The organism is Nocardia sp. NPDC055053, assembly GCF_053608285.1.
In genome coordinates this window covers 1-55,195 of record NZ_JBSGVD010000040.1, presented here as the reverse complement: position 1 = coordinate 55,195, position 55,195 = coordinate 1, and the positions used below count along the sequence as shown (strand labels likewise).

Annotated in this window: 51 protein-coding genes and 1 pseudogene; 27 read left to right on the top strand and 25 right to left on the bottom strand. The window is 69.0% G+C overall.

Features of this window, described 5'->3' with window-relative positions:
- Positions 1-98 precede the first annotated feature (98 nt).
- The 5 genes from ACWF82_RS29485 to ACWF82_RS29465 all read left to right on the top strand — a co-directional run bounded on the left by ACWF82_RS29485 (position 99) and on the right by ACWF82_RS29465 (position 5,293).
- A complete protein-coding gene (locus ACWF82_RS29485) occupies positions 99-2,216 on the top strand; it encodes an ATP-binding cassette domain-containing protein (protein WP_452506428.1) in 2,118 nt (705 codons plus the stop codon).
- Between the two features lie 67 nt (positions 2,217-2,283).
- Positions 2,284-3,024, top strand: coding sequence for an energy-coupling factor transporter transmembrane component T family protein (locus tag ACWF82_RS29480; protein ID WP_452506426.1), 741 nt, complete (start codon positions 2,284-2,286; stop codon positions 3,022-3,024).
- A 148-nt stretch (positions 3,025-3,172) separates the two neighbouring features.
- On the top strand, positions 3,173-3,754 hold the full coding sequence (locus ACWF82_RS29475) for a hypothetical protein (RefSeq protein WP_452506436.1): 582 nt from the start codon (positions 3,173-3,175) through the stop codon (positions 3,752-3,754).
- A 214-nt stretch (positions 3,755-3,968) separates the two neighbouring features.
- A complete protein-coding gene (locus tag ACWF82_RS29470; protein ID WP_452506424.1) occupies positions 3,969-4,601 on the top strand; it encodes an ammonium transporter in 633 nt (210 codons plus the stop codon).
- 50 nt (positions 4,602-4,651) lie between these two features.
- Complete coding sequence (locus ACWF82_RS29465; RefSeq protein ID WP_452506422.1) at positions 4,652-5,293, top strand: cysteine hydrolase family protein; 642 nt, start codon at positions 4,652-4,654, stop codon at positions 5,291-5,293.
- Between the two features lie 64 nt (positions 5,294-5,357).
- Here ACWF82_RS29465 and ACWF82_RS29460 read toward each other — a convergent pair whose 3' ends face one another.
- The 5 genes from ACWF82_RS29460 to ACWF82_RS29440 form a co-directional block, all read right to left on the bottom strand.
- On the bottom strand, positions 5,358-5,537 hold the full coding sequence (locus ACWF82_RS29460; protein WP_452506420.1) for an antitoxin: 180 nt from the start codon (positions 5,535-5,537) through the stop codon (positions 5,358-5,360).
- Between the two features lie 97 nt (positions 5,538-5,634).
- Positions 5,635-7,902: an ATP-dependent DNA ligase gene (locus ACWF82_RS29455; protein ID WP_452506418.1), complete on the bottom strand. Its 2,268-nt coding sequence runs from the start codon at positions 7,900-7,902 to the stop codon at positions 5,635-5,637.
- A gap of 51 nt (positions 7,903-7,953) precedes the next feature.
- A complete protein-coding gene (locus ACWF82_RS29450; protein ID WP_452506416.1) occupies positions 7,954-8,286 on the bottom strand; it encodes an antitoxin in 333 nt (110 codons plus the stop codon).
- 61 nt (positions 8,287-8,347) lie between these two features.
- Entirely contained in the window at positions 8,348-9,481 is a 1,134-nt protein-coding gene (locus ACWF82_RS29445; RefSeq protein WP_452506414.1) for an MBL fold metallo-hydrolase, read from the bottom strand.
- Positions 9,481-10,209 carry an enoyl-CoA hydratase gene (locus tag ACWF82_RS29440; protein WP_379309778.1) on the bottom strand — a complete coding sequence of 243 codons (729 nt, stop codon included), beginning with the start codon at positions 10,207-10,209 and terminating at the stop codon, positions 9,481-9,483. The genes ACWF82_RS29445 and ACWF82_RS29440 overlap by 1 nt, the downstream gene beginning before the upstream one ends.
- A 91-nt stretch (positions 10,210-10,300) precedes the next feature.
- Between ACWF82_RS29440 and ACWF82_RS29435 the strand changes: the two genes are divergently transcribed.
- Entirely contained in the window at positions 10,301-11,419 is a 1,119-nt protein-coding gene (locus tag ACWF82_RS29435) for an NAD(P)-binding domain-containing protein (RefSeq protein ID WP_452506412.1), read from the top strand.
- Here the strand turns inward: ACWF82_RS29435 and ACWF82_RS29430 are convergent.
- Both ACWF82_RS29430 and ACWF82_RS29425 read right to left on the bottom strand, forming a co-directional pair.
- Positions 11,400-12,254, bottom strand: coding sequence for an aldo/keto reductase (locus tag ACWF82_RS29430; protein ID WP_452506410.1), 855 nt, complete (start codon positions 12,252-12,254; stop codon positions 11,400-11,402). The genes ACWF82_RS29435 and ACWF82_RS29430 overlap by 20 nt on opposite strands.
- Before the next feature lie 93 nt (positions 12,255-12,347).
- A complete protein-coding gene (locus ACWF82_RS29425; protein ID WP_452506434.1) occupies positions 12,348-13,850 on the bottom strand; it encodes a carboxyl transferase domain-containing protein in 1,503 nt (500 codons plus the stop codon).
- A gap of 109 nt (positions 13,851-13,959) precedes the next feature.
- Between ACWF82_RS29425 and ACWF82_RS29420 the strand changes: the two genes are divergently transcribed.
- Complete coding sequence (locus tag ACWF82_RS29420; protein WP_365041947.1) at positions 13,960-14,235, top strand: helix-turn-helix transcriptional regulator; 276 nt, start codon at positions 13,960-13,962, stop codon at positions 14,233-14,235.
- Positions 14,232-14,768, top strand: a complete 537-nt coding sequence (locus ACWF82_RS29415; protein ID WP_452506408.1) for a hypothetical protein — start codon at positions 14,232-14,234, stop codon at positions 14,766-14,768. Before ACWF82_RS29420 ends, ACWF82_RS29415 begins: the two co-directional genes overlap by 4 nt.
- A gap of 52 nt (positions 14,769-14,820) precedes the next feature.
- Here ACWF82_RS29415 and ACWF82_RS29410 read toward each other — a convergent pair whose 3' ends face one another.
- From ACWF82_RS29410 to ACWF82_RS29395, 4 genes are read right to left on the bottom strand one after another with little or no spacing between them, the layout of a single operon-like run.
- Positions 14,821-15,423: a GTP-binding protein gene (locus ACWF82_RS29410; protein ID WP_019044951.1), complete on the bottom strand. Its 603-nt coding sequence runs from the start codon at positions 15,421-15,423 to the stop codon at positions 14,821-14,823.
- A complete protein-coding gene (locus ACWF82_RS29405; RefSeq protein WP_019044950.1) occupies positions 15,404-15,778 on the bottom strand; it encodes a DUF742 domain-containing protein in 375 nt (124 codons plus the stop codon). Before ACWF82_RS29405 ends, ACWF82_RS29410 begins: the two co-directional genes overlap by 20 nt.
- A 7-nt stretch (positions 15,779-15,785) precedes the next feature.
- A complete protein-coding gene (locus tag ACWF82_RS29400; RefSeq protein ID WP_011207200.1) occupies positions 15,786-16,199 on the bottom strand; it encodes a roadblock/LC7 domain-containing protein in 414 nt (137 codons plus the stop codon).
- Positions 16,196-19,939, bottom strand: a complete 3,744-nt coding sequence (locus tag ACWF82_RS29395; RefSeq protein WP_452506406.1) for an ATP-binding protein — start codon at positions 19,937-19,939, stop codon at positions 16,196-16,198. Before ACWF82_RS29395 ends, ACWF82_RS29400 begins: the two co-directional genes overlap by 4 nt.
- 319 nt (positions 19,940-20,258) lie before the next feature.
- Here ACWF82_RS29395 and ACWF82_RS29390 point away from each other — a divergent pair, with 319 nt between their 5' ends.
- Genes ACWF82_RS29390 through ACWF82_RS29380 form a run of 3 tightly spaced genes read left to right on the top strand, consistent with a single transcriptional unit; the run spans position 20,259 to position 24,426 of the window.
- Complete coding sequence (locus tag ACWF82_RS29390; RefSeq protein WP_452506405.1) at positions 20,259-22,316, top strand: AMP-binding protein; 2,058 nt, start codon at positions 20,259-20,261, stop codon at positions 22,314-22,316.
- Positions 22,317-22,357: 41 nt separating this feature from the next.
- Complete coding sequence (locus tag ACWF82_RS29385) at positions 22,358-23,062, top strand: response regulator transcription factor (protein WP_189030254.1); 705 nt, start codon at positions 22,358-22,360, stop codon at positions 23,060-23,062.
- On the top strand, positions 23,059-24,426 hold the full coding sequence (locus ACWF82_RS29380; protein ID WP_452506403.1) for a sensor histidine kinase: 1,368 nt from the start codon (positions 23,059-23,061) through the stop codon (positions 24,424-24,426). Before ACWF82_RS29385 ends, ACWF82_RS29380 begins: the two co-directional genes overlap by 4 nt.
- A gap of 100 nt (positions 24,427-24,526) precedes the next feature.
- Here ACWF82_RS29380 and ACWF82_RS29375 read toward each other — a convergent pair whose 3' ends face one another.
- Entirely contained in the window at positions 24,527-25,183 is a 657-nt protein-coding gene (locus ACWF82_RS29375) for a hypothetical protein (protein ID WP_452506401.1), read from the bottom strand.
- A 276-nt stretch (positions 25,184-25,459) separates the two neighbouring features.
- Here ACWF82_RS29375 and ACWF82_RS29370 point away from each other — a divergent pair, with 276 nt between their 5' ends.
- Positions 25,460-26,620 (top strand): hypothetical protein, encoded by a 1,161-nt coding sequence (locus ACWF82_RS29370; protein ID WP_452506399.1) that lies wholly within the window; start codon positions 25,460-25,462, stop codon positions 26,618-26,620.
- Between the two features lie 43 nt (positions 26,621-26,663).
- On the top strand, positions 26,664-27,362 hold the full coding sequence (locus tag ACWF82_RS29365) for a hypothetical protein (RefSeq protein ID WP_452506398.1): 699 nt from the start codon (positions 26,664-26,666) through the stop codon (positions 27,360-27,362).
- A gap of 67 nt (positions 27,363-27,429) precedes the next feature.
- Here ACWF82_RS29365 and ACWF82_RS29360 read toward each other — a convergent pair whose 3' ends face one another.
- From ACWF82_RS29360 to pdxH, 4 genes are all read right to left on the bottom strand, one after another.
- Entirely contained in the window at positions 27,430-27,789 is a 360-nt protein-coding gene (locus ACWF82_RS29360) for an FKBP-type peptidyl-prolyl cis-trans isomerase (RefSeq protein WP_379089111.1), read from the bottom strand.
- A 32-nt stretch (positions 27,790-27,821) separates the two neighbouring features.
- The gene (locus ACWF82_RS29355) at positions 27,822-29,135 is read right to left on the bottom strand and encodes a citrate synthase (protein WP_189030242.1); all 1,314 of its coding nucleotides are present in this window, start codon (positions 29,133-29,135) and stop codon (positions 27,822-27,824) included.
- A gap of 271 nt (positions 29,136-29,406) precedes the next feature.
- Entirely contained in the window at positions 29,407-30,708 is a 1,302-nt protein-coding gene (locus tag ACWF82_RS29350; RefSeq protein WP_452506432.1) for an MFS transporter, read from the bottom strand.
- 50 nt (positions 30,709-30,758) lie between these two features.
- A complete protein-coding gene (pdxH, locus tag ACWF82_RS29345; RefSeq protein ID WP_452506396.1) occupies positions 30,759-31,454 on the bottom strand; it encodes a pyridoxamine 5'-phosphate oxidase in 696 nt (231 codons plus the stop codon).
- 96 nt (positions 31,455-31,550) lie between these two features.
- Here pdxH and ACWF82_RS29340 point away from each other — a divergent pair, with 96 nt between their 5' ends.
- Complete coding sequence (locus ACWF82_RS29340) at positions 31,551-32,675, top strand: citrate synthase 2 (protein WP_452506394.1); 1,125 nt, start codon at positions 31,551-31,553, stop codon at positions 32,673-32,675.
- 84 nt (positions 32,676-32,759) lie between these two features.
- Here ACWF82_RS29340 and ACWF82_RS29335 read toward each other — a convergent pair whose 3' ends face one another.
- Positions 32,760-33,863 (bottom strand): GAD-like domain-containing protein, encoded by a 1,104-nt coding sequence (locus ACWF82_RS29335; protein WP_452506392.1) that lies wholly within the window; start codon positions 33,861-33,863, stop codon positions 32,760-32,762.
- 61 nt (positions 33,864-33,924) lie between these two features.
- Positions 33,925-35,883 (bottom strand): hypothetical protein, encoded by a 1,959-nt coding sequence (locus tag ACWF82_RS29330; protein WP_452506390.1) that lies wholly within the window; start codon positions 35,881-35,883, stop codon positions 33,925-33,927.
- Between the two features lie 330 nt (positions 35,884-36,213).
- Between ACWF82_RS29330 and ACWF82_RS29325 the strand changes: the two genes are divergently transcribed.
- The 4 genes from ACWF82_RS29325 to ACWF82_RS29310 all read left to right on the top strand — a co-directional run bounded on the left by ACWF82_RS29325 (position 36,214) and on the right by ACWF82_RS29310 (position 38,319).
- Positions 36,214-36,399, top strand: a complete 186-nt coding sequence (locus ACWF82_RS29325) for a hypothetical protein (RefSeq protein ID WP_452506388.1) — start codon at positions 36,214-36,216, stop codon at positions 36,397-36,399.
- Between the two features lie 353 nt (positions 36,400-36,752).
- Entirely contained in the window at positions 36,753-37,523 is a 771-nt protein-coding gene (locus ACWF82_RS29320) for a polysaccharide deacetylase family protein (protein ID WP_452506386.1), read from the top strand.
- A 68-nt stretch (positions 37,524-37,591) separates the two neighbouring features.
- Positions 37,592-37,900 (top strand): type II toxin-antitoxin system Phd/YefM family antitoxin, encoded by a 309-nt coding sequence (locus tag ACWF82_RS29315; protein WP_452506385.1) that lies wholly within the window; start codon positions 37,592-37,594, stop codon positions 37,898-37,900.
- Positions 37,900-38,319, top strand: a complete 420-nt coding sequence (locus tag ACWF82_RS29310) for a PIN domain-containing protein (protein WP_452506383.1) — start codon at positions 37,900-37,902, stop codon at positions 38,317-38,319. Before ACWF82_RS29315 ends, ACWF82_RS29310 begins: the two co-directional genes overlap by 1 nt.
- 16 nt (positions 38,320-38,335) lie before the next feature.
- Here ACWF82_RS29310 and ACWF82_RS29305 read toward each other — a convergent pair whose 3' ends face one another.
- Positions 38,336-38,971 (bottom strand): hypothetical protein, encoded by a 636-nt coding sequence (locus ACWF82_RS29305; protein WP_452506381.1) that lies wholly within the window; start codon positions 38,969-38,971, stop codon positions 38,336-38,338.
- A gap of 236 nt (positions 38,972-39,207) precedes the next feature.
- Here ACWF82_RS29305 and serC point away from each other — a divergent pair, with 236 nt between their 5' ends.
- The 3 genes from serC to ACWF82_RS29290 all read left to right on the top strand — a co-directional run bounded on the left by serC (position 39,208) and on the right by ACWF82_RS29290 (position 42,535).
- A complete protein-coding gene (serC, locus tag ACWF82_RS29300) occupies positions 39,208-40,329 on the top strand; it encodes a phosphoserine transaminase (RefSeq protein WP_379038565.1) in 1,122 nt (373 codons plus the stop codon).
- Positions 40,330-40,641: 312 nt separating this feature from the next.
- Positions 40,642-41,649 (top strand): septation protein SepH, encoded by a 1,008-nt coding sequence (gene sepH / locus ACWF82_RS29295; RefSeq protein WP_452506379.1) that lies wholly within the window; start codon positions 40,642-40,644, stop codon positions 41,647-41,649.
- A 148-nt stretch (positions 41,650-41,797) separates the two neighbouring features.
- Positions 41,798-42,535 carry a DUF6928 family protein gene (locus ACWF82_RS29290; protein WP_452506378.1) on the top strand — a complete coding sequence of 246 codons (738 nt, stop codon included), beginning with the start codon at positions 41,798-41,800 and terminating at the stop codon, positions 42,533-42,535.
- A gap of 6 nt (positions 42,536-42,541) precedes the next feature.
- Here the strand turns inward: ACWF82_RS29290 and ACWF82_RS29285 are convergent, their stop codons facing one another.
- Both ACWF82_RS29285 and ACWF82_RS29280 read right to left on the bottom strand, forming a co-directional pair.
- Positions 42,542-42,844 carry a DUF2537 domain-containing protein gene (locus ACWF82_RS29285; RefSeq protein ID WP_378850661.1) on the bottom strand — a complete coding sequence of 101 codons (303 nt, stop codon included), beginning with the start codon at positions 42,842-42,844 and terminating at the stop codon, positions 42,542-42,544.
- The gene (locus ACWF82_RS29280) at positions 42,841-43,644 is read right to left on the bottom strand and encodes a TrmH family RNA methyltransferase (protein WP_452506376.1); all 804 of its coding nucleotides are present in this window, start codon (positions 43,642-43,644) and stop codon (positions 42,841-42,843) included. Before ACWF82_RS29280 ends, ACWF82_RS29285 begins: the two co-directional genes overlap by 4 nt.
- A gap of 25 nt (positions 43,645-43,669) precedes the next feature.
- On the opposite strand from ACWF82_RS29280, the gene ACWF82_RS29275 reads away from it, so the two are divergent.
- The gene (locus ACWF82_RS29275) at positions 43,670-44,071 is read left to right on the top strand and encodes a YccF domain-containing protein (RefSeq protein ID WP_452506375.1); all 402 of its coding nucleotides are present in this window, start codon (positions 43,670-43,672) and stop codon (positions 44,069-44,071) included.
- Here ACWF82_RS29275 and ACWF82_RS29270 read toward each other — a convergent pair whose 3' ends face one another.
- Entirely contained in the window at positions 44,072-44,503 is a 432-nt protein-coding gene (locus ACWF82_RS29270) for a MarR family winged helix-turn-helix transcriptional regulator (protein WP_452506430.1), read from the bottom strand.
- 67 nt (positions 44,504-44,570) lie between these two features.
- On the opposite strand from ACWF82_RS29270, the gene ACWF82_RS29265 reads away from it, so the two are divergent.
- The gene (locus tag ACWF82_RS29265) at positions 44,571-44,831 is read left to right on the top strand and encodes a DUF2530 domain-containing protein (protein ID WP_452506373.1); all 261 of its coding nucleotides are present in this window, start codon (positions 44,571-44,573) and stop codon (positions 44,829-44,831) included.
- On the opposite strand, the gene ACWF82_RS29260 is transcribed toward ACWF82_RS29265, so the two are convergent.
- Positions 44,828-46,867 carry a neutral/alkaline ceramidase gene (locus ACWF82_RS29260; protein ID WP_452506372.1) on the bottom strand — a complete coding sequence of 680 codons (2,040 nt, stop codon included), beginning with the start codon at positions 46,865-46,867 and terminating at the stop codon, positions 44,828-44,830. The two genes, ACWF82_RS29265 and ACWF82_RS29260, sit on opposite strands and share 4 nt — an antisense overlap.
- 119 nt (positions 46,868-46,986) lie before the next feature.
- Here ACWF82_RS29260 and ACWF82_RS29255 point away from each other — a divergent pair, with 119 nt between their 5' ends.
- On the top strand, positions 46,987-47,613 hold the full coding sequence (locus ACWF82_RS29255) for a TetR/AcrR family transcriptional regulator (RefSeq protein WP_452506370.1): 627 nt from the start codon (positions 46,987-46,989) through the stop codon (positions 47,611-47,613).
- Here ACWF82_RS29255 and ACWF82_RS29250 read toward each other — a convergent pair.
- Positions 47,610-50,471, bottom strand: a complete 2,862-nt coding sequence (locus ACWF82_RS29250; protein ID WP_452506368.1) for a sacsin N-terminal ATP-binding-like domain-containing protein — start codon at positions 50,469-50,471, stop codon at positions 47,610-47,612. The genes ACWF82_RS29255 and ACWF82_RS29250 overlap by 4 nt on opposite strands.
- A 623-nt stretch (positions 50,472-51,094) precedes the next feature.
- A pseudogene (locus ACWF82_RS29245) lies at positions 51,095-51,841 on the bottom strand (DUF3027 domain-containing protein); the annotation flags it as partial.
- 8 nt (positions 51,842-51,849) lie between these two features.
- On the opposite strand from ACWF82_RS29245, the gene ACWF82_RS29240 reads away from it, so the two are divergent.
- The 3 genes from ACWF82_RS29240 to ACWF82_RS29230 all read left to right on the top strand — a co-directional run bounded on the left by ACWF82_RS29240 (position 51,850) and on the right by ACWF82_RS29230 (position 55,065).
- Positions 51,850-52,626: a glutaminyl-peptide cyclotransferase gene (locus ACWF82_RS29240; protein WP_452506366.1), complete on the top strand. Its 777-nt coding sequence runs from the start codon at positions 51,850-51,852 to the stop codon at positions 52,624-52,626.
- Between the two features lie 67 nt (positions 52,627-52,693).
- Positions 52,694-54,553 (top strand): MFS transporter, encoded by a 1,860-nt coding sequence (locus ACWF82_RS29235; RefSeq protein WP_452506364.1) that lies wholly within the window; start codon positions 52,694-52,696, stop codon positions 54,551-54,553.
- The gene (locus ACWF82_RS29230) at positions 54,550-55,065 is read left to right on the top strand and encodes a DUF2771 domain-containing protein (RefSeq protein ID WP_452506363.1); all 516 of its coding nucleotides are present in this window, start codon (positions 54,550-54,552) and stop codon (positions 55,063-55,065) included. The genes ACWF82_RS29235 and ACWF82_RS29230 overlap by 4 nt, the downstream gene beginning before the upstream one ends.
- Positions 55,066-55,195: the final 130 nt, after the last annotated feature.

Genomic DNA, 55,195 nt, shown 5'->3' with positions numbered 1-55,195 from the left:
GCGACGACGCAGCTCGCACCGGCGCCTGACCGGCGGGACAGGAGGGGCCGCGACCTCGAGCGCGCCAGCGCTCCAATAAACGCTGGCAGACTGGACGGGTGAGAGACAAGCCCGCGGACCTGCCCCGCGGACCCCTGCGCCCCATCGAGCTGGCCACCGGCGCCGTCATGGCCGGCCTGACCGTCGGTCTCATCACCGTCGGCTCCCTGGTGCCGATGGCCGCGGCCCTGCAATTGGTCGCGGCGGTGCCGCTGGGTCTGCTGGCCCACCGTTATCGGTTGCGCGCCCTGGTGACCGCAACCATCGCCGCCGGACTGGTCACCTTCGTCGCGGCGGGTCTGATGCCCGCGCTCGGTGTCTTCGGCGCCGCCACCGTCGCTGGCATCATCGGCGTCGTGAAGCGCCGCGGTGGCGGCCTGCCCGCCGTGCTGGCTCTCGCCGTGGTGGCGGCCGTGTGCTGGGGGCTGTTCTCGGTGGGCTTCCTGCTGGTCTTCGCACGCACCAGGCAGCTGTTCTTCGACGCGATCAGCAATACCGCCGAAGGCATCCAGAACCTGGCGGCCAGGCAGGCCGCACTCGAACCCCTGGGCCGGGCCGCCGCCGAGGCCACCGCCGCGGTGCTGCGCTGGTGGTGGCTCTATCTCGGCGCCTCTGTCGCCCTCGGCGTGCTGGTGAGCACGATCGTGTCCTGGTATGTGCTCGGTTCGGTGCTGGACCGCCTTGCCTGGCTGCCCGGCAGCGACCGCCTCGACGCACCCGACGACGACCGCCCGGTCGGCCCGCTCCCGGTCACCCTGCACGGCGCGGGCTATCGCTACGCGGGCGCCACCGCCGACGCGCTCTCCGATATCGATCTGACGATCCACCCTGGCGAGTTCGTCGCCGTGGTCGGCCACAACGGCTCGGGCAAGTCGACCTTGACCCGGGTACTCGCGGGCAGGCCGCCGACATCGGGGGCGGTCAGCAGGTCCGGTTCGGCCGGACTCGGCGAACTGGGCGGCACCGCGCTGGTGCTGCAACGGCCGGAGAGCCAGACGCTGGGCGTCTCGGTGGCCGACGATGTCGTGTGGGGACTGGCGGCGGAGCTGGCCGCCGAGGTCGATGTCGACGCGCTGCTGGCCGAGGTCGGCCTCGACGGCATGGGCAGGCACGAGACCGCCACCCTGTCCGGCGGCCAGCAGCAGCGCCTCGCCGTCGCCGCCGCGCTGGCCCGTCGACCCGCCCTGCTCATCGCCGACGAGGCGACCTCGATGATCGATCCCGACGGCCGCCGCGACCTCGTCGCCCTGCTGGCCGAACTGCCGCGCAGGCACGGCACCGCGGTCGTCCTGGTGACCCATCACGAAGCCGACGCCGTCGCCGCCGACCGGGTGATCCACCTGGCGAACGGCCGCATGGTCGACCATCTCGCCAGCTGGCCGCGGCCCGCGCGCGACCAGCGCCGCGGCCCGATGGGCGCGCCCATCCTCGAACTTGCCGACGTGCGCCACACCTACAACCGCGGCACACCGTGGGAGGCGCCGGCCCTGCACGGCGTCGATCTGTCGGTGCGCCAGGGCGAGGCACTGCTGATCGTCGGCGGCAACGGCTCTGGCAAGTCGACGCTGGCATGGATCATCGCCGGTCTCATCGCGCCGAGCTCGGGACGCTGCGAGCTGCGCGGCGATCCGGTCGACAAGCAGATCGGCCGGGTTGCCCTGGCCTTCCAGCACTCCCGGCTGCAGTTGCAGAAGCAGACCGTCGGCGCCGAGATCGCCGACTGGGGCGGGCGCGCGACCGGCTCCGGCGCGGTCGGGCGGGCGCTGGACGCGGTCGGCCTGGATCGCCGTCTCGCCGCCCGTTCGGTCGAGGAACTCAGCGGCGGGCAGGCCAAGCGGGTGGTGCTCGCGGCGATGGTGGCGAGTCATCCGCAGGTGGTCGTGCTCGACGAGCCGCTGGCTGGCCTCGATCCGCAGGGCCGCGCCGAGATCGTGGAACTGCTCGCCCGGCTGCGGGATTCGGGGCAGACCCTGATCGTCATCTCCCACGATGTCTCCGATGTGGCCGCGGTGTGCGACCGGACGGTGCATCTGGACGCGGGCGTCGTCGTCGAGACCGCTGGCGCGCGGCGGCCGGTCGGCGCGCATCCGGCGCCGATCCTGCCGGGCCGCACGGAAACCGTGTGGCGCCTGGATAATCCGCCGCACAACGAACCGGGAAGCGGGGTCGCGCGATGAGCGAGCGGCAAACCAACACAGCCACCTCGGTGGTCATGCCGGAGCCGAGCGGCAGCGAGGTGCAGGCATGAGCACCGTTTTGCTGCGTGAGGTCCCCGTCGACAGTGTCGTGCACCGGCTGTGGGCAGGCACCAAGATGATCGCCGCCTTCCTGATCAGCCTGGTGCTGATGTTCCGGCCGATGTGGCCGGTGCTCGGGGTGATGATCGCGTTCCTGGTGGTGATCTGGGTGCTTGCCCGGCTGCCGCTCGGCACGCTGCCCCGATTGCCGTGGTGGTTCTGGGGATTGGTGCTGCTCGGCGGTCTGATCAACGCGCCGACCGGCATGAAGGCCGTGCTCGTGTATACGCAGGTGGTGGTGTTCGGCCTGGTGCTGGTGGCCGCCTCGCTGCTGATCGCGTACACGACGCCGATGGGCGAGGTGGCGCCCGCGCTGGCGAAACTCGGTGCGCCGCTGCGCAAGCTGCGCCTGCCGGTGGACGAGTGGGCGGTGGTCGTCGCGCTGACATTGCGCGGGTTGCCGCTGCTGCTCGACGAGATCCGGGTGCTGCGCGCGGCCCGCAAACTGCGGCCCAAGGACAACCTGCTGCACCGCGCCGCCGACAACAACCCGCTCATCGACATCCTCACCGCGTGCATGGCCGTATCGACCAGGCGCGCCGGCGAACTCGGCGAGGCGATCACCGCGCGCGGCGGCACCGGCATGCTCACCGCGCATCCCAGCTCGCCGACCCGCCGCGACGCGATCGCGCTCGGTGTCGTTGTCGCGGTGTGCGCGGGCGCGGTCGCGCTGAACGCCGTGCTCTGAACTCCGGCGCGCGGCCTCCCTCGAGCCGGGCGGTGAGCGGGCGATACTGGCTGGCGTGACCGACAGCGAACGCGCGGTACCCGCCTGGCAACGGCCTTCCGAGGGCGAATCCCGGTTGTCCGCCACCGCCGCGATCCTGGCGATCGTGATGGTGCAGGTGCTGCTGCCCAGCGAGTTACTGCCCTCGCCGGCGTGGCTGCTGCCGATCCTCGAACTGGGTGTGCTGCTGGTACTGATCATCGCCAACCCGAGCCGGATGGATCGCGAGGAACCGTGGATCCGCGGCCTCAGCCTGTTGCTGGCGGGGTTGATCAGCCTCGCCACGGCGGTGTCGGCGCTGCTGCTGTTGCAGGCCATTTTCGCCGGCGTCGATCAGGCCGCCGGGACGCTGCTCGGTAGCGGGGCGCTGATCTGGGCGACCAATGTCATCGCGTTCTCGCTCTGGTACTGGGAGTTCGATCGCGGCGGTCCGGCCGCGCGCGCCACCGGCCGGAAACCTCTACCGGACTTCATCTTTCCGCAGATGCAGGATTCCACGCTCGGCGGCAAGGACTGGCGTCCGGAATATCTCGACTACCTCTACCTGGCCTTTACCAACGCGGCCTCGTTCGCTCCCGCCGACGTCCTGCCGCTGTCGCGCTGGTGCAAGATGATGATGACGGTGCAGTCCATCACTTCCATGGTCATCGGCGGCATGATCATCGCGCGCGCGATCAACATCATCCGGTAGTCGCCGCCCACGGTTCGCCATAGCGATCACGGATGAAAAATCTCAGGTTTAAAATTGAAATTCGCTGTTCCGCAACCGCTGAGCAGGCTATCGTTCAAATCGAAATCGAGCTGGACAACCGCTTCACGCGCCGTCGCTAGCTTCTTGGGGGAGCCACCTCTCGGCGCCTTTCGTTTGGGTACGTCACCTGATGGACCAGATGGGAATCGTTCACATGATCATCCGCAAAATCGCCGCCGCGGCCATTCCGGTCCTGGCGGTAGCGCTGGTGGGCACGGGCGTGGCAAGCGCCGATCCGGTTACGCCGGACGTCGAGTACCGCACCGAACTCATCGGCAACACAGTCGTCACCACCCTCACCCACGGCACCTTCGTCATCAACGGCGGCACGGTCGACATTCGCGACGAGGCGGGTGCGACCCTGGTCTCACTGCCGCTCTCGGTGCGTGACGGCAGCCTGGAATACCCGCTGCCGCACACGGTTCGCGAAGACAACCGGGTGCTCGAGCTGACCGCGGTCAAGGACGTCGCCGCGGCCAGGCCCAACCTGACGCCCGTGGCCTCGCCCGCGGAGAACTCTGCGGCACAGGCCAACTTCGCGTCGACCTTCGGTCTCGCCACCGCCATCGGCAGTTTCGTCGGCATGGCGATCGGCGCGGTCATCGGCCTCGTCGTCGGCGCGGCGGCAGGCGGCGTCGGCGCACTCCCCGGCCTGATCACCGGTGCCTCCGTCGGCGGCATCATCGGCACCATCGTCGTGGGTGGGCCCACCCTCGTCATCGCGGGCATGGATCTGATCAACACACTGATGGCGCCGCCCGGCACCACCCAGTGGGCGCAGAAATAGTCTGCGCGACAACCTGATTGCTTGTCGCACCGACGCCTACACTGGCGTCGGTGCGACAAGGCAACGGACTCGACATTCCCGACGACCTCGGCGATCTGTGCGCGCCCGACCGGATGGCGCTGATCGTCTACGACATGCAGGTCGGCGTGCTCGGCCAGCTGCCCGACGGCCAAGAGGTCGTGGAGCGGGTAGTGCGCGTGGTCGAAGCGGCCCGCGGCGCGGGCTATCCGGTGATCTTCCTGCGGCACTTCTTCCCGCCGCGCCGCCTCTCCGGCGTGTACGCGATGCGCCTGCTGATGGGCTGGCAGCACGCGGAATCCATCGACGACGTGCAGTTCATCCTCCAGCGTGATACCCCGGCCTTCGAGCTGGTGCCGGAACTGGTGCCGCGCGAAGACGAGCTGGTGCTGGACAAGATGACGATGTCGGCCTTCGAGGGCACCCCGCTGGCCGCGCTGCTGCGCGATCTGAAGATCGGCGCCTACGCCATCGCGGGTGTCGCACTGGAGATCGGCATCGTTCCGACCGTGGCGCATTCCACCGACCTGGGTTTCGTGCCCGTGGTGATCGGCGACGCCTGCGGCGGTCGCGACAAAGAGGCGATGGCACGGGCCTACGACGAATTCGCGTTCCAGGGCAACGCACTGGTCACCGATGTCGCGACGATCACCGGCCTGATGGCCGGGAACTGACCGCGCGGCAAACTTTCAGCTCCCGCTCCGGCGGGCCGGTGGCAACCGGCCCGCCGGGACAGACTCACGCCTGATCGCGGATGGCCTTCTTGGCTGCTTCCTGGGCGGAGTCGACCTGGCCGGAGAACTTGCCGCCGGTCTTCGCGTCGACCACGTCACCGGCCTTCTCGATCACGCCGTCGACCTTGTCCGCGTGCTGGGCGGCCAGGTCCATCGCCTTACCCGCCAGGTTCTTGAAATCCACCGTGCACTCCTCGCTGATTTCGAACTCCAGTCTCGAGCGCACCAGCGCTCCACAACGCGATCACCCTAGCAACACCACAGCTTTCGCGTCGACGGCATCAGCCGCGCGACCGCGTCACACCGTCCCACACGGGATGCCACAGCCGCCCGGTATCGGTCCAGGCCTGGAAGCGCACAGTGCCGGTGAGTTTCGGTGTCACCCACTGGGCATCGCGGCACTCGTCGGCGGTCATCTCGTTGACGAACGGCGAACTCGCGCGGTGCAGCCGGTGCAGCTCGGCCGCGATGCGCCGCGCCTGCTCGGTGTCGAACCCGGTGCCGACACGGCCGACGTAGACGAGCCCGTTCTCGTGCGGTATCCCGAGCAGCAGGGATTTGAACTCCCGCTTGTCGCTGCGCCGCCACCCGCCGACCACGACCTCCCGCGACCGCCAGTTGCGCTGCTTGAGCCAGGTCTGGCCGCGCTTGCCCGGCTGGTACACCGAGTCGATCCGCTTGGCGACGACCCCCTCCTGCCCCTGCTCGCCGCTGGCCCGCATGGCCTCGGCACCCGAACCGTCCAGCAGTTCCGAGACATTCATCGACGGCGCCAGCCTGCCGAGCGCCTCGAGTACCGACCGCCGGTCGCTGTACTTCTTGCGCAACAGGGAGGTGCCGTCGAGGTAGAGCACGTCGAAGGCAACGAACACCGCGCGCGCCGAATCCGCTTGCAGTGCAGAGATATCCGAGAGGCCGTTCGCGTCGAGTACCACCGCCTCGCCGTCGAGCACCACCCGGTGCCCGGCCAGTTCGGTGCCGAGCGCGGCCAGCCGTGGATATCGGGTGGTCACGGTGTTGCCCGCCCGGCTGCGGACGGTGACGGTGCCGTCGTCGATCTCGACGATCACCCGGAAGCCGTCCCACTTGGTTTCGAAGGCCCACTCCCCCGCGGCCAGTGACTCCACCGCACCGGCGGTGGCGAGCATCGGCGAGAGAGCACGCGGGAAATCGTGGGAGCCGCTGTCCACCAAGGGTTCTCGCCGGACCTGTTCGCGCATGTAGTGCATCAGCCACTGGTCGCCGTTGGTCTGGATGAACGCGTAGCGGCCGTGCAGGCGCTCGCCGTCGAGTTCCACGATCACCTCGTCGTCGCGCCATTTCTCGGTGACGTAGGTGCCCGAGTCCCAGATCGTCATCTCGCCAGCGCCGTACTCGCCCTTCGGGATGGTGCCGTGGAAGTGCAGGTATTCGAGCGGATGATCCTCGGTGCGCACGGCGAGGCGATTGTTCTTCGGCTCGGTGGGCGGGCCCTTGGGCACCGCCCACGAGGCGAGGACGCCGTCGCGTTCCAGTCGCACATCCCAGTGCAATCGGCGGGCGTGGTGTTCCTGGACGACGAAGCGGTCACCAGGGCCGGGTGCGGGCGCGGTGGCGGGCACCGGTTCGGGGGTGCGCTCGGGATCGCGCATGCTGCGGTACTTGGTCAGTGCGTCGGGGCCGCTCGGCAGCGGCGGATCCAGTTCGGCCAGCAGGTCGCCGTCGGCTTGCCAGCGGGCAAGTACCTCGTCGAAGCGCAACTGGCGCAACGCTTTCGCGTCCTCGATCTCGGACCAGCCGCGCGGAGCCGCGGCATTGGGCTCGGTGCGACCTCGCAGCGAGTACGGGGCGATGGTGGTCTTGGCCGCGTTGTTCTGGCTCCAGTCCAGGAACACCTTGCCCGTGCGAGCCGACTTGGCCATCGTCGCTGTCACCAGATCCGGGTGCAGCTGTTCGAGATTGGCGGCCACCTGCTTGGCGACGGTGGACGCGCCGCGCGAGCTCACCGTCCGGTCCAGCGGCACGTAGACATGAATTCCCTTGCTGCCGCTGGTCACCGGGAAGGCATGCATGCCGATGCCCGCGACCATGTCGCGCACGGCCAGCGCGACCCGCGCGCATTCGGCCAGTCCCGCACCGGGGCCCGGGTCGAGATCGAAGACGATCCTGGTCGCCGGGCCGCGCTGATCGCCGTCGAATCGCCATTGCGGCACATGGACTTCCAGCGCCGCCTGCTGGCCGAGCCAGGCCATGCCCGCCTCGGAATCGATCAGCGGGTAGACCACCTTGCGGCTGGAATGCTCGATCGCGCGGCGCTGGATCCAGGCCGGCGCGTGCTCGGGCAGGTTCTTCTCGAAGAAGTCGGGATGATCGACCCCGTTGGGCCACCGTTTCCTGGTGACCGGCCGCCCCGCGATGTGGGGCAACATGGCCTCGGCGATCGCCGAATAGTAGGCGATCACTTCGCCTTTGGTCGTCCCGGTCGCCGGGTACAGCACCTTGTCGAGGTTGCTGAGCTCAACCTCGATGCCGGGCTCCCCCGGCGGACCCCGGAACTCCCGGCGGACCATCGACGCGGTTCGGCGGCGGGGACCGAAGTGACCCGGCCCCCGCGCACCGAATCAGGCCTGCGGCCCCGGATCGGTCGGCGCGGGGCCGCCAGGGGTGGCGCCGGGCGTGGTGCCGGGGCCCGGCTTCGGCGGGGTGGCGCCGGGGGCGGTATTCGGCGGGGTGGTGGTGCCGGACGCGGGGCCCTGACCGGTGCCTGGCTGCGGCGGAACGACCTTCTTGGCCGCGTCCTTGCCCTTCTCGATCTTGTCGCTGTACTTGCCGCCGGTCTTCTCATCGATGAACGTGCCGGCCTTGTCGACCGCTTCGTTGATCTTGTCGGCGTTCTGCTCGACCGCCTCCTTGCCCTTCCCGAGCAAGCCCTTCAAGGTATCCACGAGACTCATCTGCCGATGTTCCTTTCCCGTTTTGGCGCGATTGCCCGTCGCTACGCGAAGCCGAAAGGGTTCACTCCACATCCTCCCACCACGAAACCCGTGGTGGGAGGTCATTCGGAACCACCCGCTCGCCCGGCTTGGGCACTACAGTGCGGGTACCCGCTTCGGCCGCGGCGGACACCAACCGGTGCACCGGCTCCGACCATCCGTGGAAGGCGAGATTGAACGTGGCCCAGTGGATCGGCACCAGCAGGCCGTAGCCCGCGTCGCCAAGGCACAGGTCGGCGTGCGCGCGCACCGCCTCCTCCGGGTTCATGTGCACGTCGGTCCAGCGCTCGTCGTAGGCGCCGATCGGCAGCAGCGTCAGATCGAAGGGGCCGAGGACAGCGCCCGCCTGCGAGAACGCCTTCGTGTAGCCGGTGTCGCCGCCGAAATAGACCCGCTTGGTCGGCCCGGCCAGCGCCCAGGACGCCCACAGCGTGGTGTTGCGGACCAGGCCGCGGCCGGAGAAATGCCTGGCCTCGGCGCAGGTGATGGTGAGACCGCGGTCGTCGGCGTCGTGGCCGAGGGAGACCGAGCCGCCCCAGTCGAGCTCGATGATCCGGTCCTCGGGCACACCCCAGTGCCGCAGGTGCGCGCCGATGCCGGTCGGCACGACGAACGGCGCGAGCTGCGCGCGGACCAGTTCGTCGACGGTGGCCTTGTCGAGGTGGTCGTAGTGATCGTGGGAGATGATCACCGCGTCGACCCTGGGCAGCGACGACAGTTCGCCGGGCACCGGATGCAGCCGAGCCGGACCGACCAGCGGGGACGGCGAGACGCGCTCGCTCCACACCGGGTCGGCCAGCACGCGGTAGCCGTCGAGTTCGACGAGCGCGCTGGCGTGCCCGTACCAGGTCACCGCCAGCGGCGCTGCCTCCGCAGGCACCGCGGGGGTGACCAGTGGGACCGGACGCGACGGCCTGCCGACCCGGCCTTTGGTGAGCCCCGACCACAGCAGCGAGGGCGCGGCGCCGGGAGCGAGCATGCTGCTCGGCTCGGTGTTGTGGAAGCGGCCGTCGCGAAACGACGACTTGCCGAGCGCGGTCGGCTCGATGGCCGCCGGTCCTGCGCCGATGGCCGTTGACAGCCCCCACACCGCACGCGCCATCCAGGCGAGCCCGAGCGTGCTCGCCACCGACCCCGCAACACGTGCGAGCCGCATCAGCGGCCCACGAACTTCGCTGGGCGCTTCTCCTGCCGAGCCATGCGGCCCTCCTTCGCGTCGTCGCTGGTCCACGCCGCTTCCAGCGCGGCCCGCTGCTGGGCACTCGCCGGTTCGCGGGTGCCGTCGTCGTTGAGCATCAGCTTCATCGCCCGCAGCGAGAGCGGGGCGAGCGCGGCGATCGACTTCGCCCAGTCCTGCGCGTCGGCGAGGGTGCCGAGCTTGTTGGCGAAGCCGAAGGCGTAGGCATCGGTGGCCGTGACCGGGTCGGCCGCGAGCAGGATCGTGCGGGCCGGGCCGCCGCCGATCAGCGAGACCAGCCGTGAGACCGTCCAGCGGTCGACCGAGATGCCGAGTTTGGCGGCCGGGACCGCGATGTAGGCGTCGGGTTCGAGCACCCGCAGGTCCGAGGCGATCGCCAGCTGCACGCCCGCGCCGAGCGCGCCGCCGTTGATCGCCGAGATCACCGGGACCGGCAGGGCTTCGATCGTGTGCAGCATGTCGAGCAGGCCGGACAGGAACGTCTCGGAGTACACGCCGGACAGGTCGGCGCCCGCGCTGAAGATCGGGCCGCGGCCGGTGAGCACGATGACCCGCGCGCCCTGTTCCACCGCGTCGAGCATCGCGGCACGCAGCAGGCCGACCAACTCCTCACTCAGCGCGTTGCGCCGTTCCTCGCGCTGCAATTCGATGGTGATCACGTCACCATCGCGGGTCACGCCGAGCATGCATCCTCCCCAGAAGTACCGGACACCTTTGGTGCCATAACTCTGCCACAGGCCACCGTCGACGCCCGGTAAGGCGATAGCATCGGCGTCTGTGGCGACCGACTTCGACATCCTGGTGATCGGTGCGGGCCAGGCGGGACTCTCGGCCGGTTACCACCTGCGCCGCCGCGGATTGGTCCCCGAACGCGATTTCCTCATCGTCGACCACGCGCCCGGCCCCGGCGGCGCCTGGCAGTTCCGCTGGCCGTCGCTGACGCTGACCACCGTGAACCGGGTGCACGATCTGCCGGGAATGTCCTTCGCCGAGACGCTGCCGCCCGGCTCGGAATCCGCACCGGCGGCCACCGCGGTGCCGCACTACTACGAACTTTACGAAAAGCGCTTCGACCTGCGGGTACGGCGGCAGGTGACGGTGCAGGTCGTCTGTGATCGGACCGCCGACGGGCAGACCTGCGCCGGACGCGGCGAGGTGCTGCAGGTCGAGACCGAGGGCGCTGGGACCCTGCGCACACGCGGGTTGATCAACGGCACCGGAACCTGGGAGCGCCCGTTCATTCCGGTGTATCCGGGCGCGGGCACCTTCACCGGCCGTCAGCTGCACACTCGCGATTACCGCACGGCCGCGGAGTTCGCCGGCAAACATGTGGTCATCGTCGGCGGCGGGATCTCGGCGGTGCAATTGCTCGACGAGATCTCGCTGGTGACGTCCACCACATGGGTCACCAGGAGCGAGCCGGTGTTCCGGTCGCTGCCCTTCCGAGAGGAGGACGGGCGCGCGGCCGTCGCCGTCGTCGAGGACCGGGTGCGCCGCGGCCTGCCGCCCGGATCGGTGGTCTCGGTGACCGGCCTCCCGCTGGACGATCGGCTGCGCGCCGCGCGTGACCGGGGCGCGCTGGCTCGGCAGCCGATGTTCGAGCGGATCGAGCCGACGGGCGTGCGCTGGGCGGACGGGCGATTCCAGGAAGCGGATGTCATCCTCTGGGCGACCGGTTTCCGCAGCTCGCTGGACCATCTCGCGCCGCTGCGGCTGCGCGGGCCCGGCGGCGGGATCACCATGACCGGTCGCCTCGCCACCCAGGTCGCGGTCGATCCACGAATCCATCTCATCGGCTACGGGCCGTCGGCCAGCACCATCGGCGCGAACCGGGCGGGCCGGGCCGCGGCCGCCGAATTGACCGGCTACCTGGGGATCAGTCCAGACCGAGGCTGAAGGTGGCCGGGTCGCCGCCGACCCTGGTGCCCGTGTCGAGGCGTTCGATCGCCGCCATCGCCTGCGCGTCCAGTTCGAAGGAGAACACGTCGAAGTTCTCCGCGATCCGCGACGGCGTCACCGACTTGGGGATGACGATATTGCCCAGCTGCAGATGCCACCGGATGATGACCTGCGCCGGCGTGCGGTCGAGTTCCTTGGCGATGGTGACGATGGTCGGGTTGTCCAGCAGCGTGCCCTGACCGAGCGGGCTCCACGCCTCGGTGGCGATCGCGTTGTTGTCGTCGTACTGGCGCAGCTCGGGCTGGGCCAGGTTGGGATGCAGTTCGATCTGGTTGACCGCCGGGGTCTCGCCCGCCTCGGTGATCAGGGTCACCAGGTCGGTCACCCGGAAGTTGGAAACCCCGATCGAGCGGATCCGGCCCTGCGCCTTGAGCGCCTGGAAGGCACGGAAGGTATCGACATAGCGGCCCGCCGACGGCACCGGCCAGTGGATCAGGTACAGGTCCAGGTAGTCCAGGCCGAGTCGCTGCATGCTGGCGTCGAAGGCGCGCAGCGTGCTGTCGTAGCCCTGGTCGGCGTTCCACAGCTTGGTGGTCACGTAGATCTCGTCGCGCGGGATCCCCGAGGCACGGATCGCGCGGCCTACGCCTTCCTCGTTTCCGTAGACCGCGGCCGTGTCGATGCTGCGGTAGCCGACCTTCAATGCCTCGGCCACCACGGGCGTGACGTCGTCCTCCGGCACCTGGAAGACACCGAAGCCGAGCTGTGGGATGACGTTCCCGTCATTGAGCACGATGGTCGGAACGCGGCTGCTAGCGCTACGGAAGGTCACCTGTTCGACCGTAGAAGTGGTTCGCCGTACCGTCAACGACGCTCACCTGCGTGTTTCCCCAGCCGCGGATTCAGGTGGAAACCGGGGCGACGGTCAGGAGATGACCCCGATCCGCCGATACCGCGCCTGACGCAGTGCCCGCAGGTCCGCCGTCGGCTGCGCGCGCAGGGCCGAGAGCTCCTCGGTGACCGCGAGGACCATCCGCCGGGCGAAGGCGACCGGTTCGTCCGCGGCGTCGGGGTGCTCGTCGACGATCCGGTCGACCACGCCGTCGGCCTGGAGATCGACCGCGCGGATACCTTGTGCCGCAGCCAGTTCCGGTGCGTGGGTGGTGTCGCGGAAGACGATCGCGCTCGCCCCCTCCGGCGGCAGCGGAGCCAGCCAGCCGTGTTCGGCGGCGAGTACGCGGTCGGCGGGCAGCAGCGCGAGCGCGCCGCCGCCGGTGCCCTGACCGAGCAGGATCGACACGGTGGGGGTATCCAAGGTGACCAGGTCGGCGAGGCACCGGGCGATCTCCGGGGCCAGCCCGCGCTCCTCGGCTTCCTTGGACAGAGCGGCGCCGACGGTGTCGATCACCAGGACCAGCGGCAGGCGCAGTTCGCGGGCCAGCGCCATCGCGCGCCGGGCTTCCCGTAGCGCGGCCGGGCCCATGGTGTGCTCGCCCTCCTGGCCCGATCGGTCGTGGCCGAAGACCACGCAGGGCTGGCCGCCGAAACGGGCGAGGGCGAGCACCACCGTGCGGTCGGATTCGCCCTGGCCGGTGCCGCTGAGCGGAACCCGTTGTGTCACATGGCGCAGCAGGTCGCGGATGCCCGGCCTGCCGGGGCGACGGGTGCTCAGGACCGAATCCCAGGCAGTCACCGAAGGATTCGTGGCCGCTGCCGGCTTGCGGACGGGCGCAGCCCAACCCGGCTCCGCCGAAACCGGAAGAGCGACACCACTCGCGACGCTCAATGCCCGGTGCGCGATCCGGCGGAACACCTCGACCGTCACCACGCCGTCGATCACGCCGTTGTGGTACAGGTTCTCCGCCGTCTGCACGCCGGGCGGAAAGGGCTTGCCGTACAGCGCCTCATAGACCCGCGGACCGAGGAACCCGATCAGCGCGCCGGGCTCGGCGAAAGTGATGTGGCCCAATGAGCCCCACGACGCGAACACCCCGCCCATCGTGGGATTACGCAGATACACCAGATAGGGGTGCCCCGCCGCCTTGTGCACCGCGACCGCCCCCGCGATCTTCACCATCTGCACGAAAGCGACTGTGCCCTCCTGCATTCTGGTGCCACCCGAGGTCGGTGACGCGATCAGCGGAAGCCCGAGCTCGGTGGCCCGCTCCACCGCGGACACGATCCGCTCCGCCGCCGCGACCCCGATCGACCCGGCCAGAAACCCGAATTCACACGCGATCACGGCGACCCGGCGCCCGCGCAGCAACCCCTCCCCCGTCAGCACCGACTCATCCGTGCCTGCGCGCCGCGCCGCGGCTATGAGTTCCTGGCGATACCGCGGGGCGACCGCGGGCTCGATCGGCGGGCGGTCCCAGCTCTGGAACGAATCGGGATCGAGCAGCTGCGCGATCAGGTCATCCGCGGACATGTGCACGCGCAGAGCCTAGCGGGCCGCCGACCGCGCCGAGGGTCACGACATCGCGACGGAACATTCGAAAACCTTGACAATGTGTTGTGTTTTTACAACACTTCTTTGTGTGAGCCCAGTCAGACGAGGGGAAACCCTCCCGATCTTCAATCGCATCGCGGTGCTCCGCGCGGAACACCGGATGAGCAGGGCCGCGCTCGCCGATGCCGTCAACGTCAATGTGCAGACGATCGGCGCGCTCGAACGCGGCGACCACTACCCGAGCCTCGATCTGGCACTGCGCATCTGCGATGTGTTCGAGCTCCCGGTCGAGGCGGTCTTCTCCCGCACCGAATTCGGCCCGCTCTCGGCCGAGCTGTATCCACGAACGAAAGGCACGTCATGACCAGCGCGACCGGACTGATCGACCGCTACCAGAACTATCGCGTCCGCCGCTGGCTGGTCCAGGAACAGCGCACCGCCGGCATGCTGACAGGCTGGCGGCCGCAACGCCGCAGGCGGCTGTTGGTCGTTGTCGTCGCAGCCTCATTGCTGGCGCTGGCGATATCCGGCGTGTTGTGCGCCTTCGGCCTGCGCTGGGCACCGGCGCTCACCGGCTTCACCGTGATCGGCTTCATTCCCAGCTGGACCATGCTGCGCATCGCCTCGGGCGGCCAGGACTACGCCCCCGAAACCATGCTCGACGAGTGGGAGATCGCCGAACGCAACAAAGCCCGCTCGGTCGCACTCGCCCTGACCCAGCAGCTGACCATGCTGCCGCTGTTCTTCTTGCTCTTCTGCAGCGCATGGGAACCGGCGGACAGCTTCCGCACCGCCTACGCGGGCGGCGTCATGATGCTCGCCGCGATCCTCGCCGGCGGCTGCGCCCCGGCCATGATCCTCGGCTGGACCCGCCCCGACCCCGAACCAGAATCCTGAGCGGAAATGAATACGGGGCTGCTGCCTTCATCGCGGCAGCCCCGTCTCCGGGTCAGTAGCCCTGCATGACCTTGCGCAGGGCGTACTCGGTCAAGGAGACCAGGGCCTGCTTGGCGGGTTCACGGCGACGGGCGTCGATCGACATGATCGGCACGTCGGCGGGGACCGCGAGGGCCTGGCGGATGTCCTCGAGGGGGTACTTCGGTGCGTCGTCGAACTCGTTGAGCGCCACCAGGAACGGCAGACCGCGAGCTTCGAAGTAGTCGACCGCGGCGAAGCTGTCTTCCAGCCTGCGGGTGTCGACCAGCACCACGGCGCCGATGGCGCCGCGGATGAGGTCGTCCCACATGAACCAGAACCGGTACTGGCCGGGCGTGCCGAACAGGTACAGGACCAGGTCGTCGGCGAGGCTGATCCGGCCGAAGTCCATCGCCACCGTGGTGGTCGACTTCATCGGAATGCCGGTCAGGTTGTCGATTCCGGTGCTGGCGTTGGTCACCAACGCCTCGGTGCGCAGCGGAACGATCTCCGACACTGCACCGACCAACGTGGTCTTACCGACACCGAAGCCACCGGCGACAACGATCTTCGCCGAAGTCGGCTTGCTCGTGCGGGTGTCGACCTGCGCCGTCGAATCAAATACGCCGGAGTCCACTGAGAACCCTTTCGATCAGCTCGCGACGTTCATCGTCGCTGGAATCGTCTTTCAAAGTCGCCGAGACCCGGACATGACCGGCCTCTATGAGATCGGCCACGAGTACCCGCGCTACACCGATCGGGATACCCAATTGGGCAGCTATCTCGGCAACGGACGGCGATTGCCTGCACAACTCCACGATGGACGTTTCGAGGTTGTTCAGTTCGAACTGCCGCTCCATGGCGACCGGATGCGATGCTACGAGTGCCTCCAACGCCAACTCGACCGCCGGCCTGGTGCGGCCGGCAGTCAAGGAGTACGGGCGGACGAGGCTGGGCTCGGCGCTCCCCATGCGGTGATCGTCTATGTCCATCCCACCATCAGGAACCCATCGTGACGCGTGGCGTGGCCTGGACGGTCTGGCCCACACGCTCGACCAACAGAGCCATTTCGTAGCCCACCTGACCGATGTCACACGAGGTGTTGGTCAGGACCGCGAGATACGAGCCGTCGCCGACTGCCATGAGCAGTAGGTAACCGTGCTCCATCTCGACGACGGACTGCAGTACCGTACCGCCTTCGAACAGATTCGACACGCCGACGGAAAGGCTTGCCAGTCCGGCGGTCACGGCGGACAACTGCTCTGCGCGGTCGACCGGAAGCTGGGCGCTCGCGGCCATCAGCAGGCCGTCAGCCGAGACCAGGACGGCATGGGCTACGCCAGGAACCTCGTTGGCGAAGTTCGAAACCAGCCAATCCAGCTGACGGTTCGTACCACCTAGATCGGGGTTCATCGGTCTCCTTTATCTCCGGTTAGGTTCATTGCCTTCATTGCGCGGCCATCCCGGACGCCCTGCTGGTGACGACTCAAGCTGGACCTGATCGTTTCGGGATCACGTTGCGGGGTGCTGTCGGCCTTGCCGGTCACACCGCCAGGCACGAGCCTGCCGCCCGGATTGCGTTGAGGCAAGCCCGCAGCGGTACGAACCTCGGGCTGAGCCTCGCTGGCCCGGCGCGCGGCCTGCCAACCTTCGTCGCCCGGTGATTCGAAGGCAGCGGCCATCTGGGACCGGTCGGAATTCTCGTCCGTGAGCCACGCCGACATCATCTCCGCGAAGATCGGCGTTCCGCCCATGACGGAATCGCCCTCCGGTGCCGGCTGCAACCTGGTCTGGAAGAACGACGCAGCCTTGGCCGGATTCGACCGGTAGCTGTGCCGACCCGGATCGCGCCCTGCCGACGCAGCGTTCTCCGGTCCCGCAGGATCCGGATCCCGTTGCGGCAGCGCCACTCCTGGACCGGCGTTCGCCTGCGGTACCACAGTAGCGCCGGGATCGCGCTGGGGCAGCGCATTCGGCGCAGCCGCACGCTGGGGCAGACCGTTCGGCGCTTCCCGCTGCGGCAGACCGGACGCGGGCGCACGCTGCGGCAGACCGTTCTCGCCGGAATCCCGCTGCGGCGCAGGGGCACCGCGCTGCGGCAGACCGCCGGCCGGGCGCTGCTGCTGACCGGCCGCCGGATCACGCTGGGGCAGACCGTTCGGCTGGCCGCCGCGCTGCGGCAGACCGTTGGCCGGATCGCGTTGCGGCAGACCACCGGTCTGCTCACGCTGCGGCAAGCCGTTGGCCGGATCACGCTGCGGGAGGCCACCGGTCTGCTCACGCTGGGGCAGTCCGTTGGACGGATCACGCTGCGGCAGACCACCGGTCTGGTCCCGGTGCGGCAGGCGCGGCGCCGGATCACGCTGCGGCAGACCGTTGGACGGGGAGCGCTGCGGCAGACCGGACGACGGATCACGCGTCACCGGACCGGAATCACGCTGCGGCGCACCGTTGCCCGCCGGGTCGCGCTGGGGCAACCCGGTCGACGGATCACGCTGCGGCAGACCACCGGTCTGTTCACGCTGCGGCAGGCCGTTGGACGGATCACGCTGGGGTAGGCCGTTGGACGGATCCCGCTGGGGTAGGCCACCGGTCTGCTCACGCTGCGGGAGGCCACCGGTCTGGTCCCGCTGGGGCAGGCCGTTGGCCGGACGCTGCGGCAGGCCACCGGCCGACGGGTCGCGCGGCGGCGCGCCGTTGGCGCCCGGCGACCGCTGCGGCAGACCACCGGCGGTGGTGTCGCGCTTCGGCGGCGCGGTGTCACGCGGCGGCTGAGCCTGATCGCGCGACGGAGCGCCGTTGGCACCCGGCGACCGCTGCGGCAGACCACCGGCCAGCGACTGCGGGGCACCGGCGGGCTTGGGATCGCCCGGCTGGCCCGGCGCGGGCGGTGCGCCCTGCGGACGCTGTGGCCCACCTGGTCCGCCCGGCGTGACACTGCGCTTGGGCAGGCTGGCCGCGGCGAGCTTGCCACGCTGCGGCGCGTTGCCCTGACCGGGCGCGGCCGGACGCAGGGTCGGTGACGACTGCTCGGCGGCGTCCTGCTGCGCGCCCTGGGCCATCGAGGTGCCCGGCTGACGCTGCGGCAACCCACCGGGACCGGCCGAGATCGGACCGCTGCCCGGGTCGACGGTGACCATCACGTTGCCACCCGGGGTGCGGGTGATCGCGCGGGTCTGCATCGTGCTCGGCTGGTTCTGCGGGTTCGGGCGCTGCGGCTGCTGCGGCTGCGGCGTCTGCTTCTGCAGCTGCTGCGGCGCGACCACCGGGCCACCGGCGCCGGTGACGATCAGGCCGACCGGCACGTGCACGGTGACGGTGACGCCCGGATCGCGCGCGGTGTCGAAGGTCGGACGCAGCCGCACGGTCAGCCCGTGCCGCTCGGCGAGCCGGCCGACCACGAACAGACCCATGTGGCGGGCGGTGTCGGGGCCGGGCTCCGCGGTCTGCTCGAGCCTGCGGTTGATCTCCGACATCTCCTGGGGCGGCATACCGATACCGCGGTCGGCGACCTCGATCAGCAGACCCTGATCGTGGGCCTGGGCGAAGGTGAACTTGACGTCGGTCTCCGGCGGGGAGGCCCGCAGCGCGTTGTCGAGCAACTCGGCGAACAGGTGCGCCATATCGGAGGCGGCCGGTTCGACCAGCGAGCCACGCGGGGTCGCGCCGAGCTTGACCCGCTCGTAGTCCTCGACCTCGGAGATCGCGGCGCGCAGCACGTCGGCGATCTCGACCGGGGCCGACTTGGTCCTGCGCTGCTTGGTGCCCGCGAGGATCAGCAGGTTGTCACCGTTACGGCGCATGCGCGCCGCGAGGTGGTCGAGGCGGAAGAGATTCTCGAGCAGGCGCGGGTCCTTCTCGTCGTACTCCATCGCCTCGATGAGGGTGAGCTGATGGTCGACGAGCGACTTGGACCGGCGAGCCAGGGTCTCGAACATGTCGTTGACCTGCGAACGCATCTGCGCCTGGTCGCTGGCAAGGCGCAGCGCCTGTCCGTGGATGTCGTCGACGGCGCGGGCGAGCTGACCGATCTCCTCGTCGGAGCGCACCGGCATCGGCTCGAGCGGCACGTCCTCGGGCGCGGCGCCGTTACGGAGCTGGGCGACCTCGTGCGGCAGATCGGACTCGGCGACGCGCAGCGCGGCAAGGCGAAGGCGGTGCAGCGGCACGATCATCGAGCGGGCGACGAACACCGCGAGCAACAGCGCGGCCAGGATCGTCGCGATGACGACGGCGGTGTAGGACCAGGCGCCGGTCGCCGCGGTGGCGGCCAGCTCGTCCATCGCGGACTCGATGGCCTTGGTGGCCTGGTCGACGACGCCTTCGTAGCCGACGAGGCTGGTGACGAGCGAGGTACGCAGGTCGCCGATGGGCAGCTTGCCCGCCGCCACCTCGGGACTGCTGACCAGGTTCTGCCGGACGTCGGCCTGGGCCTTGAGATCGGCGATCACCCGATCGCCGTCGGGGAAGCGGTTGGCGAGCACCTCGAGCAGGTGCCGCTCGGTGGCGATGCCGGTCAGGAAGTCCTGCGAACCCTGCGGCAGACCGCGCAGCATCCCGGAGAGGCCGGCGAGCTGGTCGACGAGGATCGAACGGGTGTTGAGCGAGTCGACCAGGCGCAGCTTGGCCTGGTCCATGACCGGGTCGCTCACCTGCGCGATGGTGGTCTCGACGATGTCGACGCTGTCTTTACGCATCTGCTCGACCGAGGCCAGCGCTGCCTCGGCCGACGAGGTGAGCGCCTTGCCCTGGCCACGCACGTTCTTGGCCTGCGAGATCATCCGCTGCAGCGCCTCGTGCGCCCGCGGGATATCCGTCAGCCTGCCGAGCGAGGACTCGGCGGTGGCGATCGCGGCGTCGAGGTCGGCGAGGTCCTTGTCGGTGACCAGGGTGACCCCCGGCCCCGCTGGGACCAGCTGACTACCCGACACCCGCGCCGAAGTAGCACTCAGCGAGGTGACCGACGGAATCGAGTCGACCTGCTCATTGATGTTCGACAGCCGGTTGGCTTCCGAGAACTCCGAGGTAATTCTCGACACGCCGAGCCCGACCGCGACCGCGAGCGGCACGGCAAGCACGGCCGTAACCTTCCAACGCAGGTCCCAGTTGCCGAGCGCCCAGCGCTTGCTGCCGGACCTAGCGGCGTCACGCATCTCCCACTCACTTTCCAAACTGGCCTCGTACCTTGAGCCATCAGCGAACCTCCACAGGCGCATTGGTGGCTCGCCAGGCGGAGCTGGCCGAGAACTGCGGCTGGCCGAGAAATTGCGTCTACGACTGCCCGAATAAGTGACAACAGATTCTAACGGATCAATAACTTCTTGGCTGACTCCCGGTAGAGGTCCGCGCGATGACCTGCCCGTTCCAGGCAAAACCAAAGGTCGCGGCACCGCATCGGGTGTCGCGTGAAGTCTGCCACAATCATCAGGATCTATCGAGCGGGCATCGAAGCGAGGCTAGGGAGTCACGGGGTTGGACACCGAACACGAGTACCGGCCGGTCTATCAGACCAGTCTGGTCGACCCAGCCGACTTCTGGTCCGCCGCAGCTCAGGCCATCGAGTGGGATATCCCACCGCAGCAGATCGTCGACGCCGCCGACAAGCGCGCGTCCCGCTGGTTTCCCGACGCCCGGCTCAACACCTGCGTCAACGCGCTGGACCGGCACGTGCGGGCAGGCACCGTCGCCGAGGGCGGGCACGCCGATCAGGCCGCTCTCATATATGTCTCCGCTATGACGGACACCACCACCGTCTTCACCTACGCCGAACTGCTCGACGAGGTCGCCCGATTCGCGGGCGCCATGCGCAATCTCGGTGTCGTCGCCGGTGACCGGGTCGTGATCTACCTGCCGATGATCCCCGAGGCCGTGATCGCGATGCTGGCCTGCGCTCGCATCGGCGCGGTGCACTCGGTGGTGTTCGGCGGGTTCGCCGCGCCCGAGCTGGCCGCCCGCATCGACGACGCGGAACCGGTCCTTGTGGTCACCGCCTCGGGCGGGATGGAACCCAACCGCCGCATCGAGTACCCGCCGATCGTGCTGCAGGCGCTGGACCTGGCGCAGACGGCCTCGGTGCGCACGGTGATCGTCAAGCAGCGCCCGCAGTTCCCGACCATCGAGTTCCCGGCCGCGCAGCCCGCCACCGATGTGCTGCCGTCCTCGGAGCAGACCGTGGCCGCCCGCTGGGTCGACTGGGACGCCACCGTCGCCGACGTGACACCGGCCGAGCCGGTCTCGGTCGCCGCGACCGATCCGCTCTACATCCTCTACACCTCGGGGACCACCGGGAAGCCCAAGGGCGTGGTGCGTGACAACGGCGGGCACGCGGTCGCGCTGTCCTGGTCGATGCGCAATATCTACGACGTCGGCCCTGGTCAGGTGTTCTGGGCGGCCTCCGATGTCGGCTGGGTCGTCGGCCACTCCTACATCGTCTACGCGCCGCTGCTCGTCGGCGCGACGACCGTGCTCTACGAGGGCAAACCGGTCGGCACCCCCGACGCGGGCGTGTTCTGGAAGATCATCGACGAGCACGACGTGCGGGTGCTGTTCACCGCGCCGACGGCGTTGCGCGCGATCCGCCGCGCCGATCCGGAGGCGACCGCGGCCCACCGCCACGACCTGTCCCGGCTGCGCGCGCTGTTCTGCGCGGGCGAGCGCCTGGATCCGGCCACCTTCGAGTGGGCGACCGACACGCTGCTTGCCGGGCACCCCGACACCCCCGTCGTCGACCACTGGTGGCAGACCGAGACCGGCTGGCCGATCTGCGCCGACCCGCTGGGCCTGCAAGAACTGCCGGTCAAGCCAGGGTCGTCCTGCGTGCCGGTGCCGGGTTACCGGCTGCGCGTCCTCGACGCGAACGGCAACCCGGTGGCGACCGGCGTCGAGGGCAATATCGTCATCGGACTGCCGCTGCCGCCCGGCGCGCTGACCGGCCTGTGGCGCGACCGCGACCGGTTCATCCGCTCGTACCTGTCGGCCTTCCCCGGCCACTATCTGACCGGCGACTCCGGCTACTTCGACGAGGACGGCTACCTCTACGTCCTCGGCCGCAGCGACGACGTGATCAACATGGCCGGACATCGCCTGTCGGCGGGCAGTATCGAGGCCGCGATCGCGGGCCACGACGCCATCGCCGAATGCGCCGTGATCGGCGTCCCCGACGAGCTCAAGGGCGCCCTGCCGCTGGCGTATGTGGTGCTCAAGCAGGGTGTCGAGGTCGATCCCGAGCAGCTGCGCACCGAGCTGGCCGCGCGGGTGCGCGAGCAGATCGGCGCCATCGCCACCCTGCACAGCGCGATCATCGTCTCCGGCCTGCCCAAGACCCGCTCGGGCAAGATCCTGCGCAAGACGATCCGCCAGCTCACCGCGGGCGAACACGTCGAGGCACCGGCCACCATCGAGGACCCGGCGGTGCTCACCGCACTGGCCGACCGCATCCTCGCCAACCCCCCGCTCGGCCTGCCGCAGCCCGCGGCCCAGGACTCGCCGACGCCCGATCTCGACGGCGACCCGGTGGCGCCGACGACCTGACCACGGCGGTCGGCGGCGGTCGGCGCCCATAGGATTGCACCGTGACCGATCGTGCTGCCTCCACTGTCCTGGTCGTCGACGACGACGAGGATGTCCTCGCCTCGGTCGAACGTGGCCTGCGGCTGTCCGGGTTCCAGGTGCTGGTTGCCCGCGACGGCGCCGCGGCCCTGCGCGCGGTGTCCGAGCGCGCGCCCGACGCCGTCGTCCTCGACATGAACATGCCGGTGCTCGACGGAGCGGGCGTGGTGACGGCGTTGCGCGCGATGGGCAACGACGTACCGATCTGCGTGCTCAGCGCCCGTGCCTCGGTCGACGACAGGATCGCCGGCCTCGAGTCCGGCGCCGACGACTACCTGGTCAAGCCGTTCGAGCTGGCCGAACTGGTGGCCAGGATCCGCGCCCTGCTGCGCAGGCGCACCGACGTGCCGGAGCCCGCGGCGCCAGGCGCGATCACCGTCGGCCCGTTGCAGATCGACGTGGCAGGCTACCGGGCACTGTTGCACGGCAAAGAAATCGAGCTCACCAAACGCGAATTCGAATTGTTGTCGACGCTGGCCAGGAATGCGGGTGTGGTGTTGACGCGGGAACGGCTGCTGGAATTGGTGTGGGGTTACGATTTCATAGCCGATACGAATGTCGTCGACGTGTTCGTCGGATACCTTCGACGCAAACTCGAAATAGATGACACGCCAAGGATTTTGCACACCATTCGCGGCGTCGGGTTCGTGCTCCGGGAACCGAAATGACCGAGGCGCCCTCGAAACGCCGTCGGAGACAATCGTTTTCGCTGCGAACGAGAGTCGCGGGCGCGGCCGCGGCTGGTGCCGTCATCATCGTCACGATCGCCGCGTTCGTGGGTTTCCAGGCGATCGAACGCAACAATGTGACCCAGACCGATCAGCAGCTGGAAATCGCCTCGCGCATCGTGCTGATCGAGCCGGTATTGGCGACCGGCTTCGTCAACCTGACCGGCTTGCAGACCACGATGGCGCTCACCGTGCGCGACAACGGCCAGGTGACCGCGTCCAGCTCGACCCAGCTGCCGGATCTACCGCCGGGCTCGCAGACCGTCGAGGTGAACGACCAGCCGTACCGGGTACTCACCACCACCGAGAACCAGCCTGCTGGACGCACCGTCTCCCTCGCCATCCCGACCACCGAGTCGGCCAAGGCGACAGCCGACCAGCAGCGCTGGGTGCTCGCGGGCGCCGCGATCGCGGTGGCGGCGGCAGCGGCGCTCGGCTGGCTGCTCGCCGGGCGCGCCGTCGGCCCGATCGTGAAGCTCACCAAGCAGGTCTCGGCCCGCAGCGCCTTCGGTGCCCCGGACAACCCGGCCCAGCCGGTCGACGGCTCCGGTGTCGACGAGGCGGTGAAGCTGGCCGACGCGGTCAACACGATGCTGGCACGGGTCGACGAGGCGCAGGCCGAGACCGCCGCCGCGCTGGAGACCGCCCGTGACTTCGCCGCCGTCTCCGCGCACGAGCTGCGCACCCCGCTGACCGCGATCCGCACCGACCTCGAGGTCCTGCGCACCCTCGACCTCACCGACGAGCAGCGCCGCGAGATCCTCGCCGACCTCGCCCGCAACGAGACCAGGGTCGAGACCACCCTCACCGCGCTGGAACGCCTTGCCCGCGGCGATCTCACCGCCGAAGCCGACCACGTCCCCACCGATGTGGCCGATCTGTGCGATCAGGCCGCCCACGACGCCATGCGCCACAATCCGGGCCTGTCGGTGCGGATCGACACCGACGCCGAGCTGGTCACCCGCGGGCTGCCCGCCGGCCTGCGCCTTGCCGTCGACAACGCGCTGACCAACTCCGTGAAACACGGCGGCGCCACCCACGCTGTCGTCTCGGCGCATCGCACCCCGGACGACCACATCGTCATCGCCGTCGACGACAACGGCACAGGCGTGCCCGTCGCCGAGCGTGACACGGTCTTCGCCCGCTTCGCCCGCGGCACCAATGCCAGCAAGGGCGGCTCCGGGCTCGGCCTCGCGCTGGTGGCTCAGCAGGCCCAACTCCACGGTGGGCGAGCCTATTTCGAGGACAGCCCGCTCGGCGGCGCGCGCCTCGTGCTCGACCTACCGGTCCGCCGGACACCATAGACAGCGAAAAGCCCCGCACCGTGTGACACGATGCGGGGCCGAATTCACTTGCCTGGCAAACGTTCAGCCATCGAGCGGCGGAACGCGGAGTCCCGAGGGATCAGGGCAGGACCTGCGGGATCGCCTCCGGGATGACCAGACCGATGACCGCGCCGATAACGGCACCGGTGATCGCCATGGAGATTCCCGAGGAGAGCAGGCAGAAGAAGTAACCGATGATGATCGCCGCCAGCGCGGGAATGCAGAGGATCGCCGCGGACAGCGCGCCGACCGTGGCACCGGCGGCCGCACCGTTCTGGGCCGGGTCGTGGTTGGCCGCCGACGGGTCGGTGGCGATGTTCTTCAGCTCGGTGCTGGTGTCGGCCGACAGCTGCGGGGCCATCGACAGGGTCTTGCCGTCCTCGGAGACCACCGAGGCGATCGCGATGGCGTTGCCGCCGACGGTGTTGAGCTTCAGCGGGACCTCGCCGACGGTGACGCCCGCGGCGGACACCACGGTGACGGCGTCGGGGGTGACGACGAACCGTGCGTTGTCGACGGTCGCGGAGATGGTGCGCAGGTCCGGCGAGACGACGGTGCGGAAGTCGACGCCGTCGGCGGCACCGGCGCTGGACAGGCCGGTGGCGATCTGCGCCTGGCGCTCGGTGTCGACGTCAGCGACGGCGGTGCCCGTGGTGACCAGCGAGGTGGCAACGGCCAGCGGCAGCGCGGCGACGAGCGCGCGGCGGCCGACGCGAGTGATGTTGCGGTGGAACATGTTCGATGTCTCCCTCCCGATGCCCCCGGCGAATCCCCGAACCCCCCGGACGAATCGAAAAAATTCTCGATGTCGATTGACTCGAGATTTGTACCGGACAGATCGGGCCGACGGAAGGTACTGTGACGCAAGCCATATCGGCACGAGGTTTCGTTGTCCCGGTGACCGGGAACCGCTACTTCCGGCATACCGGCAGCTACCCCGCGCGGCCTTCCTCACCGAACTCTCAGACATCTCCCACGACCCGGCCTGAACTCTGCCGATACCGTCGGCGCCGTGATCGGAAAACGTACTCGTGTCGCCTGTCTCGTCGCTGCTGTCGCGCTGACGGGCGGTGGTATCGCCGCGTGCGCCGGCGCCGGCGACACCCCTACCGGATTCGCGTTGGTCAATGCCGATACCGGGCCGACCGGGGACCGTGTCGCGGCGGCCGTGCGAGAGGCGGGCGGCTACGAGTGGACGGTCGCGAAGCCGGGTGAGATCGACCCGGCCGACTACGCCGCGGTGATCACCCTGCCCGCGGACCTCACCTCCTCGATGGCAACGCTGGCCTCGCCGGAACCCAAGCGCGCCAAGGTCACCGTCACCGCGCACGATGGCGCGGACGAGGGCACGGTCAACGGCGCTGTCGCCGCGGTGACCCACCGGATCGGCGCCTCCGGTGTCGACGCCGCGCTCGCCGCGGTCTCGCAGGCGCGCAATCAGATGACCTCCGTGCAGTTCACCGCGCAACTGCTGAGCGCCGGGGTGAACGCGGCCGCGGGCAGCGCCGACCAGTTCAGTGGCGGCGCGCAGGAGATGCTCGGCTTCCTCGACTTCGCGAAACAGGGTGCGGGAGAACTCACCTCGGCCATCGAGCTGCTGAACCAGACCGTGGACGGCGCGGCCGCGCAGGCGAACCAGCTCGCCGACGCGCTCGGCGCGACCGGTGTCACCATCGCGGGCGTCGAGCGCAGCGCCACCGCCCTCGGCACCGGCCTCGATCAGATCCTGCCGCTGCTGCGCGCGCTGCCGTTCGCGAACGATCCCCAGCTGGCCGACATCATCACCAAACTCGAAGCGCTGCGCGGCATCTCGAGCCAGGCGGGCACCCAGCTGACCGGCCTCGCCGAATTGACCGGCGCCGCCGTCGATCCGAACACCGACCTTGGCACCCTGCTGCGCACCGTCGTCGCCCGGCTCAACAGCGCCCGCGACCAGCTCACCCAGGGCGCCGAACTCGCCAAGGGCCTGCCCGCCCTCGCCGAACAGGGCGGCGCCCAGATCACCTCCGCGATCGAACAGATGACCACCGGCGTCGGCGCCCTCCAGAACATCGTCGGCAACCTGAACACCCAGACCGGCAAGGCCCTGGAAGCCCTCCCCGCCCGCGGCACCGCCCAGAACTCCGCCCTCGCCCTCGCCCTCACCGACCCGGTCGAGGTCGTCCGGGAGTGAAAGTGCTTCTCGGCTAGGGTGATCGGCGAAAGGGGGGAGCATCATGACAGGCCCTGACACCCCACATCCCAGCCCCGGACAGCCCGTTCCACCACCGCAGACGGGGTTCCCCGCACCGATGCCGTCCGCCTACGGCAACGTACCGCCGTCCTATCCCGGACAGGCTGGTTGGCCGCACCCCGGCGCGCCGCACCAGACCCCGCCGCCCGCACGGACGCGGAAGGTCTGGCCCGTCGCGATCGCCGCGTGCCTCGGCGGGATGTTGCTGGCCGGTGGCGCCGTCGCGGCCGGCGCGGCCGCGCTGTGGCCCGATCCACCCGAGCCGGACCATGCCGCGATCGCCCTGGCCGCGACGACGGCGGCCAGGGAAGCCGCCAGGGTAGCCAGCTGTGATTACGCGCGCGTCATGACGACATATAGCGCCCCTGACCTGGACAGTTACTTCGCGCGGTCGTCGGAAGGCGCGACGAATCCGTACAAGCAGGAATTCGACGACGCGGCGGGGACGCTGCGCCAAGCGATGGTCTCCGCACAGGTGAGTTCGCGCGTGGAGGACCTCGACTGCTACTACAAGTCCGGCGACGGCGACGAGATCATCATCACCGACGTCATGGCCCAGTTCCGCCGCAACGTCACCCAGCCGAACGAAGACAAACAGACCTTCGTCGTCGAGATGACCATGAAGAAGGTCGGCGACCGCTGGCTGTGCAGCAAGCTCACCTCACCGATGCTGAAGAAGTAGGCTCGTCCGGCAAACACGACTGTGGCCGGGTTCCGATCGGAACCCGGCCACGGTGTTGTTCAGCAGGTCAGTTCGCGGCGAGCAGGTCGATGACGAAGACCAGGGTCTTGCCGGACAGGTTGTGGCCTGCGCCGGCGGGGCCGTAGGCGAGCTCCGGCGGGATGGTCAGCTGGCGGCGGCCGCCGACCTTCATGCCGGGGATGCCGTCCTGCCAGCCCTGGATCAGGCCGCGCAGCGGGAAGACGATGGATTCGCCACGGTCCCACGAAGAGTCGAACTGCTCGCCGGTCTCGAACTCGACGCCGACGTAGTGCACCTCGACGGTGCCACCGGGCACCGCTTCGGCGCCCTCGCCCTCGACGAGGTCCTTGATCACGAGCTCGGTGGGCGCGGGGCCCTCCTGGAATTCGATCTCCGGCTTGGTCATTCGGCTATCCCCTTCGATAGTTTCAGTACGGACTAACGACCAGCGATGTCACGGTAGTCACGCTCACCGTAACCGGTGTAGATCTGGCGCGGGCGGCCGATCTTGAGCGGCTCGGAGTGCATCTCACGCCAGTGGGCGATCCAGCCGGGCAGGCGGCCCATGGCGAAGAGCACGGTGAACATGCGGGTCGGGAAGCCCATGGCCCGGTAGATGACGCCGGTGTAGAAGTCGACGTTCGGGTACAGGCGACGCGAGACGAAGTAGTCGTCGGTGAGGGCGGCCTCTTCGAGCTGCTTGGCGATGTCGAGCAGCTGGTCGTCGCCACCGATCTTCGACAGGATCTTGTCGGCGGCCTGCTTGACCAGGGTGGCGCGCGGGTCGTAGTTGCGGTAGACGCGGTGCCCGAAGCCCATGAGCTTCACGCCGTCTTCCTTGTTCTTGACCTTGCGGATGAATTCCTTGACGTCGCCGCCGTTGGCCTTGATCTCGTCGAGCATCTCGAGCACGGCCTGGTTGGCGCCACCGTGCAGCGGGCCCCACAGCGCGTTGATGCCACCGGACACCGAGGTGAACAGGTTGGCGTCGGAGGAGCCGACGAGGCGCACGGTCGAGGTGGAGCAGTTCTGCTCGTGGTCGGCGTGCAGGATCAGCAGCATGTCGAGCGCGGCGGCGATCTCGGGGTCGACCTCGTAGGGCTCGGCCGGGAAACCGAAGGTCATCCGCAGGAAGTTCTCGACCAGCGACAGCGAGTTGTCGGGGTAGAGGAACGGCTGGCCGACCGACTTCTTGTACGAGTAGGCCGCGATGGTGGGCAGCTTGGCCAGCAGGCGGATGGTGGACAGCTCGACCTGCTCGGGGTCGCGCGGGTCCAGCGAGTCCTGGTAGTACGCCGACAGCGCGTTCACCGCGGACGACAGCACCGGCATCGGGTGCGCGTTGCGCGGGAAGCCGTCGAAGAACCGCTTCAGGTCCTCGTGCAGCAGGGTGTGGCGGCGGATGCGATCGGTGAAGTCGTCGAGCTGGGCCTGGGTCGGCAGCTCGCCGTAGATGAGCAGGTAGCTGACCTCGATGAAGGTCGAGCGGCCGGCCAGCTGGTCGATCGGGTAGCCGCGGTAACGCAGGATGCCGGCTTCACCGTCGATGTAGGTGATGGCCGACTTGGTCGACGCGGTGTTCATGAAACCGGGGTCATAGGTGACGTAACCGGTGCTGGCCAGCAGCTTGCCCAAGTCGAGTCCGTCGTTGCCCTCCGCGGCCGTGGTGACCGAGATCGGGAACTCGCCACCGGGGTACTGCAGTACCGCCTTGGCGTCTTCGGCGACGTTGGTGATGTTCTCAGCGGGCACGGAAGGATCCCTCTCAGGCTAGAACCGTAGGCACCGATGCGGTCGGCACGCGGTGCACTTGCGCTAACGCTAGCTGTTGTTCGGAGCAGACAAGCAATCAGGGTTGTCCTGCGCTGTTCTCACACCGGAGCCGATCGGCGGTGAGGTCGGCGGGCATGCGGCGACCTGCGCCGATCCCCTGTTGGACGCCGTCGCGAGCCGGTGTCGGCGGCCACGGGAAGACACGTCGGGCGCGGACCAGCAATCAACACGTATTCCCTTCTCGCACAGTTCATTTGACCAACGAATCGGAGTGTGCGCGGGTCACCCGGTAACGCACGAAGGCGGGGAAGGCCAGCGCGGCCAGCGCCACCCCGATCACCACCAGGACACCGCCACCCGCGGCAGCTACAGCGGTACCCAGGCTCGCCGCGGCGAAACCGTGGGCAACATCACCGATCCGCGGCCCACCTGCGACAACCACGATGAACACGCCCTGCAGCCTGCCGCGCATCTCGTCGGTGGAGACGTTGAGCAACATCGCCGTGCGCAGCGCCGCCGAGATCATGTCGACCGCACCGCCCAGCGCGAGGAACGCCACCGCGATCCACAACCACACCCCGAGCCCGAACAGGTGCCCGGCCAGGCCGACCGCGACGCCGAACCCCACCATCGCCACGCCCCACACCGCGATGCACACGATCACAGCAAGGCCCTGCCTGCGGATGCGCGGCACCCAGCCGGAGAACACACCGCCGAGCACCGCGCCCGCCGAGATCGCCGCGAACAGCAGGCCCAGCGCCACACCGCCCTCGGCTGGATCATGGAAGGTCTCGTGCGCGATCTGCGGGAACAGCGCGCGCGGCATGCCGAACACCATCGCGATGATGTCGACGACGAACGAGGCGAGCAGGATCCGCTGCCCGGTGAGATAGCGGAAACCGTCGACGACGGCGCGCAGCCCGGCCCGGCGCTGATCACCGGTCGGCGGGAACGCCGGCAGTTTCCACACCGCCCACACCGTCGCCAGCAGCGCGATCGCATCGATCAGATACAGCGTCGGCAGGCCGAGCACCGGGATGAGCAGGCCCGCCAGCACCGGACCGGCGATCATGCCGACGTTCTGCACGGTCATGCTCAGCGAACTGGCCGCGGCGATCTGCTCGGGCGGCAGCAATCGGGCGATGGCGGCGCTGCGGGTGGGCTGGTTGACCGCGAAGAACGCCTGCTGGGTGGCGAACAGGCCGAGCACCAGCCACACATTGGTCATCCCGAGCGCGGCCTGCACCCAGAACGCCACCGCGGTCGCGCCGGTGCCCGCCGTGGTGATGATCAGCAGCGTGCGCCGGTCCATGACATCGGCCAGCGCGCCGCCCCACAGCCCGAACACGACCAGCGGGACCAGGCCGAACAGCCCGGCCAGGCCGACATAGCCGGAGCTGCCGGTGATCTGGAAGATCTGCTGCGGAACCGCGACGACCGAGAGCTGCGCACCGATGACGGTGACGATGTTGGTGGTCCAGAGCCTGCGATAGTCGGGATTACGCAGGGGTTCGGTGTCGGCGAGCAACTTCACTCGCCGCAGATTAACCATCACCGCGCGATCGGAGAACGGTTGCGCGCGGTGATGTACCCCACCGCTCGTTAGGGCTGCAAACGTTCCACGGTTGTGCCTGTGTCCTCGATCCGCACGACGATCCGGTTGTGCAGCCTGCCCCGCCTGCCCTGCCAGAACTCCACCTCGTCGGGCCGCAGCAGGTACCCGCCCCAGAACGGCGGCACCGGGATGTCGTCGACGTCGGCGAAGCGGGCCGTGGTCTCGGCCAGCGCCCGGTCCAGCTCGGCGCGCGAAGTCACGGGCCGTGACTGCTCCGATGCCCACGCCCCGAGCCGCGCGTCGCGCGGCCGCGCCTGCCAGTAGGCCGCGGTCACCTCGGCGGACACCCGCTCGGTCACCCCGCGCACGTGGACCTGCCTGGCGAGCGCGGGCCAGACGAAGGACGCCGCGGCGTACGGGTCGGCGGCGAGCTGGTTGCCCTTGGCCGAGTCGTAGTTCGTATAGAAGGTGACGCCGTCGGGCGAGAGGCCCTTGCACAGGACGGTGCGCGCGACCGGGCGCGGAGCCGGGCCCGTCAGCGAGACCGTGGCCAGCACCATCGCATTGGGTTCGGCGACGCCGAGACCACGCGCCTGCTCGATCCAGCGGCGCAGCAACGGCTCCCAGCCACCGGCCACCCAGGACTCGTCGAGATCGGCTTCCTCCGGCACCGGCAGGTGGACGCCGTAGTCGACGCGCATGGCGGCGAGGTCGGCCGCGGTCGCGGGTTCCTGGTCACGCATGAGCACAGACGGTACGCCGCAGGGGCGACGCTACTACCCGGTATCCCCAGGGCTATGGTTCAGAAAGATCGGCATGCCCATGCAAGGAGAGTCACCATGACTACCAGCTCGGTACCACAGGATTTCGTCAGCGGATTGGAAGGCGTGGTGGCCTTCACCACCGACATCGCCGAGCCGGACAAGGACGGTGGCGCCCTCCGATATCGCGGCGTCGACATCGAGGATCTGGTCGCCAACCGGGTCACCTTCGGTGACGTGTGGGCCCTGCTCGTCGACGGCCAGTTCGGCCACGGCCTGCCGCCCGCCGAGCCCTTCCCGCTGCCGGTGCACACCGGTGACGTGCGCGTCGACGTGCAGGCGGGCCTGGCCATGCTCGCTCCGATCTGGGGCTACGAGCCGCTGCTCGACATCGACGACGAGACCGCCCGCGAGAACCTGGCCCGCGCCTCGGTGATGGCGCTGTCCTACGTCGCGCAGTCCGCGCGCGGCATCTATCAGCCCGCCGTTCCGCAGCGCAAGATCGACGAGTGCACCACCGTCACCGAGCGGTTCATGACCCGCTGGAAGGGTGACCCGGACCCGCGCCACACCGAGGCGATCGACGCCTACTGGGTCTCGGCCGCCGAGCACGGCATGAACGCCTCCACCTTCACCGCCCGCGTCATCGCCTCCACCGGCGCCGACGTGGCGGCCTCGCTGTCCGGCGCGATCGGCGCCATGTCCGGCCCGCTGCACGGTGGTGCCCCCGCCCGCGTGCTGCCGATGATCGAAGCGGTCGAGCAGAGTGGTGACGCCCGCGCGCTGGTCAAGGGCATCCTGGACCGCAAGGAGAAGCTGATGGGCTTCGGGCACCGGGTCTACCGGGCCGAAGACCCGCGCGCCCGCGTGCTGCGCGCCACCGCCAAGCGCCTCGACGCCCCGCGCTTCGAGGTGGCCGCCGCGCTCGAACAGGCCGCGCTGGCCGAGCTGCGTGAGCGTCGTCCGGACCGGGCGATCGAGACCAATGTCGAGTTCTGGGCCGCGGTCATCCTCGACTTCGCCGAGGTGCCCGCGCACATGATGCCCGCGATGTTCACCTGCGGCCGGACCGCGGGCTGGTGCGCGCACATCCTGGAGCAGAAGCAGCTGGGCAAGCTGGTGCGCCCGGCCGCCATCTACACCGGCCCCGGGCCGCGTACACCGGAGGAAGTTGCCGGCTGGTCCACCATCGCCCGCGACTGATCCACCCCGCATCGCCCGACCGGGCGTCGACGGCTACCCGGCCTCCGACGCCCGGTCGTTTGCTGTTCGGTGACTGCTCCTTGCTCAGAACTTCCAATTCATCACTTGACGCGGCGTCACCGTACTCAGGAACCGGACATGATCAATCGCGTTCACAATCTCCATTCCACGGGGCGTGAACGAACCACCCAAGCCGACCGCAGGAACACATCCATACATTGTCGCAGCATCCAGCCCGCCCAACTTTTTACGCAGACGGCGGAACAGTGGTTTATCGTCGTCGCCATCCTCGTCCAACATGTCTACATCCGATCGGAGAGCGACCAGGATCTGCAAATTGATGTCCAGCTCTTCGATCATATCTTTCGATCGATCGACGGGAATTACGAAGCCGCTCTGCGGGACGATTGTCAGACTTTTTCCAGTCTCCCTCCCCCACATAGTCATCGTTCCAAACGCGGTTCGCGTAAATGGAACCCATTCATCATGGAACGGCATTCTCAGACCCGCGACCCATTCGTCGACGGCGGGCTGCCACTCCTCCGGATTGCACAGCCACAAGAGCCCGTCCGCATACCCAGAAAAGCCAACCGCCCTCCACACGTCAAGCAGTAGATCGGGAACCATCGCCGCGTAGCGATCGACGACTCGGTCCTCGGCGGGAACTATCGCGTACGGCTCCCCCAGCCGAGATACAACCCGCTCCAGCCCCAGCTCGCTCACGGGTTCAACCTCCATTCGACATTCATCAACTCGTGCCCTCCCCCAAGCGACCAGATCTTCCGCATACTTTCGTACGGCCGTGTGGTTACGGCCCTTCCACTGACTTCCGATCGAAGAGTTCACACCTAGATCACCGAGCTTCGGCAGCCCATTTGAATCGATCCTGATCACATCGGCACCACCACCAATGATATCTGGCTCATGCAGCGCAGCCATCCCCTTCATGCGACCATCAACGATCTTTCTCGCATATTCGGCAGGACTCAGACCGTTCAGCGCCGCAGGATTAAGCAGCTCCAGCCTTTCAGCGTTTTCCGTCTCCATCCTTGTAGCCAACCGCTGGTACTCTTTCCGCGCATTCTTCTGTGCTTTACCGCTGCGCTGCACTGTGTTGAGATTGTGCACTACTTCTGCGGCCGTCAGGTTGTTCAATCCGTCGATCTGCCCCGTCAGCTGGCCGACCATCTCCAGCGGTTTGGCCCTGACACTTGGACTGACACCGTAGTGGAAGTCTAGTAGCAGAGGCTCAGTTGCTCGAGGTCGGACGGGCCCAACATTGTTGTCCCGGTGGCGAACTGGGCCACTGCTGCGGTGGGTCAATCCTAGACGTCGTGGCGGGGTGGACAGGAGCGATGCCGCCGATGTCGTGCGGCCTCCGGCGCCAGCCACCGCCGGGTACAGCCCGGCCGTCCATTCCAACTCGCCGAGCTGCTGCGCGAATGATCGAATGCGGTCGGGCAGCCGGACGAGGGCCGCTTTGAGATCGTCGAACCGCCCTGGATTGAGATATGGAGAGTGAGACGAGTAGGACGGGACTGGCGCCGCAGGGTGTGACGCACCCACAGGTGTCGTTTCGCCTACGATCCGGCAGCCGGGTTGACCGTGCTTCGACCGGCAACGGCGCGGTCGGTAGTTCAGTCGGCGCTCCGCTCGTTCGCTGCGCGTCCACCCCCGGGTCTGGGCCATCCAGTCGAGATGCCGGAGCAGGCCCTGGCGCTCTGGGTGGCTCACCCTGGTGGACGGCTCGCTGCCAGTAGTTGTCGACAGCGTCGGTGAGCTGGCGTTGTTGCGTGGCTTTGCCGATTCGTGCCGCGTCGACTGCGTTGTCGGCCGCGGCGAGTGCTTCCCAGGTTTTGGGGGCGATTCTGCGGAGGCCGGCTTTTGCCGCTGCCCCGGTCAGCGTGCCCAACCCGGGAACTATCGATGCGGTATTGATTCCGAGTTCAGCGGCTGCCCATGCGATTTCCGCGCCGCTGTAGTCGCCGCGGTCGTGCGCGGCGTCCCACAGGATGATCGCCGGTCCCACGGTCGCACCGACCAGGAAGTCGTTGACTCCCTGTTTCAGGTCGTTGGCCGTGAGTTCGGTGCGGTTTGCCTCGAGCACTTGCCTGCGGAGCTCGGCAGCGCTGTACATCGACGGACGGGTGTTGTCGACTGTGCTGTAGGGATCCTCGGCGACAGCAATCTTTTGCTGGTCGGTGACCCAGGTGGCGACAGTGGGATCGAGCCACGGGATTCCGGCTCGATTGAGCCGCTGTATCGCGGCGAACCGTTCTTCGATCTCCGCCTGGTTGCGGGGGACATGATTGGCCCAGACCAGATCGTTGAACTGCTCGCCCGGTGTGTACATGGCCGCGGTCAGCCGTGCTCGGGCTACGTCGTAGGCGGTCGGACCGTTCGGCCCTACCCATACGAGGTGCCCCGCTTCGAAAGCCTTCAGGTCGGCCTCGAGTTGCTGGCGGGAGTAGCTCGAGCCTGTCTGGAAGATTGTTTGCGGGTTGGTGATCGACGGTGGAAGGACCCCGGGCTGCGCGAGCGGAACCGGCACCGTGCACTCCACGGTGGCCGCGACCACTGGTTCTTCGGTGATCTTGGTCGTCGTGACCGGCGCCAGCCCGGGCGTCGTTACGGTTGTTTCGGTGACGCGGACGCCATTTGCGGCGGTGGATGTCTGTTGAATCGAGCTGCCTTCCGGCAGTGCTGTTGCCACCACGACGGGAAGCTCTGAATCCGGGGCGACGGCCGGGTAGTTCGGCACCGTCACCGGGTCTGTCCCGCCCGGGAGAACGCCGAGCTGCTGCAGGACCATCGGTGCACCGGTCGTGGGTTCGCTGGTTGCCGGGGGCGGAGCCTCGGGGGTGGTGGCCGGCGTCGATGGCACTGTCGCCGGAGGTGGTGGTGTGTCGGCGCCTTTGGGAACAGCGACCTTCGGCGTTGCGGCCTTGTTCGCGCCCTTCTCCCCGCCGGTGGGGGCATCGAGCGGTGCGTCGATGGGATCGGCTTGCACGGGTGATTGCCGCGCATCGTCGAAGAGCCTGCGGCTGTTGTAGATCCGGTTCATTTGCCTGGCGGCGTCAGCTGGGGATGACACCGAGATGTTGAATACGCGTGGCTGGCGGTCGCTTTCGGCGGGATGGGCTGGTGTTGCCGGTGTCAGCGAGTTTCGCCACTCGATGGCCCGGGTTGCCCAGTCCGGTGTCGTCATCGCTCGGCCTGTGCGGGGACGCGGCATCGACCGAACTGCGCAGCGATGGCGCGGTGGTCGTGATGGGGGGTGAGGTGGTCCGTTTCGGACACGGGTTCCTCCTGGATGCGGACACGAAAAAGCCCCAGCCGATTGGCCGGGGCTTTAGTGCTGTGAACGTTGCGATTGCCAGGGGCACGGGATCGAGGCAGACGCTGCGAGTTCGCGGTCGGCGATGGATCCCGTTCCCTGGGGTCGGTGCAGGACTACGCCCGTCGACGGCACCGGGTCGATAGCCGCTCGAGTGGAGGTCTCTGCAAGGGCCGAACCGCGCACGCCATGAGCTGCACAATGGTCGAGCATGTTTGTCCTGCTCAGCCCATGCGTAGCGACCGGATCAGCGACCTGGAAGCGCCGAATAAAGCGGCGGCGCAAGGTCTCTGCATCAATCCGATCGGATCCTTCCCGACCCCGCAGGCTGGTGCGCGGATGAAGCAGAAGCCGCTAGGCAAGCCGGTGCACCCGGCAGCCATCTAGACCGGCCCTGGCCCGCGCGTATACCCGAAGAGGTGGCCGGCTGGTCCACTGTCGAGCGGGACTGATCTCCCCGAAGTCTGACCTGGCGCCGGTCGGCAGACACTGTGCCGACCGGCGCCCGGCTCATTTTCGGCTAACGCTCGTGTCATATACTTGCTGAGCAATCGACCTGCGAGAACACGTTCAGTACGCGCCACCCTCGGTTCGGCGATACGATCCGGGCGAACGTGATCGGCAAGGGGTGGATTGTGCGGGACAACGGGCTGTCGCGGCGTCGCCTTTTCGGCGCATGCACTGCACTCGCAGCTAGCGCAATCACCGGATGCGCTGCCGCACAAGGTGATTCAGCTCCTGTGCGACCGAGTCGAGCACCGCTCACCGCCCAGCCGATCTCCACCGCGATCACCCCGCCCGCGATCGCGCCGCCCACGGTCACCCCCGCTGTGGTCGCTGCCCGGTACGCGGGCGCGCAGCCACACGCGTGGGGTGTCGCGCTACCTGGCATCACCAGCAGTTTCCCCACAGCGGGCAAGCAGTTCGCGCTCACCTTCGACGCGTGCGGCGGAGCAGGCAACAGCCAGCTCGACCAGGCACTGATCGACCTGCTGATCGCCGAACAGGTCCCGGCGACCCTGTTCCTCAACAAGCGCTGGATCGATGCCGACCCCACCCGCGTCCAATGGCTCGCCGCGAACCCGCTGTTCGAGATCGCCTCCCACGGCGTCGCCCACAAACCGCTCTCGGTCACCGGCCGCGCCGCCTACAACATCCCAGGCACCGTCTCAGCCGAAGAGGCCGTGCACGAGGTGTGGGCCAACCGCGAACGGATCACCGAGCTCACCGGCAAACCACCACGCTTCTTCCGCGCGGGCACCGCCCACTACGACGACGTCGCGGTCGCCATCGTCAACGAACTGGGCGAGACACCACTCGGCTTCACCGTCAACGCCGACTTCGGCGCGACGGCGTCAGCGGCCCAGGTCCAGCGCGCGATGAGCGCGGCCACCCCGGGCGGAATCGCCCTCGCGCACATGCACCGCCCGAAATCCGGCACGGCGGCGGGCATGGCCGCCGCGATCCCCGCACTGCGCGCGGCGGGGTTCAGCTTCGTGCACCTGCCGTAGCAGCCCTGCGCCGAGCTCGCGTAGCAATGTCGTAGCTCGCGCGTAGCACCACGGGCTACCCTGGATAGATGAGCACACCGGCCGAGCTGCCAGAAATTCCGCAGCGGGAGCTTCGCAACGAGGCGAGCAGGGTGCTGCGTGAGGTCCGCGGCGGCCAGTCCTACACCATCACCGTGGACGGCACACCGGTCGCCGACCTGATTCCGCACCGGCACCAGCGGCGTCGCGTCGCGGTGCCGCGAGAAGAAGTGCTCGCCGCGTTCGCCGGACTGGCATCCTCGCTCGCCGAATCCGACGATGCGATCGACGACTCGCTGTACGACCCCTACGATCGCGCATATCAGCGCGGCGCCTTCGCTCCGAAAGACCGCGGGTGATGCCCGAGCGAACACGTGGTCTGGTCGACACCAACGTCGTCATTCTGGTCGATGAACTGGACCCGTCGGAGTTGCCGGAGGAGATCGTCGTCAGCTCGATCACCATGGCCGAGTTGGCAGCCGGACCGCACTACGCCACCGACGCGGGTGAGCGTGCGGTGCGGATCGAGCGCCTGCAGAATGCCGAGGCGCTGTTCGATCCGCTTCCGTTCGACACGCGCGCAGCCCGGCGCTACGGCCACGTGATCGCAGCGGTACTCACCGCGGGACGAAATCCCAAGCCGAGGCGAATCGACCTGCTGATCGCCTCGATCGCGTCGGTACACCGGTTGCCGCTGTACACGGTGAATCCGAAGGACTTCGCCGGCTTGGAGGGGCTTGTCGAGCTCCGGGCAGTCACCCACCCCGGTGAGCGGTAGCGCGGGTTCCGGTGAGTCAGGTCAGGGCGGAGAAGTCGATGGCGACGGTGCTGCCCCGGTCGACGGTGAGGAACGCGGCGTCGAGGCGAGCGCCGAGTTCGATCTGGCCGACCGCGGCGAGGGGGACCGGCTGGATCAGGCGCACTCGCCATGGTGTCGGCTCGTCCCAGGCGCGTAGTTCGAGGTCGAGGCGCAGGACCGGATCGTCGCGGCCGGTGTAGTCGGCGGCGATCGGGGCCACCGCGAGCACTGTCGCCTCTGCCCTGCGCCCGTTGGCCAGGATTTTGGCGGCGGCGCTCCGGCCGGACTGCGGGACCTCGGGCACGAACAGCACCACGCGCTCCCGGTCACCCGGGTCGACCCGGCACCCGACGGCGTCACCGGGCTGCATCCATTCCAGGTCCTGGCTACGCACCCGCTGTCGCACCCGCGCGTCGTAGGCCAGCTCGCCGGGCACCTGCACCCGCACGGAGAACCGGTAGCCGCCCTCCCCGCGCCGCGACCGCACCGACATCACCGTCGCGGTGGCAGGTAACCCCCTGATCAGCAACTCCCGCCGCGAACTCTCGGCCAGCAATCCCGGCCGCCTCCCGAACACCCAGGCACATCGGTCGAGCAGGGTCCGACCCGAGTCGGCCACGGCGAGGCTCATAGCAGAAGAGTAATGCGAATGCCCTACTCACAAGGGCAAATTCCCCGCACCCCGGCCGTGCCGGGTGGGGATAGCTGCGCTGCGCGTTCACTGATCGCAGTTTCGGTCGGGATTCGCACCGATTGCGTCGATGGTGTGCGTTCGGCGCAGTGGAACCAGCCCACCCCGCGTGTCCCGCCTCACAGCACCCACCCCACCCCGACAACTCTCGCGCCCCCACCACTAAACTCACCCCCATGACCAGTGCGTTCCCGACCATTCCCGCCGACCTCAAGCCCGCCGACGGACGGTTCGGCTGCGGCCCGTCCAAGGTCCGCCCGGAGCAGCTGCAGTCCCTGGTGACTGTCGGCGCCTCGGTGTTCGGTACCTCGCATCGCCAGAAGCCGGTCAAGGACGTCGTGGCGCGGGTGCGCAACGGCCTGCGTGAGCTGTTCTCGCTGCCCGAGGGCTACGAGGTCGTGCTCGGCAACGGTGGCACCACCGCGTTCTGGGATGCCGCCGCGTTCGGCCTGATCCGCGAGCGTTCGCTGCACCTCACCAACGGCGAGTTCTCCTCGAAGTTCGCCTCGGTCGCCAAGGGCAACCCCTTCATCGGTGACCCGATCGTCGTCTCCTCGGAGCCGGGCAGCGCGCCCGAGCCCGTCTCGGACCCCTCGGTCGACCTCATCGGCTGGGCCCACAACGAGACCTCGACCGGTGTGTCCATCCCGGTCTCGCGTCCGGTCGGCTCGGAGAACGCCCTGATCGCCATCGACGCCACCTCCGGCGCAGGCGGCCTGCCGGTGAACATCGCCGACTCCGACGTCTACTACTTCGCGCCGCAGAAGTGCTTCGCCGCCGACGGTGGCCTGTGGATCGCGATCATGAGCCCGGCCGCGCTGGCCCGCGTCGCGGAGATCAAGGCCTCGGGCCGCTGGACCCCGGAGTTCCTGTCGCTGCCGATCGCCATCGACAACTCCACCAAGGACCAGACCTACAACACCCCGGCGCTGGCCACCCTGCTGCTGTTCGCCGACCAGATCGAGTGGATGAACGCCAACGGCGGCCTGGACTGGACCGTCAAGCGCACCCTCGACTCGTCCTCGCGCCTGTACTCGTGGGCCGAGTCGAGCTCCTTCGCCACCCCGTACGTCACCGATCCGGCGCACCGTTCGCAGGTCGTCGGCACCATCGACTTCGACGACGCCGTCGACGCCGCCCAGGTCGCCAAGATCCTGCGCGCCAATGGCATCGTCGACACCGAGCCGTACCGGAAGCTGGGCCGTAACCAGCTGCGCGTCGGCATGTTCCCGGCGATCGACCCGGAAGATGTGTCGCAGCTGACCCGTTCGATCGACTGGGTCGTCGGCCAGCTCTGAGATAAGACCGCAATCAGGGCCGGTGCCCGGTGAATCTTTTCGGTTCATCGGGCACCGGCTCTTTGCGTAGGTTCTCCACGGGTTCGCAACATTTGCATTCCAGCAGCGGATTGCCGGGCGGCCATTGATGTTGATCCATCACCAAAATCCCTGCACACGACCAGGATTCGTGTGGTGAGCCGATCAGATTAGCGGGACCTGGGGTCCCGGTGCGCGATTTCGGTCGTGCGTGTCTGCTGCCGCGGGCAAGTAATGTGCACTACTGTCTAGGAAAGTGGGCGGTGTCGTAGCCGACGCGATAGGGAGGTAACGGTGCGTGAACTTCGAGTGATCGGGGTGACGCCCGACTCCACGCACATCGTGTGCAGTGACACCGAGTCCGGCACCAAGTTCCGGTTGCCCGCCGACGACAAGCTCCGCGCGGCGGCGCGCGGCGACCTCGCACGATTCGGCCAGATCGAGATCGAAACGGAAGCGTCTATGCGTCCTCGCGATATCCAGGCCCGTATTCGAGCCGGAGCGTCCGTCGAGCAGGTCACGGCGGAGTCCGGGATGCCGGCCACCAAAGTCGAACGTTTCGCCTACCCGGTGTTGCTGGAACGCGCACGCGCCGCCGAACTGGCGCAGAAAGCGCATCCGGTGCGCCCCGACGGTCCCTCGGTGGAAACGCTGCACGAGATCGTCACCGCGGCCTTCGCCGAGCGCGGCCACACCATCGAACAGGCCGAATGGGACGCCTGGAAAGACGAAAAGGGTTTCTGGGTCGCCCAATTGCAGTGGCGGCACGGTCACTCCGAGATCGCGGCGCACTGGCGCTACCAGCCGGACGCGCACGGCGGCTCGGTGTCCCCGCTCGACGATCCGGCCAACGACCTGATCGATCCCGATTTCGGTCGCGCGCTGCGCGGCCTGGCCACCATCCTGCCCACCCCGGTGGAGCAGGCCGCACCGGTCGTCGAACCGCCGACCCCGGTGGAGCCGCGTCCGCGCGAGCAGGTCGCCCCGACCGCGCGCCCGGCGAGCCGTCCCGCCCAGCCGACGCTGGACGAGTACTACGAGCAGCGCGCGGTCGCGGCCGGTGGTGGGGCCGCGGCGATTCCGGCCGCGGCGATTCCGGCCGCTCCGGTGCCCGCCGCGCCGATCCCGGCCGTTCCGGCGGCACCGAGTCAGCCTGCGGCACAGCAGCAGGACACGGAGCCAGTGGTGAAGGAACCGGCGGCGGAGAAGCCTGCCGCGAAGCCCGCGCGGGCCAAGCGCGGCAAGGCGCCAATGCCGTCGTGGGAAGACGTTTTACTGGGCGTCCGCAGCTCCGGGCACTAGTACCACCCTCCCTCCGGGAGTACATGGGTAACTCCCTGGGAACGAGCCGACTCAACCGCGCCGGACCCTCCGGCCGCCAACGCGCCTGATCCCGCGCCTAAGTCTGGCTAAGAGTCGCGGAGAGGCGGAACAGTGGAGGTGGTGGTTTATGCATTCGGCTTCCACTCTCTGGTATGTCGACACTCCGGATCCGGTGGCTGTCTTGCGGGGCCACCCCGAACCTGATCCGGCCGCCGCCGCGGCGCTCGCCGGGCAGTTGTATGCCGAGCACGATGTGCTGCCGATCATGATCGGGACGCTCAACGGGTGTGCCGCGCCGGATCGGGACGAGGTGTACATCGGGTGCTATCCGGGGCTGACCGTCGTGTGCACGGCCGAGGCGGCACTCGTGCGGCCGACGAGACTGCCGGATCTGCTGGTGCGGCCGCTCGCGTCCGAGCAGACCTATCTGGTGTCGTTCGACGCGACGCTGCACTGGGGTGCGTTCGCGCATTGGGAGCGGGGCGAATTCCGGCGCTCGTTCAGTTCGACCCGGGTCGACATCCTGGAAAACGAAGGCCTGCCGATGGTGTGGGAGCGGCCGTTCTGGGCGGGTGAGCATCCCGTGCCGTGGTGGGGCGGCACGCATCCGGGACCGCAGTCGCTGCCGTTCGATCCCCCCGACTTCGCCGACGCGGCCAATGCCGAATGGCTCGGCTTCCACTACCGCATGCCCGCCGAGCCGGGCGGACTCGTCCCGGGCGACCTGGCCGTCTGCGGATTCACGCTGTACCCGAAGGGCCAAGCACCGCATCCTCAGCCCGCGCGGGGCGCGAGGCCGGGCGCGGCCACCCGGCGCAAGCGGGGCCTGTTCGGCTGGCTGCACCGAACCGACCGGGTGCTGTGACCCGGCTCAGCCGCTGAGCTCCTCGACGATCACGGCCAGCCACCCAGCCACCACGCCGATCGCCGCCCCCGCCAGCACCCACCGCACCACCGGCGTGAACCGCCAGCGCCACGCCGTCGGCGCCACCCCGATCGCGGCGACCAGATTCACCGCGACGGCCAGCAATGGATGCACCGTGGCCAGCGCGGCGCCGAACGCGTAGACCGCGACCGCGCCGAGCACCGCGACCAGCACCACGACGGTGCAGCCCGCGACCCACGGCACCGAATCCGGTTGGGCGCGATAGGGACCGTCCGGCTCCTGCTTCACGATGTCCGCACCCGCTCGTAGAACGCCATCGCCGCCGCGGTCGCCACATTGAGCGAGTCGGTACCGGGCGACATCGGGATCCTGGCGCGAACATCGGTGGCGCGCATGGCCTCCTCGGTGAGCCCGGGTCCCTCCGCGCCGAGCAGCAGCGCGACCCGCTTGCCCGTCATCGCGGTCGCCAGATTCACCGCCGCGGGATTCGGGGTCAGCGCGATGATCTGGAAACCGCGCTCGCGCAACAGCTCGAGGCCGCCCGGCCACGACGGCAGCTGCGCGAACGGCACCCGCAGCACGTGCCCCATCGAGACCCGCACCGCGCGCCGGTAGAGCGGATCGGCGCACCGGTCACCGAACAGCACCGCGTCCGCGCCGAGGCCGGCGGCATTGCGGAACATCGAGCCCAGGTTCTCGTGGTCGTTGACGCCCTCGAGCACCGCGACCGTGCGGGCGCCGTCGAGCACCTCGGCGGGCGTCAGCTCGGCCGGGCGCTGCGCCACGGCCAGGACACCGCGGTTGAGATGGAAGCCGACCACCTCGGCCATCACCTCGGCACTGGCCCGGTAGTACGGGATGTCGCGCCCCTCCAGGTCCCCGGCCAGCGGCTCGTAGCGTTTCCCGACACCGAGCAGGGCGCTCGGGGTGAACCGGGAGCCGAGCATCCGCTGCACGACCACCACGCCCTCGGCGATGACCAGGCCTTTTCGCCCCGGCAGGTCCGGCCTGCGGTCGGCGGAGGACAGGTCACGGAAATCGTCGACCCTGGGGTCGGCTGGGTCGTCGATGTCGATCACTTCGGCCACTGGACAATCCTGGCATGATGGATGCATGAAGATCGTGCAGTTGATCTTGAACATCCTGTGGGTGGTGCTGTGCGGCTTCTGGATGGCCCTTGGCTATCTGCTCGCGGCACTGATCTGCTTCATTCTCATCATCACCATTCCGTTCGGCATCGCCTCGTTGCGGCTCGCCGGGTACGTTTTCTGGCCGTTCGGCCGCACGGTGGTCGACAAACCGAGCGCGGGCGCAGGCTCGCTGATCGGCAACGTGATCTGGTTCATCTTCGCGGGCTGGTGGCTGGCGCTCGGCCACATCGCCACCAGCATCGCGCTGGCGATCACGATCATCGGGCTGCCGTTCGCCTGGGCGAACCTCAAGCTGGTGCCGCTGTCGCTGTTCCCGCTCGGCCACGAGGTCGTCGACGCCGACGACGCGCGCGCGGCGCACTGATCACTCGGATTCGGCGACGATCTGGTTCATGATCTCGACGGCCCGGTCCAGGATCTCGATCTGCTCGGGCTGCAGGCGCGAGAGCTGATCGGTCATCCACGCCTCGCGGGCGTGTGTCTCGTCGGCGACGAGCGCGCGGCCTGCCGGTGACAGCGACACGATGATCTGCCTGCCGTCGGTCGGGTGCGGGCGGCGCTGCACCAGTTCCAGGTCCGACAGCGAGGCGATGACGCGCGTCATCGACGGCGGTTGCACTCGCTCCTTGCCTGCCAGCACCCCCGGCGTCATCGCGCCATCACGCGCCAGCGTCGCCAGAGCCGACAGCTGGGTGAGCGAAATCTGCGCGTCGGCACGGCGGCCGCGCAGGTGTCGCGTGAGCCGTACGACGGCCAGTGAGAGATCACCGGCCAGGGCACGGACGTCCGATGGCATTGTCACAGTGCAGAACTCTACGGTACGGCCGCGCCTCCTGATGGTTTACTGCGGCTACTGTTTGGGTATGGATATCGGCCACGTCAGTTCCGAGATGCCCGCGCTGCCCCGGCGGCTGGTAGATCCGCGGCCGGTCGTCCTCGCCGGCTTCGTCGCCTGGCTCGTGGCCGCGGCGCTGGTGTGGCTGAATCCGGCCTGGTCAGAGGCCCGGCCGGTGTGTTTGATGGGCCTCGCGGTCGGCGTGCTCGGCCTGTCGATCTTCCTCGCGCAGCGCCGGTCCGCCCGGCGCGGCGACAAGGGCGCCCAGGTGGGGCTGCGGACCGACTAACCGGTCACCTCGAATTCGGCGCTCGTCCCGGTGACCGGACGCAGCGCCCCGTCGGCGCCGAGCGCGTCGGCGTAATGCACGAACCGGTGCACCCCCGATATGGCCGCCGCGGGGATGTCCCAGGTGAATCTGGCGATCGAGATCGCGTCGCCTTCCTTGCGCCAGTGGAATCGCACGTCCCACTCCCCCTCGTTGGCCACCCGCACCCAATCGCCCGCGCCGGTGCGGCGCTGCACCACCAGGAACGTGTCGCCGCGGCGGGGATTGTGTTTCGGATGGGCCGAGACGAACTCGACCGCGACTTGCTCCCCGCGCGGACACTGGGCGGGCGGCTGCACGAGAACGTCGCCGAAAGCGCGACCCCGCGGTGTCGCGTCCGGGCCGGGGGTCGAGGCGAAGTTCGGTTGCAGTGCCGAGACATCGCGCGGTGCCGGCCCGCGGCCGATCGCCCCGCCCGCCACGAACGCGGCCGCCAGCCGGGTGAATTCCTGGAGGTAGGCGCCCAGCGTGTACCGCCCGAACAGCGTCGAGGCGCCCTCGTACTGCTGTGCGTCGTACTCCTCGGGCGTGGTGACGTATTCGTGGTAGGAGTTCGCGTAGCCCTGCAACAGCACCTGTTCCGGGTCGACGCCAAGCGCCGTCGCCACCGCCCGCCGCACCCGCAGGCCCGCGACGATGGTGAACTCCGCGCCCGCGGCGGCCAGATACAGCCCGCCGATCCGGATCAGCTGGATCGGCACCACGTTCGGCACCCACGGCACCGGCGGGAGCAGGCCAAGCGGCACCGCGATCGCCTTGGGCGCCTGGGCATCGGCGAGCCAGGCCGGATGTGGCTGGTCGATCCCGCCGAGGAAGTCGACCAGCGGATTGCGTACGCCCTCGGGAATCGGCCCGCCGGGCAGGCCTGGACCGTCCTCGACGCTGCCCGCGATCAGCGAGACGCCCGCGGCGGCGGGCGAGGTGCGCCGCGGTGCGCCGTCGGGCGTGAAGCTGCCGTCGACGGTGACATCGGCCAGGTCGATGTAGCACAGCAGCGAGTCGACCGCGCCAACCATCGAGACAGCCTGCGCCGCGGCTCTTTTCGACGCGGCGTACTGGCGTTCGCCGAGGATCCTGGTGTTCTCGAACTCGTCGGCGGTCGGCCCGTCGCCAGGGGCGAGGTTGAGATTGGGCGACATGTCACCGGCATTGGTCTGCGCGAACGCGGCGATATAGGACGCCGCGCCGTCGAGATGGCGCACGCCGTGTTCGATGTGCTCGGCGGCGAAGCTGGCGTAGCCCTTGTTGTCCGAGCTGATCAGGCGGTTCGCGTTGGTCATCGAGGTGTTGTGGGTGGCGAACCAGGTGAGCGCGCCGACCTCCCGGCCCGCCCTGGTGAAGACCAAGGTGGTCACCGCCGGGTCGACGGCGCCGGGGAACGCCGCGCGGTCGGCCTCGGGATTGCGCTCGAAGGCGACGCGGGACCGGTTCACGCTGGCATCGTGTAATTCGGTGCGGCCCAGCGCGATCGCGCCGGGGCCGAAGTCGGCGTCGGCCGCCGCGATCGCTTCGACGATGCCGTTCACCTCGGCGTCGTACACCTGCTGCTGAAATCCGAGCGTCGCCAGCGTGTAGGCGTAGTCGTGCGCGGAACCACCACAGCTGGAATGGGTGTGGGTGGAGGTGAGCACGACATTTCGCTCGGTATAGCGATCACCGAATCGCTGCGCGAGCGCGAACAGTACTCCGCGATGGACCGACCCGAACACCGCGCCGTTCTCCACCGCGACGTAGGCGATCCGATTTCCGCCCGCACCGATCACGAACGCGCGCGCCCGCGGGCGCAGATGAATTCCGGCGGTGGCCTGATCGAGTTGCGAGTAGCCCATCATGCCGCATTCGGCGGCCGGTCCGGTGAGATCGGCGATACCGAGACCGAATTCGAATCCGTCCGGTTTCAAATTTGCGTGCGCGGTGGGCGTTCCCGCGGCGACGAGGGGAACGGCGGCCACACCCAGCGCCGAAGCGGTGAGGACGGTACGGCGGGACACGGGCATCAGGCGACTCCTTCGGAACTTCCGTTTCGGAGACAACCACACCAACTGGTCAGATGTCCAGGATTTTCTCGCGGACCGGCGAATTGACTGTTTGCCACGCGAGCGCTTAACTCGCACACGTGTCCTCCCGATTGAGCGTCGAAGAACGACGAGCCCACCTGATCGAGGCAGCGATCGGTCTCGCCGAGAAAAAAGGTGTCGCTGGCGTGACCACCCGCGATGTCGCCCAAGCGGCAGGTGTTTCGCTCGGTGTGGTGCATTACTGTTTCGAAAACAAGGATGCGCTGATGACCGAGCTGGTCAAAGCGTTGTCCATGGAATTGCGCGATTCCGTCGATGCGGATGATTCGATCTGGGCCGATGCCGGAACAGGAAAAGAAGCGCTTCAGAAATTGGTACGCGGCGCATTGGAACTGATGTGGCGCAACATCGAAGCCACCCCGGAACGTCAGCTGCTCACCTACGAAACGACAACCTACTCGCTGCGCGAGGGTGAGACGACACCGGCCAAGATCGCGATCGCCCGCGAGCAGTACGCGTTCAACGACAGCACCGTCGCCGACGTGATGGACCACTGCCGGGAAGCCACCGAGACCACCTGGAACACTCCGATCACGGAGCTCAGCCGGTTCATCCTCAACGTCATCGACGGCATCGTGCTGCGCTGGCTGGTCGACGACGACAGCGAATCCGTGCAGACCCAGCTCGATCTGCTCGCCGATATGGTCACCGCGCACGCACGCTAGCCGCGCGGCACCTGGACGTGCACGGCGTCGTCGGTGTGCCACCACGGCACCCGCACGGTGCCCGACAGCGCGCCGCGCAGGAACACTTCGAGGGTGTCGTGCAGGACCAGCGCGCCCGTCGTATCCGCCGGTGACCACAGCTGACGCAGCACCACACCCAGCGGGTCGGCGGCCCAGGTGGTTCGCCTGCCGGTGCCGAGCACCTCGGCGCTGACCTCCTCCGAGACCAGCGGCAGATCGAGCAGGGACGCCAGGGCGCCCGCATGGGCGGTGTCGCCGGCCACCAGCCGCTCCGGCGGGACTACCAGGCCGAAGCAGGGCTGGTCGAGGACCATGACGGTGCCCGCGTCGACGACCGCGCCGGACAGTGCGCGAACCTGCTCGGGGAGATCCAGTTCGCGCGGATCGAGCGCGCCGGACTCGACGGCGGCGGCCAGGCGGGCGTGGGTGTGGGCGATGACTTCGGGCGCCGGGGTTTTCGACGGGTCGGCGAGGGCGTCGAGGAGTTCTTCGGCGAGTTCGGCCGACATCACGTCCGGGCGGACCAGGATCGGGCGCAGGACGTCCAGATCCCGCCCTTCGATGCCGTCGACCTCGAAAGCCGGTAGCAGGCCCGCGAATTCGTCGTCCGCGGGGTGCCGCAGCCGGCCGAGGGCGATGCCGTCGATGTGGGCGTGGCGGTGCAGCCACCAGGCGGTGTAGCCATCGCGGTCGGCGAGCAGGGCGCGGGTGCGCGGTTCGGACAGCAGGTGGCGAAGTGCTGTGGGCCAGCGGTTCTCGTCGACCAGATCTAGGTCGCGGACGGCGGCGAGCTCGCGGGGATCCGTGGAAAGGCTGTCCCACCAGTCGTGTTCGTCGTCGAGGTCGTGGTCGGGGCCGATCGGATCGGGGTCGGTGAGTACCGCGAAGTCCCAGCCGACGCCGATCACGCGCAGGGCCTGTTCGCCGTACTCGGCGACCACATCGTCGGCGATGGTGCCGAACGGCGAGTCCGCTTCCAGGACGGCGGCGAGCGGGGCGCCGGGGAGCAGCAGCTCGTCGGCGGGGCGCAGTTCGCCGGTGCCGTCGGGCAATTCGAGCAGACCGAGCCAGGCGGGCAGCATCTCCGGTGTGGCGAACGGGGCAAGGCGCAGGACCGCGTCGACCGTGTCGGGGTCGGCCGGGTCCTGCTCGAGCAGGTCGCGCAGGCCCGGATCGGTGAGCAGGTCCTCCGCGGTGGCGCTGCGGGCGCCGAGGCGGGCCAGCAGGGCGTGCGTGGCGTCGGGATGGACCAGGCGGGCCCAGTGCACCGGGACGGCGACGGTGAGCTGGTCGTCGAGCACGACGGTGCGCGGACCGGTGACGAGCCTGCCGTCCGCGAGCGGCACCGCGAGCGCACCGAATTCCTCGGCGGTCACGGTGTCGACCACGAACGGTTCGAGCGCGGCGTAGAACCGCTGCCACCAGTGTGATTCCCGGTCCAAGCCGCTCGACAGGTCGGCCAGTGCTGCGGGGCCGAGACGGTGCACGTCGAGGACGGACAGCTTTTCCTGCGGAGCGCGGCCGGAGAGCTCCGGGATCACCAGGGGGCCGGTGATATCGGCGAGCAGGGTCGCCAATTCCGGGGTGAGGTCGGGGAATACGCTCGCGCGGGTGGGGACGCTGACCGCGCCGGTAGACGCGTCGACGCGGGTGTGCCGGGCGGTCGCTCCGGAAGCGTCGTCCGGCGTGGACGCCTGGGGCGGTTCCGGCTCGCGGGGCGAAGTCTCGGCGGCGAACTCGAAAGGTTCCCCTTCGTCGCCGCGGGTCGAGCAGACGGGGATCCAGGGGTTGGTGCGGAGTTCGGTGGTGACGGCTTCGCGGAGGAGGCCGTCGGCTTCGCTGCGGGCGAAGCCGGGGGCCGGGACCAGGACAAGGCGGTCGAGGGGCGGGAGGGCGCGGGCGAAATCGGCGTATCCGGCGGCGATTTCGGTGAGGCGCGCGCCGGGGAGGAGGCGGCGGCGATCGGGCTGCATGGGGATGTCGGCGACCAGGATCGCGGGGAGAGACAGTTCCTCGTCGGAACGGGTCGGTGCGCGCAGGACGTCTGGGGCGGTGGCGACGGGGCGGCCGTCGCGCAGGGGCAGCAGCCAGCGGGCTCTGGGTGTGCTGTACTGCCACCAGCGCTGGGTGGTGCCACCGGATTGAGCGGGGCCTCCGGACTGGGTGATTGCCAGCTCTGTGAGACCGTCGGTGCCGAGGTCGGTGACGGTGCTGGAGAACTCCGCGTCAGCGATCCGGATGCGGTGCAGGGCAGGGAGCTCCAGGAGGAGGTCGGGTGCTTCCGCGCGCATCGCGTCGAGCAGGGCGTGAGCGTCCACGTCGTCGCGCAGGTGGATGACGATCTCGGTGTCGGCGCCGGTGACCGGGGTGGTCGGCACCGGCCAGGCCAGGCGCAGCACCGGTGGCGCGATCGCCGCCAGGTCATCGGGGATCTGGATCCCGATGTCGTGCAACGCGTTCAGTGTCGCGACACGGGAGAAGCGGATCGATCCGGTCGTGGAGCGGACTTCGATCTCGTCGCCGACGGACCGCACCGCCGTGAAGCCGACACCGAACCGACCGACCTGCTCGTCATCGGCCTTGCCCGAAGCCCGCAGCGCGGTGAGCGCGTGCACACCGGAAACACTCAGCGGCACACCGGTATTGGCGACATGCAGGCGCCCGTCGAGCACCCGCACGCTCAGCTCGCCCGCCACCCCCGCCTTCGCCGCGGCATCAGCGGCATTCTGCGCGAGCTCGGTGAGCACCCGATCCCGGTAGCCCGCGGCCACCAGATCCGCCTCACTCGCACTGTCCTCACGAAGCCGAGTCGGCGAATCCCGCCAGGCGGCAAGCACTCCGGCACGCAGCTCCGCGGTGCCGAAGGGATCCGCCGAACCGTTCAGCGCGCCACCGACGATCCGTGTTCACTCACCGAATCGCCCGCACCCTCTGCACCGGACTCCCCGCCCACAGCCTCATCGGCCTGCACACCGTCCGCAGCACCCGGCTCAGCCGACTCCGCGACGGCCCCTTCGCCACCCGCTTCGGAACCGTCCGCAGCCTCAGCGCCAGCAGCAGATTCGGCCGCGACGTCGCCAGCGCCGGTAGCAGTCGCGCCCACGGCCGCTTCAGCGTCAGCCTGCGACTCCGTCGCGGCAGCCTGGCCGGACTCCGCCACAGCCTCAGCGGTGGACGCAGATTCGGCGCCCGAGGCGGACACAGCCTCCGCAGCGACAGGCTCTGCATCCGGGGCAGACTCAGCGACAGCCTCGGTGGCTGGGGCGGACTCGGCATCCGAGGTCAGCTCCGCGGCGACGACCTCGTCGGCCGACTCCGGGCGGGCCCCTTCGGCGAGCGCCGCGCGTTCGGCGGCCGCCGCGTCCGCTGCTTGCGCCTCGGCGGTCTCCTGCGAGGCGACGGGCTGTTCGGGCTCGACGGCCGCAGTCGCAGCGACAGCCTCGGCCGCAGGCCGCACGATCTCGACGAAATCCACGGCGTGGTCGTCGAAGGCTTCGTAGCGGGGTGAACCGCCCCCGCTGGGGGCAACCACGTCGGAGTGGGCTCCGCAGCCGTATTCGATGTGGACCACGTGGCCGTCGGCGCCCATCGCGTTGCCGCAGACGCCGAAGGATTCGCGCAGGGCACCTGCCAGGGGCAGGTAGAAGCCGCAGAGGCCGCAGGTGGAGGGGGCGGCCTTGGCCATCTCGGTGTCGGGGCCGAACTCGATGTACCAGCGCTGGGCGGCGTCGAGGCGACCTTCGAGGCTGAGCACCTGGGTGCGGCCGAGGCCGACCTCGTAGGCCACCTCGTCGACGACCGGGTCGCCGTTGGCCACATATCCGGGGACCAGACGCGGATCGTCGGCGGGCGGGGCAAGCAGGTCGCCGGGGCCGAGGTCGCCGGGGCGCACGCGCTGCTCCCACGGGATGAAGTCGGGGGAGATCAGGGCGTCGGGGCCCGGCAGCAGCGCCGACTCGCTGACCGTGGCGTACTCGGCCTCCGGCGGCGCGGCGACGACGACGGCCCACTGCCAGCCGCGGTAACCGGGCAGGGTCGCCTCGAACCGGTGGGTGGCTGCCGTCTCGTCCTCGGCGCTCACCCCCAGATGGGCTCCTACCCCGTCGGGTTCCAACTCGACGAGCGCACGACGTGCGACTTCGGCCGCATCGGCCAGAACAGGACGCACGCCGGACTCCGAAACAGATACTGCGCTCACGGCATACATTTTGCCGTATGAAGTGCAATCGGAGTTCGTTGGCCGTCGCAGTGCTGGTCAGCCTGCTCGGCGCGACGGCTTGCGGCGGCTCAGGAGAGCCGGAACCGCCGCGCTGGCGGGTGGAGGTGATCGGCTCGTCACCGCACGATCCGCGAGCTTTCACCCAGGGTCTCGAAGTCGTCGACGGCATCCGCTACGAGAGCACCGGCATGTGGGGCGTGTCGAGCGCGCGGGCCGCCGACCAGGCCACCGGCGCCGAGACCACGCGCGTCGACCTGCCGGACCCGATGTTCGGGGAGGGGATGACCAGGGCGGGTGCCATCGTCTGGCAGCTGACCTGGAAGGACGAGGTCGCCATCGCGCGCGACCCGGTCACCCTGGCCGAGACCGGCCGCACCCGCTACGAGGGCGAGGGGTGGGGCCTGTGCGCACAGCCGCACCGGCTGGTGATGAGCGACGGCACGCCGACCCTCACCTTCCGCGATCCAGTGACCTTCGCGGAAACGGGCTCGGTGACCCTGACCGGCTACCGCGACCCACAGCCGAACGAGCTGGACTGCGCCCCCGACGGCACGGTGTACGCCAACAACTACCCCTCCGACGAGATCCTGCGCATCGACCCCGGCACCGGCCAGGTGCTCGCCGTCATCGAGGCGGGCGGCTTGCTCAGCCGCGGCGAGCGAGCGGGCACCGATGTCCTCAACGGCATCGCGCATCTGCCGGGCACCGACCGGTTCCTGCTCACCGGCAAGTACTGGCCGCGCCTGTTCGAGGTGCGATTCGTGCCGAAATGACGCGATGTGGCCGACACTGCCGCGCCGCGAGTGAACGCCGTGTGCCCGCGTGCGCCAGAATTGGACTGTGACTACGCCCCGCGAACCATCCGGTCCCGACCGTGGTCGCCGGGACGGTACCGCCGCGGGCGCCCCGCCCGGCCGACACCCCGGCTTCGGGCAGTACCCGCCGCGCGCGGGTCACGACGAACAGCAGCGGGGTCCGTCCGCGCCGCGCAAGGTCTTCCCCCGCCCCGACCCGCCGACTGTCCGGTCGAGGAGCCTGTTCCGGCGCGGCAAGCCGACCGCGCCCGATTCCGCGGCGACCACACCGCTGCGCGAGACCCCCGCCGGACCGGACGCACCACACGAGCGAGGTCGAGGCACGCCGCCCCGAATGGGCGACAGCGGCAAGCGCGCACCGGCCGGACCGCCGCCGACCCGCCCGCTCCCCCACGCCGAAGAACCCGCCGACGACGAGGTCCAGCAGCGGATTCCGCGCAAACTCACCGTGACCCGCGTCGCCGCCATGCGCAGCAGGGAACTCACCGAACGCGGCTTCGCGACCTTCCAGCGCGCCGCCAAGGCCGACGGCGCCGACCAGTCCGGCCTGACCGCGCTCACCTACGCCACGATGGCCAACTTCGCGCTCGACGCCGCGATCGCCGTCTCCCTGGCCAACACCCTGTTCTTCGCCAGCGCCACCGCCGAGTCCAAGACGAAGGTGGCGCTGTACCTGCTGATCACGATCGCCCCGTTCGCGATCATCGCGCCGCTGATCGGCCCGCTGCTCGACCGGTTGCAGCGCGGTCGCAGGCTGGCCCTGGCGACGACGTTCGGGCTGCGCGCGATCTTCGCGGTGCTGTTGATCGTCGAGATCGACACATGGGGGCTGTATCCGCTGGCCCTGTGCATGATGGTCGGCTCGAAATCGTTCGCGGTACTCAAGAGCGCGGTCACGCCACGCGTACTGCCACCGGATATCGATCTGGTCCGCACCAACTCACGATTGACGGTGTTCGGCCTGGTCGGCGGCACGATCGGGGCGGGCGCGCTGGCCGCGCTCGCCGCGCTGATCGCCGACTCCACCGGCGCGCTGGTGCTGGCCACCGGCATCGCCATCGCGGGCGTGTACCTGAGTCTGCGGATTCCGTCGTGGGTGGAGGTGACCGAGGGCGAGGTGCCTGCGACGCTGAGCTATCACGGTCCCGACGCGCACACCGAGGTGCTCGAGCCGGGCCAGGAGTCGTCGGTGCCCGCCAGGAAGCGGCGGCAGCCGCTGGGCCGGGCGGTAGTCACCGGGCTGTGGGGCAACAGTTCCATTCGCGTGCTCACCGGCTTCCTGACCTTCTACATCGCCTTCGTCGCCAAGGGTTCCGGCGGCAGCCCGACCGAACAGGCCGCCATGCTCGCCGCGGTCGGCGCCGCGGCGGGCTTCGGCAATTTCGGCGGCAACGCGACCGGCGCCCGGTTGCAGCTCGGCAGGCCCTCGCTGGTGGTGCTCGGCTGTACCGCCGCGTGCACCACGGTCGCGCTGTTCGCGATGCTGACCGGCAATCTGTTCGGCGCGGTTTTCGCGGCGCTGGTCGCGTCGGCGGCGAGCGCGCTGGCGAAGGTGTCGCTGGACGCCGCGATCCAGGACGACCTGCCGCCGGAGTCCATCGCCTCCGGTTTCGGCCGGTCGGAGACGGTCTTGCAGCTGAGCTGGGTGATCGGCGGGGCGGCCGGTGTGCTGTTGCCGATCGAATTCTGGAAGGGTTTCGCGGTGATCAGCGTGGTCTTGGTCGCCGGGCTGATCCAGACCTTCGTCAGCTACACCGGGCATTCATTGCTGCCGGGTCTCGGCGGTAACCGGCCGCAGCACGCCGAGCAGGAAGTGCCAACTACCCATCCGTTCCGGGCAGGCCCCGGTGCGGTTCCGCGAGGGACAGGAGACCCCATCCGGTGAGCAAGCTCAACGTCCGCACGATCGTCGCGCTGGTCGCGGTCGGCCTGTTCGCGGTCGCCGCGGTGACCGCCGGGCTGGTCGCGTACGCCGTGTCGAAGGCGCCCGAGCACCAACCGCAGATCACCGCGTTCGCGCACGGCGAGACCATTACCGTCGACCCGTTCATGTACTGCACCGTCACCATGCAGGACTGCCGGTACGGCGAGATGGCCGAGCTGCCGGTGCAGTCGGGCAAGCCCGTGCAGATCTCGCTGCCGGACCAGATCTCCGAATCGCCCTGGCTGGTGCAGCTGATCTACCAGCGTTCCTCCGGCGAGCAGGTCGACCGGGTGCTCAGCTTCGCCGACTACCCCGCGGGCACCCGCGCGCTCACCGTCGAATCCCAGCCCGAACCGGACCTGCGCCTGATCGGCATCGAGGTGCAGCTGCCGATCCTGGCCCGCGACACCGCGACCGGCCGCGAGAGCTACATCCCGCACGCCGCCTGGTCGATCAGCACGCCGGAGGTGTAAGGCCGATCCCAAACCGGCCCCGCACGCCCCGACCTCGTGGAGGGGCAGGCCGCGCAGCGGCCGTCGCGGCCGTCCCGCCGGTCAGGCGCCGTTGCGTACGCGACGAAGGAGCAAGCAACGGTGCCTGACC

Bases quoted from the DNA above. Each gene is read 5' to 3' on its own strand.
- ACWF82_RS29310 (WP_452506383.1), top strand. From the start codon at position 37,900: ATGCCCGAGCGAACACGTGGTCTGGTCGACACCAACGTCGTCATTCTG.
- ACWF82_RS29405 (WP_019044950.1), bottom strand. From the start codon at position 15,778: ATGGACATAGACGATCACCGCATGGGGAGCGCCGAGCCCAGCCTCGTC.
- ACWF82_RS29305 (WP_452506381.1), bottom strand. From the start codon at position 38,971: ATGAGCCTCGCCGTGGCCGACTCGGGTCGGACCCTGCTCGACCGATGT.
- ACWF82_RS29325 (WP_452506388.1), top strand. From the start codon at position 36,214: ATGGTCGAGCATGTTTGTCCTGCTCAGCCCATGCGTAGCGACCGGATC.
- ACWF82_RS29350 (WP_452506432.1), bottom strand. From the start codon at position 30,708: ATGGTTAATCTGCGGCGAGTGAAGTTGCTCGCCGACACCGAACCCCTG.
- ACWF82_RS29440 (WP_379309778.1), bottom strand. From the start codon at position 10,209: ATGCTCGGCGTGACCCGCGATGGTGACGTGATCACCATCGAATTGCAG.
- ACWF82_RS29240 (WP_452506366.1), top strand. From the start codon at position 51,850: ATGAAGTGCAATCGGAGTTCGTTGGCCGTCGCAGTGCTGGTCAGCCTG.
- ACWF82_RS29400 (WP_011207200.1), bottom strand. From the start codon at position 16,199: ATGAACCCCGATCTAGGTGGTACGAACCGTCAGCTGGATTGGCTGGTT.
- ACWF82_RS29445 (WP_452506414.1), bottom strand. From the start codon at position 9,481: ATGCGGCTCGCACGTGTTGCGGGGTCGGTGGCGAGCACGCTCGGGCTC.
- ACWF82_RS29365 (WP_452506398.1), top strand. From the start codon at position 26,664: ATGACAGGCCCTGACACCCCACATCCCAGCCCCGGACAGCCCGTTCCA.
- ACWF82_RS29480 (WP_452506426.1), top strand. From the start codon at position 2,284: ATGAGCACCGTTTTGCTGCGTGAGGTCCCCGTCGACAGTGTCGTGCAC.
- serC (WP_379038565.1), top strand. From the start codon at position 39,208: ATGACCAGTGCGTTCCCGACCATTCCCGCCGACCTCAAGCCCGCCGAC.
- ACWF82_RS29455 (WP_452506418.1), bottom strand. From the start codon at position 7,902: ATGGTCCGCCGGGAGTTCCGGGGTCCGCCGGGGGAGCCCGGCATCGAG.
- ACWF82_RS29275 (WP_452506375.1), top strand. From the start codon at position 43,670: ATGAAGATCGTGCAGTTGATCTTGAACATCCTGTGGGTGGTGCTGTGC.
- ACWF82_RS29340 (WP_452506394.1), top strand. From the start codon at position 31,551: ATGACTACCAGCTCGGTACCACAGGATTTCGTCAGCGGATTGGAAGGC.
- pdxH (WP_452506396.1), bottom strand. From the start codon at position 31,454: ATGCGTGACCAGGAACCCGCGACCGCGGCCGACCTCGCCGCCATGCGC.
- ACWF82_RS29290 (WP_452506378.1), top strand. From the start codon at position 41,798: ATGCATTCGGCTTCCACTCTCTGGTATGTCGACACTCCGGATCCGGTG.
- ACWF82_RS29360 (WP_379089111.1), bottom strand. From the start codon at position 27,789: ATGACCAAGCCGGAGATCGAATTCCAGGAGGGCCCCGCGCCCACCGAG.
- ACWF82_RS29475 (WP_452506436.1), top strand. From the start codon at position 3,173: ATGGTGCAGGTGCTGCTGCCCAGCGAGTTACTGCCCTCGCCGGCGTGG.
- ACWF82_RS29260 (WP_452506372.1), bottom strand. From the start codon at position 46,867: ATGCCCGTGTCCCGCCGTACCGTCCTCACCGCTTCGGCGCTGGGTGTG.
- ACWF82_RS29470 (WP_452506424.1), top strand. From the start codon at position 3,969: ATGATCATCCGCAAAATCGCCGCCGCGGCCATTCCGGTCCTGGCGGTA.
- ACWF82_RS29415 (WP_452506408.1), top strand. From the start codon at position 14,232: ATGACCAGCGCGACCGGACTGATCGACCGCTACCAGAACTATCGCGTC.
- ACWF82_RS29380 (WP_452506403.1), top strand. From the start codon at position 23,059: ATGACCGAGGCGCCCTCGAAACGCCGTCGGAGACAATCGTTTTCGCTG.
- ACWF82_RS29425 (WP_452506434.1), bottom strand. From the start codon at position 13,850: ATGTCCGCGGATGACCTGATCGCGCAGCTGCTCGATCCCGATTCGTTC.
- ACWF82_RS29330 (WP_452506390.1), bottom strand. From the start codon at position 35,883: ATGACGACACCGGACTGGGCAACCCGGGCCATCGAGTGGCGAAACTCG.
- ACWF82_RS29270 (WP_452506430.1), bottom strand. From the start codon at position 44,503: ATGCCATCGGACGTCCGTGCCCTGGCCGGTGATCTCTCACTGGCCGTC.
- ACWF82_RS29265 (WP_452506373.1), top strand. From the start codon at position 44,571: ATGGATATCGGCCACGTCAGTTCCGAGATGCCCGCGCTGCCCCGGCGG.
- ACWF82_RS29395 (WP_452506406.1), bottom strand. From the start codon at position 19,939: ATGCGTGACGCCGCTAGGTCCGGCAGCAAGCGCTGGGCGCTCGGCAAC.
- ACWF82_RS29315 (WP_452506385.1), top strand. From the start codon at position 37,592: ATGAGCACACCGGCCGAGCTGCCAGAAATTCCGCAGCGGGAGCTTCGC.
- ACWF82_RS29335 (WP_452506392.1), bottom strand. From the start codon at position 33,863: ATGGTCGGCCAGCTGACGGGGCAGATCGACGGATTGAACAACCTGACG.
- ACWF82_RS29375 (WP_452506401.1), bottom strand. From the start codon at position 25,183: ATGTTCCACCGCAACATCACTCGCGTCGGCCGCCGCGCGCTCGTCGCC.
- ACWF82_RS29450 (WP_452506416.1), bottom strand. From the start codon at position 8,286: ATGAGTCTCGTGGATACCTTGAAGGGCTTGCTCGGGAAGGGCAAGGAG.